The following is a 57,671-nucleotide window of genomic DNA, read 5'->3' on the forward strand; positions in this document are numbered from 1 at the left end:
TAGTCTTCGACGTCAGCAGCTTTTCGAATTCGTCGATGAGGAAATTGCCCTCGTCGTCGACCGGCGCCCATTTGATCACGGCACCGTGGCGTTCCCTGAGGAAATGCCAGGGCACGATGTTGGAGTGGTGCTCCATGATCGAGATGACGATCTCGTCGCCTTCTTTGATGTTCGGCTCGCCCCAGGACGAGGCGACGAGATTGATCGCCTCGGTCGCGTTGCGGGTGAAGATCACTTCCTCGGTCCGCGGCGCGTTGATGAACTGCGCCACCTTGGTGCGACCGCCCTCATAGGCTTCGGTCGCGGCATTGGCCAGGTAATGCAGGCCGCGATGCACGTTGGCGTATTCGGAGGTATAGGCCTGCGTCATGCGATCGAGCACGGCGCTCGGCTTCTGTGCAGAAGCCGCGTTATCGAGATAGACCAGCGGCTTACCATAGATCTGCATGGCCAGCGCCGGAAAATCCTGGCGCACGCGCGCAACGTCGTAAGAGCCGTTCTTGACTGCCGGATGCATGCTCATTGGCGCCGCTCCAGCCAGCGCTCGGCAATGCCGATCACGTGCTCGCGCAGATCATCGTCGGCGATCTGCTCGATCGCCTCGCCGACGAAAGCCTGGATCAGCAGCGCCTGGGCCTGCTTCTCCGGCAAGCCGCGCGCCTTCAGATAGAACAGCAGACTGTCGTCGAGCGCACCGGCGGTGGCGCCGTGACCGCAGGAGACGTCGTCAGCGAAAATCTCGAGCTCGGGCTTGTTGTCGGCTTCCGCTTCGTCCGAGAGCAGCAGCGCGCGGATCATCATCTTGCCGTCGGTCTTCTGTGCGTCGGGACGAACGATGATGCGGCCCTGAAACACCGAATGGGCGCGGTCGTCGATCACGGCGCGGAAAACCTCGCGGCTCACGCAGTTCGGCACGGCATGGTCGACCACCAAGGTGGTGTCGCCATGTTCGGTCTTCTGCAACAGGTTCACGCCGTTGACGGAGAGCTCGCTGCCCTCGCCCGCCAGCGTGATGAAGCCTTGCAGGCGGCTGACCGCAGCACCGGTGGTCATGTTGAAGAAATTGAGCTTCGTATTCGCACCGACCGTGACGAACTGCGAGGTGATGTTCACCGCATCCGGCGAATCGTCCATCAGGCGGATATGCGCGACGTCTGCGTTGTCGCCGACCGCGAGGATGACGGCATCGTTGACTTGATAGGCGCTCGTCTTTCCAGCCGCGACGAAGCTTTCGATGATCGTCGCCCGGGCGCCCTTGCCGATACGCAGATGCGAGCGCGTGAACGACGAGGCCGAAGATGCGGTCGCGACATGAATAAGTTGGACCGGGGCGGACGGCTGCGCGCCATCAGCGACCGAGATCACCACGCCGTCGGTCGCCATCGCCGCATTGAGCGAGATCACGGCGTCGCTTGAAATGGTCTGCAGGAGATCGGCGGCGGCGGGATTGGCCTTGTTCTCCAGCACCTCACGCAACGTCTTGACGCTCACCTCGGAGCCAAGCGCCTTCAGGTCCGACAAATCGGCCGCGAACACGCCGTCGACCAGCACCAGCTTGCGGGCGCCCGCGATCGCATGCGCCTTCACGGCGTCCGCGGCACGCTTCAACGCAGCCGCATCGGGTGCAGCCGCCAGCGGCAGCACCTCGCCGACCAGCGCGCGCAGATCGGTGTATTTCCATTCCTCGATCCGGCGGTGCGGCAGGCCGAGACGCTCATAGGTCTCGAACGCCTCGCGACGCACCGCGATCACGGAAGGCGAACCCGGCAGACGGCCTGCGGCGCTGGCGAAGAGATCGCTCACCGCGCGGCCATTTCCGGTCTTTGCCACAGCAACGTTCATCGCAAAATTCCTTACGCTGCGTCCTCGAACTGGGCGTAGCCGGACGCTTCCAGTTCCAGCGCCAGTTCCTTGCCGCCGCTCTTCACGACACGGCCCTTCGACATCACGTGCACGATGTCGGGGACGATGTAGTTCAGCAACCGCTGATAGTGGGTGATAACGACCATCGCGCGCTTGGGCGAATGCAGCGCGTTGACACCATCGGCCGCAATGCGCAACGCGTCGATGTCGAGGCCGGAATCCATCTCGTCGAGGATGCACAGGCTCGGCTCAAACAGCGCCATCTGCAGCACCTCGTTGCGCTTCTTCTCGCCGCCGGAAAAACCGACATTGACGCCGCGCTTGAGCATGTCCTGCGGGATGTTCAGCGACTTCGAGACTTCGCGGACTTTCTTCAAAAAGTCGGGCGTCGAATATTCGCTCTCGCCGCGCGCCTTGCGCTGCGCGTTCAGCGCGGTACGCAGGAAATTCATGGTGGAGACGCCGGGGATCTCGACCGGATACTGGAACGCCAGGAACACGCCCTTGGCGGCGCGCTCGTTGGGGGCCATCGCGAGCAAATCTTCGCCCTTGAACAGGATCTCGCCGTCGGTCACCTCGTAACCCGGCTTGCCGGCGATGACGTGGGACAGCGTCGACTTGCCGGAGCCGTTCGGCCCCATGATCGCGTGGATCTCGCCCTCGTTCACGGTCAGCGTCAGCCCGTGGAGGATCTCACGTTCCTCAACACGAACCTTGAGGTCTTTCACTTCGAGCAAAGCCATATCTTGTTTCCATCTATCTCCTCATCCTGAGGAGCGCCGCAGGCGCGTCTCGAAGGATTAAGGCCAACAATCTTTTCGTATCCATCCTTCGAGACGGCCGCTTACGCGGCCTCCTCAGGATGAGGTCGGCGCTAGCCGACCGATCCTTCAAGCGAGATCGAGATCAGCTTCTGCGCTTCCACCGCGAACTCCATCGGCAGTTGCTGCAGCACGTCCTTGACGAAGCCGTTGACCACGAGGCCGACCGCCTCCTCCTGCGTGAGGCCGCGCTGGATGCAGTAGAACAGCACGTCCTCGGAGATCTTCGACGTGGTGGCCTCGTGCTCGAACGTCGCCGACGAGTTCTTGGCTTCGATGTAGGGAACGGTGTGCGCGCCGCATTTGTCGCCGATCAACAGCGAATCGCAGGCGGTGAAGTTGCGCGCGCCGGTCGCCTTGCGATGCGCCGTGACGAGGCCGCGATAGGTGTTCTGCGACTTGCCGGCGGCGATGCCCTTGGAGATGATGCGGCTCGACGTGTTCTTGCCGAGATGGATCATCTTGGTGCCCGAGTCGACCTGCTGATAGCCGTTCGAGATCGCGATCGAGTAGAATTCGCCACGCGAATTGTCGCCGCGCAGGATGCAGCTCGGATATTTCCAGGTGATCGCCGAACCGGTCTCGACCTGGGTCCAGGAGATCTTGGAATTGTTGCCGCGGCAATCGCCACGCTTGGTGACGAAATTGTAGATGCCGCCCTTGCCTTCCGAATTGCCGGGATACCAGTTCTGCACCGTCGAATATTTGATCTCGGCGTCGTCGTGTGTGACGAGCTCGACCACGGCTGCGTGCAGTTGGTTCTCGTCGCGCTGCGGCGCGGTGCAGCCCTCGAGATAGGAGACGTAGGAGCCCTTGTCGGCGATGATCAGCGTGCGCTCGAACTGGCCGGTGTTGCGCTCGTTGATGCGGAAGTACGTCGACAGCTCCATCGGGCAGCGCACGCCCGGCGGCACGTAGACGAACGAACCGTCCGAAAACACCGCCGAGTTCAGCGTCGCGTAGAAATTGTCCGAGGTCGGCACCACGGATCCCAGATATTTCTGCACCAGCTCGGGATGCTCGCGGATCGCCTCCGAGATCGGCATGAAGATCACGCCGGCCTTCTTCAGCTCCGCCTTAAAGGTGGTCGCAACCGAAACCGAATCGAAGACGGCATCGACCGCGATCTTGCGACGCGTGGGATCTTCCTCGCCGGGCTTCGGCTCGACGCCTTCGAGCATGGCGACTTCCCGCAAGGGAATGCCGAGCTTCTCGTAGGTCTTCAGAATCTCTGGATCGATCTCGTCGAGCGAGGTGATCGTCTTCTTCGGCTTCGGCGCCGAATAATAATAGAGGTCCTGGAAGTCGATCTTGGGATAATCGACGCGCGCCCAGGTCGGCTCGGTCATGGTTAGCCAGCGCCGATAGGCTTCGAGCCGCCACTGGAGCATCCAGGCGGGTTCGTTCTTCTTCTCGGAGATGAACTTGACGGTCTCTTCCGACAGCCCCTTTGGGGCCTTGTCGGACTCGATCAGGGTCTCAAACCCATAACGATACTGATCGACGTCGATGCGCTTCACGCGCTCGACCGTCTCTTGCACGGCTGGCATTCTATCCTCCGCTCGCGGTTTCAAGGACCGCGGTGGATCATCAAACTCGGACGACTATTACGATGTTTCTTGGCGGGAAGCACGCGCTTAGAACCGTTCAAGCCGTGTTTCATCGCCTATCCCTTAAGTAGGGTATTACCGAGCTTTCGCCAAGCCTCTAACGCCCTGTTGATGTCATCCGGCTCCGTGGACCAGCCCAGACTTAGACGCACCGCTCCCTGGGCGACGGTCGGATCATACCCCATGGCCGACAACACGTGGGATGGCTGGACCTTGCCCGAGGAACAGGCAGAGCCTGAAGACACGGCGATGCCTTCGAGGTCGAAGCCGATCACCGCGGTCTCAGCTTTCAAGCCGGGAGCCGTGAAAAGAACGGTATTGGGCAACCGCCTGACGTCGCTTGAGAAGACCGTTGCGCCGGCCATGGAGCGGATGCCATTTTCCAAGCGATCTCTAAGACTTACCATCCGGTCCGCATCCTCTGTCAAAGCCTGAAGGCCGACCCGGACCGCTGCCCCGAAGCCGGCAATACCGGCGACATTCTCGGTTCCGGCGCGCCGGTTCAGCTCCTGTCCGCCGCCCCGCAGCAACGGCTCAAGCCCGGCCACGCCCTCGGCCGCGACCAGCGCGCCAACACCCTTGGGACCGCCGATCTTGTGTGCAGAAAAGGTCGCAAGGTCTGCGCCGATAGCTTTGATATCGAAAGGGATTTTTCCAAACGCCTGGATTGCATCGACGTGCAGGAGGCCGCCAGCCGCGTGAACGATTGCCGCGGCCTCGGCGATAGGCTGCAGCGCGCCCGTCTCATTGTTGGCCGCCATGATGGAGACCAGCGCCGGCGGGCCGTCGCCGAGCAGCGCCTTCAAATCGTCGAGGTCGATCACGCCGGAGCGCGTAACCCTAACCTGACCGATTCTATCGGCCGGGAACCGGCCGCCCGCCAGCACCGACGCATGCTCGACCGCCGAGACCAGGAGCCGCTCGACAGGCCCGCCAGACAGCCCCCGAAGCCCCGGCGACAGCCCCAGCGCGTTGGCTTCGGTTCCCGAGGAGGTGAAGACGACGTTCCGCGGCAGCGCTCCCGCGGCCATCGCAAGCGTGGTTCGTGCCTCCTCGACAAGCCGACGCGCCTCGCGCCCCTCGGCGTGCACCGAGGACGGATTGCCGACCAGCTCGTAGGCTGCGAGCATCGCGCTTCGGGCCTCGGCGCGAAGCGGCGTGGTCGCATTCCAGTCGAGATAAACACGGCTTGGCATGACGTATTATATTACCATTCTAGCCGGACTGCTTCGCCCGCACTAGTACCCGACATGGGCCCGCAGGCAGCACTTGGCAATCTCGATTCCCAATCGCCTTCGCGCGATGACGGCCATGACACGCTAACGTCTTGAGCCGATTGCGGGATGTTCAAGATGCTTGCTTTTTGACCCTCGCCTCATGTTAGAACGCGCGCGTCAGTTCGCCGCGCGCCGCTCGCGCATCATCCGAGGGCGCCGCTCCACCCTTCCATTCGCGGCTTGATCGGCCCAGCAGCCGATGAAATCCGCACAATCGGTTGATTGTTGAAGAGCGTCTTCAAGGGATCAATCAAGAGATCATCATGCCTGAAGTTATTTTCACCGGCCCCGCCGGCCGTCTCGAAGGCCGCTACCATCCGGCCAAGCAGAAGAACGCGCCGATCGCGATGGTCCTGCATCCGCATCCGCAGTTCCACGGCACGATGAATCATCAGATCATCTACCAGTGCTACTATGCGTTCGCGCATCGCGGCTTCTCCGTGCTGCGGTTCAATTTCCGCGGCGTCGGCCGCAGCCAGGGCTCGTTCGACCACGGCACTGGCGAATTGTCGGACGCGGCCGCGGCGCTCGACTGGGCGCAGACCATCAATCCCGAAGCGCGCGCCTGCTGGGTTGCCGGCTTCTCCTTCGGCGCCTGGATCGGCATGCAGTTGCTGATGCGCCGCCCGGAGGTCGAGGGCTTCATCTCGATCGCGCCGCCCGCCAACCTCTACGACTTCTCGTTCCTCGCACCCTGCCCGTCCTCTGGCCTGATCGTGCACGGCGAGAAGGACGCGGTGGTGCCGCCCAAGGACGTCAACACGCTGGTCGAGAAGCTGAAGACGCAAAAGGGCATCGTGATCGACCAGCAGGTCATCCCCGGCGCCAACCACTTCTTCGACGCCAAGCTCGAGCCGTTGATGGAAACCATCACCGCCTATCTCGACATGCGCCTCGCCAACGTGCGCTGAGCTTTCCGTGGGCGCGTTCATCGCATTGCTGCGTGCCGTGAATGTCGGCGGCACCGGCAAACTGCCGATGAGCGAACTCAAGGCCATTTGCGAGGAGCTCGGCTACGCCGCTGTGCGCACCTATATTGCAAGCGGCAACGTCGTCTTCACAAGCCGCAAGTCGCAATCTGCGATCAAGACCGCACTCGAAAAGCGGTTGCACGCCTATGCCGGCGCGCCGGTCGGCGTGCTCGTGCGCAGCGCCACCGAGATGGCGCGGGTCTTGGCCGATAATCCGTTTCCAAAGGCCGCGCCCAACCGCACCGTCGCGATCTTCCTCGACAAGGCGCCGCCGGCGGATGCGCTCGCCGGCATTCGCGGCCAGAACAAGGAGGAGGTCCGCCTCGGCCACCGCGAGATCTACGTGCATTACGGCGACGGCATGGGCACGTCGAAGCTGGTCATCCCCGCCGCCAAGACCGGCACCGCGCGCAACATGAACACGATCGCGACGCTCGCGAAAATGGCCGCAGAGCTCTAGGCCAGCTTGAGCGCCGCGATCCCCGTCAGCACCAGCACGATCCCCGCAAGCTTCATCGCGCTCAGGGTCTCCCCGAACAGCACCACACCCATGACGAAGGTGCCGGCCGCGCCGATGCCGGTCCAAACGGAATAGGCGACGCCGACCTCGAGCACCTTCAAGGCGCGTCCGAGCAGGAACACAAAGGCGGCGAGCAGCACCAGCGAGACGATACTCCAGCCCACACGCGTGTAGCCCTCCGCAAATTTCATCGAGATCGCCCAGCCGACATCGAGGAGGCCTGCGATTACCAGCATCAGCCAGGCCATGGATTGCGACATCGGCGAGGGCTCAAGCCGCGAGCTTGAGCAGATGCGCGTCATGGCGCACCAGGAAGGCGCGCAGCAATTGCGGATAGTCCGCGCCGACCGCGGTGCGGACGCTCGGACGCTTCGCCAGTTCGGCGCGCCATGCGCGGACCTTCGGCACATCGCGGAAAATGCCGTGCTCCATCAGCTCGTCGAACAGATCGAAATAGCGGAAGACGGGCGCGAACACTGCGTCGACCAAACTGAACGCTTCGCCGGCAAAATAAGGACCGGCGCCGAGCGCCGCCTCGACCCGCGCGAATTTTGCGACGAGCGCCTGGCGCTTGCTCTCGAACGTCGCCGGATCGGTCGTGGTCTCCAGACCCCAGAGGTCGCCGAGCACTGCCGAACCAAACTCCATCCACGCCCGGTGCTCGGCACGCTTCAAGGCATCCGCCGGATGCAGCCTCACACCGCCTTGCGTCTCCTCGATGTACTCGCAGATCACGTTGCTCTCGAACAGCGCGACCTCGCCCTTCTCGCTCGTCACGACCAGCACCGGCACCTTACCGAGCGGGGACAATTTGAGAAACCAGTCGGGCTTGTTGGCGAGATCGATGTCGACCCGCTCGAATGGCACGCCTTTCTCGTTGAGCGCGATCACCGCGCGTTGCACGTATGGACAAAGCTTGTGGCTGATCAGTTTGAGTGAAGCGGTCACGGCAATGATCCCGGCGGTTGGATGCAACTGCATCCAAGATAGATGCATTTGCATGCACTAGTCAAGTTCGATGCATTTGCATCGACCGGTATCGATCTCGGGATCAGCTCAAGGCCGCGCGATCACCCCGCCCGTCATCGGCATCGGCACGCCCGTGGTCGCGGGATACGACAGCGGCAGGCCCTTCAGGCCGCGCGCGGCAAGGAAGCCGAAGGCCTGCGCCTCGATGGCGTCGGAGGCCCAGCCGACTGCCTCGGCGGCCTCGACAGTGGCGGACCCAACGCGCTCCCGCAGCATCTGGAGCATGGTCCGGTTGCGGGCGCCACCGCCGCAGACGATCCAGCTTCGCGGCCTACGTGGCAGCAGCGGGATGATGCGGGCGATGGCCGCCGCGGTGAAGGCGGTCAGAGTCGCGGCGCCGTCGGCCGGCTGCACCTCGCCGAGCTTTAGTGCGGCAAAATCGTTGCGGTCGAGCGATTTCGGCGGCGGGCTTGCGAAGAACGGCAACTCCAGCGCCCGCGCGATCCAGGCTTCGTCCGCCTTGCCGAGGGCGGCGAACTTTCCGTCCGCGTCGAACGCCTGGTTCATGGTGCGGTACATGAAATCGTCGAGCAGCGCGTTGCCGGGCCCGGTATCGCAGGCGATCAGCGTGTCGTTGCCGTCGATATAGGTGATGTTGGAGACGCCGCCGATATTGACGACAACGATCGGCCCTTCGCGCTCCAGCGACTGGACGAGCGCCCGGTGGTAGACCGGCACGAATGGCGCGCCCTGCCCGCCAGCTTCGACGTCGGCGGCGCGGAAATCATGCATCACGGGGATGTGGATCGCCTTGGCCAGCGCCGGCGCATCGCCGATCTGCACCGTCAGCCGTTTCTCGGGGCGATGCTGCACGGTCTGGCCGTGGAAGCCGACGATGTCGATGTCTTCCGGCCTCATCCGATTCTGGGCGACAAAGGCGGCGACCGCCTCAGCATGCGCCTGGGTCACCGCGCGCTCGGCCTCGGCCAAAATCCCCGGCCGGGCATCGCGCTGCGGCAGGTGCACCGCCTCGCTCAGCGCCTGGCGCAGCAGGTTGCGCTCCGCCGGGCTATACGGCCGGTAGCCGGACGGCCCGAATGCCTTCACCTGCTTTCCGTCGGTTTCGATCAGCGCAACATCCACCCCGTCCAGCGAGGTGCCGCTCATCAAACCGAGTGCCGTCAACATCATGGATCAGCGTCCTCAAGAGACCCTTCCGGCATGCCGATCTTGTGCCAGAGGGACACATCTTATAATGCCACAGGCCAAAGTGGCGGGCAGCAATCGAGTTCCCATAGAAGACCCTTAAATTGCTCCCAAAACAGTAAACCAAGAATTGTCAGGCGCGCCGACAAATGACTGCATTCAAATCGGATTTCCTCAACACGCTGCAGGAACGTGGATTCGTCCATCAGTGCTCCGATTTCGAGGGGCTGGACGCACTCGCCGCCAAGGGCGAGGTGACCGGCTATGTGGGCTACGATTGCACCGCCCGCTCGCTGCATATCGGCAACTACCTGACCATGATGATGCTGCACTGGCTGCAGCAGTCCGGCAACAAGCCGATCACCCTGATGGGCGGCGGCACCACCATGGTCGGCGATCCCTCCGGCAAGGACGAGACGCGTGCAATCCGCTCTGTCGCCGAGATCGAGGCCAACAAGGAATCGATCCGCGGCGTGTTCGCAAAAGTGCTGCGTTATGGCGACGGCAAGAGCGACGCCGTCATGCTCGACAATGCCGAGTGGCTGACAAAGCTCAACTACATCGAGATGCTGCGCGACGTCGGCCGGCACTTCTCGGTCAACCGTATGCTGACCATGGACTCCGTGCGCCTGCGCCTCGAACGCGAGCAGGAGATGAGCTTCATCGAGTTCAACTACATGATCTGCCAGGCCTACGACTATGTCGAACTCGCCAGGCGGACCGGCTGCAACTTGCAGATGGGCGGCTCCGACCAGTGGGGCAACATCATCATGGGCGTCGATCTCGGCCGCCGCATGGGCACCCATCAGCTGTTCGCGCTGACGACGCCGCTGCTGACGACGGCATCGGGGGTCAAGATGGGCAAGACCGCGCAAGGCGCGGTCTGGCTCAACGCCGACCAATTCTCGCCGTATGATTTCTGGCAGTACTGGCGCAACACCGAGGATGCCGACGTCGGCAAATTCCTCAAGCTGTTCACGACGCTGCCGATGAGCGAGATCAGGAAGCTCGAGGCGCTCGGAGGCTCCGAGATCAACGAGGCCAAGAAGGTACTCGCCACCGAGGCGACCGCGCTCCTGCATGGCCGCGACGCCGCGAACGAGGCGGCCGAGACCGCGCGCCGCACCTTCGAGGAAGGCGCGCTGGCCGAGAGTCTCCCGACCGTGGAAATTCCGCGCGGCGAGTTCGACGCCGGCCTCGGCGTGCTCAATGCCTTCGTCAAGGCGGGCCTCGTTGCCTCCAATGGCGAAGCACGGCGCCAGATCAAGGGCGGCGGCCTGCGCGTCAATGACGAGCCTGTCACGGACGAGAAGATGGCGTTGTCGGCGGCCAACCTGACGCCGGAAGGCGTGGTCAAACTGTCGTTCGGCAAGAAGAAGCACATCCTCCTCAGGCCTGCATAGGCGTATGAGCTTTTCGCTGCTTGTCAGGGCGCGCTGAAGCGCGCTCCCTGATCGGCAATGGACCAGAACACGCTAGAGGAACAGTCCAAGCAAACGACCCGGGAACGCGTCACGGCGACGCCGCAGGGCGTCGTGCGCACCGCGCTGGTGGTGCTCGCGCTCTGCTTCACACTCGCCGTGCTCGGCCGCGGCCTCAGCGAAAGCTTCACCGTCTTCCTGAAGCCGATCTCGGAAAACTTTGGCTGGGATCGCGCCCAGGTGGTCTCGATCTATTCGCTGACCTGGCTCGTCAGCGGACTGATGGCGCCATTGGTCGGGCGCCTGTTCGATCATTCCGGACCGCGCGTCGTCTATGCACTCGGGCTGTTGCTGCTCGGCTCGGCCTTCCTGATCGCAAGCCACGCGCAGTCACTCTGGCAATTCCAGCTCTCGATCGGACTCTGCGTCGGCATCGGCGTCGCCTTCATCGGCAATGTGCCGAACTCGATCCTGCTCGGCCGCTGGTTCGGCCCAAAGCTGCCGACCGCGATGGCGGTGGTCTACTCGGCCATGGGGGGCGGCGTGCTGGCGCTGCTGCCGGCCTCGCAGCTTTTGATCGATCATCTCGGCTGGCGCGAAACCTACCAGCTGTTCGGCTTCGCCGCGCTCGGCCTGCTGGTGCCGCTGATGCTGCTGCCATGGCGGCTGTTCGCCTCGGGCTCGCCGCATATCGCCAAGAAGACCGATCCCGATTTCGTCGATCACGGCTGGACCCTTCCGAGCGCGATGCGCCATCACGCCTTCTGGGCGCTGTTCTCGACCTTCTTCTTCACCGCGGTCGGCATGTACGCGATCGCCGCCCAGATCGTGGCCTATCTGATCGATGCCGGCTTTCCGCCGCTGCAGGCCGCGACGGCCTGGGGCTTCTCCGGCGTCGTCCTGGTGTTCGGCATGCTCGGCGTGTCAGCGCTCGACGGCCTGATCGGACGCCGGCCGTCGGTGCTGCTCAGCTACGCGATCTCGATCCTCGGCATCTTCCTGCTGTGGCTGTTGCAATACTCCGCCAATCTCCTCCTGCTCACCGGATTCGTGGTCTGCTTCGGCAGCATGATGGGCTCACGTGGACCGCTGATCACGGCGACCGCGATGAAGATCTTCGGGGGCAAGCGCGTCGGCACCATCTACGGCACCATCTCGATCGGCAGCGGACTCGGCTCGGCGTTCGGCTCCTGGAGCGGCGGCCTGATCCACGACGCGACCCACGGCTACAACGCGCTGCTCGCCTTCGCGCTTGCGAGCGTGGTGCTCGGGATGATCCCGTTCCTGGTCGTGCCCGCCTTGCGGCGGTAGGTGTCTCAGAGGTAACCTGCGGGCATTCGCGTCACCGGGAAATTACGGATGGGCACGGCGCGAACAGCTGCAAAAGATGTGGATGGCGCGCGGCTGAAAGTCCCTCCCGCGGTGTTTTGTCCGACATGACAAAAATGTCAGCGCAAATTGCCCTTGGGCGGCTTGCAGCGCAGAACTGAATGCGGTCCTAGTCGCAGCATTGGATGGAGGGCACAAACCAATGAACTTTCCCTATCTCGTTCGCTTTCAACCGGTTCTCTTGAGCCTGTTTCGTTTCGTCACCGGCCTGCTGCTGTTCCAGTACGGCATCGCCAAGCTGTTCAAGTTTCCGGTGCTTCCCTACTTCGCAAACATCCCGCCGATTATCTACGCAGCCGGTACGCTTGAGCTCGTGCTTGGCGCGCTGCTGATGATCGGCCTGTTCACCCGCCTCGCGGCATTCATCCTCTCGGGTGAGATGGCCTTCGCCTATTTCATGGGGCACATGTTCAAGGGCGAAACGCCGGTGTTCCTGCCGCTGCTCAATGGTGGCACCGCGGCGATCCTGTTCTGCTTCGCCTGCCTCTACCTCTCGGCAGCCGGCGGCGGCTCGGTCAGCGCCGATGCGGCGATAGGCAAGGACTAGCGGCACAACCGGCGGCGCATTCGCGCGGCGCTGAGGCGTCAGCAATTGATCCGCGAATAAAGAGATGGCACCCGTACATTTACGGGTGCCATCTCAGCGCGAGCCCAGCACGTTCCAGACGAGGACGAGGACCGCGACCAGCAGCATCGACATGATGAGGCGGTGGACGAATCGGTTCATGTCCGCTCCCACCGGATTCGGTCGGGACTGAAGACCCACACAATCTTTCTCCCAGTTGACTTGCCATGCGCCCACGCGGCGCATTTCCGCATGGATGTTTGCGCATGCAGCTCGCAGACGCCGCTTGCGCGGCAGCCGTCGCACGCGTCCATTCATGATTGGTAAGAATTTCATGCTACCGACGCGAGCAACAATAATCATTCCGTCGAGGCCGTGATGAAGCTGCTGAGTCACCTCAAGATCCGCACCAAGCTCGCCAGCATGGTCTGTCTTTCGGCACTCACGGTCACGGCCATCATCGGGGTGTCGTCCGTGCTCAGCAAGAGCCGCATGCTGGAGGACCGTGTCCAGCAGATGCGGACCGCGGTCGATATGCTCCACAACTTCGCCCAATCACTTGAAGAGGAAGTCGGCGCCGGCAAGCTGACGCAGGCCGAAGCGAAAATCCAGTTCCACCAGCGCGGTCGCCGCATGAGCTTCAATGGCGGCCAAGGCTATCCGGTGGTCTACAACGCCGATACGTCCCTCATCGTCAACGGCGCCAACCAGCAGCTCGAAGGCAAGATCACCGGTGCGAAGGACTCCAATGGCGTCCTGATTGCCGACGCCGTTATCAAGGCCGGCGCCGAGACCACACAGGGTGGCGTAACCTCCTATCTCTATCCCCGTCCCGGGCAGACGGAGCCCGTCCGCAAGACCGTGTTCGCGCGCAAATTCGCGCCCTGGAACGCGACGATCAGCTACGGCCTCTATGTGGACGACATCGACGCCGACGTGCGAGCCTTGACGCTGGAGCTGGGGGCGATCGGCATCGGCCTGATGCTGCTGATGGCGACCCTATCCTGGCTGATCGCCCGCGACGTGCTCGGCGCGCTCGACCGCCAGAAGAACCGCATGCAGGCCATTGCCGAAGGCGCGATCGACACGGCGGTCGAGGAGACCGGTCGCGGCGACGAGATCGGCCGCATGGCGGAGACCCTCGAAGTGCTCAGGCAGACCGCCTTGACGGCGCGCAAGCTGGAGGCCGAGCAGGTCGCCACCAAGTCCCGCAGCGAACAGGAGAAGCGCGACGCGCTGATCTCGCTTGCCGACCGGTTCGATGCCTCCGTCGGCCAGCTCGTCGGCCTGATGGCCTCGGGCTCCGGCGAGCTGGAGGTCACCGCCAAGTCGATGTCGTCGACCGCGGAAGGGACCAACCGCCGCGCCGCCGTCGTCGGCTCGGCCGCCACCGAAGCCAGCCAGCGCGTCCAGACGGTCGCGGCCGCCGCCGAGGAGCTCTCCTCCTCCATCACCGAGATCAGCCGTCAGGTCGCGCAGTCCGCCGTGGTCACCGGCCGCGCCGTGGACAGCGCGCGCCGCACCGACACCATCGTCCGCGCGCTCTCGGACGGCGCCCAGCAGATCGAGCATGTCGCCGAGCTGATTTCCAGCATCGCGGCGCAGACCAACCTGCTCGCGCTCAACGCCACTATCGAGGCTGCACGCGCCGGTGAAGCCGGCCGCGGCTTTGCTGTCGTCGCTTCGGAGGTGAAGTCGCTGGCGAGCCAGACCGCGGAAGCCACCCGCGAGATCGGCGACAAGATCGCCCAGATCCAGGGCGCGACCAAGGAAGCGGTGGACGCCATCGGTGGCATCACCGCCACCATCGAAGAGGTCAGCCGGATCGCCACCTCGATCGGCGCCGCGATCGAGGAGCAAGGCGCCGCCACCGCCGAGATCGCCCGCAGTGTCTCGCAGACGGCCGAGGCGACCCAGGAGGTCACCACCAATATCGGCGGCGTCAGCACGGCAGCGAACGAGACCGGTAATGCCGCAGGCATGGTGCTCGCCGCAGCCTCGAACCTCTCCAAGCAGGCCGAGCAGCTCTCCGGCGAAGTCGGGACCTTCCTGGCAGGCGTGCGCGCGGCGTAAGGCGGCGCACGGGCCTCGTGGTTCGAGACGCCCGCTCCGCGGGCTCCTCACCATGAGGATCTAAGATTTATCCTTGGAACAGGACCTCATCCTGAGGAGTCCGCGGAGCGGGCGTCTCGAAGGATGGCCGCGCGCAAACCACCATCCGCATTCATTCTCGGACACGAGAAGCGGGTAGCCCGCGGCTATCGCCGCGCGAGGCTGCAGCCGCTCGACAGCGGCCTTGCTGATCCGGTCCGGCTCTCGCCGGATTGTGCCGACGGCAATTGCTCGTCGAACGGCGAGTTCTGCTTGCCGGTGTTGAACTCGAAGATCTTACGGAACAGACCCGGCATCATCGCCGAGATCGGATTGACGCGCATCACCGGCGCGGCCGGCGTGCCCACGACCTCATACGTGACGCCGATCACGCCTTCATTGCTACCGCCGCCGAGCAACAGGCCGACGAGTGGAATCTTAGCGGGGATATTGTTGAGCCCGTACATCGGCACGAAGGTGCCGCTCATGCAGACCTGGTTGCCGGGATAGTCGATCGAGCCTTCGATGGTGCCGCCGATCATCGGCCCCTGGACGACGCCGTCGCGGATCGTGAGCGCGCCGTTCTGCCGGGTGAACTCCGCTCGCAGCGCCGTGAAGGCGACGCCGCTCTGCGCACCGTTGGGACCGCCTGCCGCGACTCGATCGAGCTGATCCATTCCCTTGACCGAGAAGTCGCGCACGTTGATCAGGCCTTCCCTGGTCGTAGGCTCTGACGTCGGCGGCTCCATCGCCACCACCATCTGGCCGCCGAAGACCTTGTTGGTGGTGTCGGTGAAGCGCAGGAGCGCGCCGGCATCGCTGGTCTGGAGATAGATCACCTCGCGGTTGCCCTGGGCGCGGCCGCCGCGCAAATCGGCTGCCACAGGCGTGTCTTTTCCGATCCTGCCGCTCAGCGTGAAGGCTTTGACCGCACCATTGCGCCGCGACATCTTGGCCTCAACGCTGCGCATCGCCTCGCCATTGAATCCCATGACGGCGCCGAGCTTCACGTCCATGTCGAAATCGACGTTCTTCGTCTTGCTCTTGGCATCGTCCTTGGAACTGCCTGAGATTGCCAATTTCAGGAAACCGCGGCCGTCGAATACGTCGCCGCGCATCGTGCCCTTGATCACGCCGTCCTGGCCGCGCTCCACCTTCAGCGACGCCTTGTCGCCGTCGGACGGCGCGTAGGTCGGGAAGTTCGCGTTCATGAGGTCGCCGTTCGGATCGACCTCGAGCGCCCCCTTGATCGAGGCGCCGCCGCCTTCGATGACGATGTCCTCCAGACGCGTCGATTGCGCCGTCGGCACCACCTTGAAGCTGGCCTTGCCCGCTCTGCCCGGCAGCTTGACCCAGCCGGGCAAGATGTTGTCGAGCTTGACCGAGGTCAGGTCGGCCTCGATGCCGAGCTTCGTCGTCTGGTCGGGCCCCCCGGCGATCTTGCCCGAGAGCTTGATCGGCACCGATCCGCTGACGGCGGGACCCAGATCGAACCCGAGGCGCGCGCGGCTCGCATCGTCCAGCGTAGCCTGCAATTTGACGTCCGCATCGCCCTCGGCCGGTTTGCGGTAGTCGAGCGAGGCCGCCTGCCCGTTGATCTTGACGTCGCCCTTGACCTGATAGCCCTGGTTGCTCGCGACGATCTTGAGGTTGTTGGCCTCCAGCTTCTGGTTCATCACCAGCTTGTCGGCACCAAATCCGTTGAGATCGGCGGTAACGCTGTAGGTGGTATCGGCTTTGGTCAGCTCGCCCTTGACCGGCAACCCAAGCTGGACGTTCGCCGAGAACGTCCCCTTGCTGGTATTGGGATCGACCACGGTCGACGACAGATCGCTCAGGCGATCGTTCGAAAGCATTTCGGCGGCCGCAGGCACCGGACCTTCGACACGGAACCTGGTCCGCGACGGCGACGGCTTGGGCGCCATATCGGGCACCTCGAAGACGAAGTCGGAAATCGTGATTTTGCGGCCCGCTGGCGTATCGGCGATGCCCTGCCCGATATTCACGGTCGCTGTGCGGCCGGTCACGCGCGCCTTCAAATCGGCATCGTGTACCACCGGCAGGCCATCGACGGGGCGAACCGTGATGCCGCTCGCCACGATATTGACCGACAGGCCGTCGTCGGGAATGGGTGGACCCTTGCGCGGAAGATTCTTGGTCGGCGAGTTAACGCCGATCTCGATGCGCTGGAGCGTTCCGCGCTCGATCCGCTCGATCACCCATTCGCGCAACTCGGGGACGACAAGCGTCGGCCACATCCGCTTGAGCGCGGAGGCCGACATCGGCGTTCCCGCAAAACCCAATGTCAGCCGCGGCTCGCCCGAATAGTCGATGGCACCGGTGCCGGCGACGCCGATCTCTCCGTTGGAGATATCGGCCTGCGTCAACAGCAGCCTCTTGTGGTCGGTATCGAAGCGGAAGCCGATCGCGATGCGGTTGAAGACCAGCGGCGGCTCGTTGTCGATGCCGCCGAGCAGGATCGAACCGCCACTGAAACCGAGCTGCCAGTCGTTGACGGTGCCGTTGGGCGGCTCGACATGAGCCAGAAGCGTCAGGCGGTTCGCACCCGAGAGGATCTTGAACGGAGCCACCAACACGCGCCGATTGGCGTCCCACTCGACATTGATCTCGGCCGAGTCGATCGCCATCGGATAGTCGGGCGTATCGGTGTCGATGATGTTGCCCGCACCGACCGTGATCTTGCCGCGAAAGAAGGTCGGCACGCCGTCGCGGCCGAGCTCGCCCTTGAGCTCGCCGGTCAGCGGCAGGTCGGCGGTGTAGGTGAGGTCCTTCACCCGCAGCGCCAGCAGGATGTTGGCGGTCGAGACCTTGTCGGCGCGGATATCGACCGAGCGCACGCCGTTCTCGGTGGGTCCGATCGTGGCACGCAGCGACCACGGACGCGCGCCCTCCTCGCCGAGGCTGAGCGCGACGCCGCCATGGCTCGGCCGGCGCAGGCTGAGCGTGATGTTCTCGAACGTCCATTTGCTGCCGCGCTGCTGGTCGTCGACGATCAGATTGCCGTTCTTCAGACCGATCTCGTTGAGATTCTGGCCGTCGAGGCCGGTCATGCTCAGACTGTCGAGCCAGTCGAGGCCCTGAAGAATGCCGGTCGGGGCCGTGACCTGGGTCGCGACTTGCGATGTGTCGGGGGTCGCAGGCTCGGTTGCGAATGGCGGCGGTGGGACACCGTTGCGCGGGAAAGTCGGCGGCAGCCCCGCGTCCTTCTTGGAGGCGACGCCGGTGGCGAGCGGCTTTGCGGTGTCGCCAGCCGACACTGTGACCGTCCCGTCAGGCGCGATCCGGAGCGCGAGCTCGGCATCGACGAGGTTGAGGCTTTCGGCGCGCAGATGCCCCATCAGCAGGCCTGCACCCGACAGCTTCACCTCGGCCTTCGGTGCGGTGGCGACAATGACGTGATCGTGGTCGCGCACGACGATATCACGGATACGCACGGCGATGCGGATCCGCCCGGCCCGTTCGATCTGCGTGCCGCCGACCTCCACGGTGTTGCCGTGACCGATATTGTCCTCGATCGCGGCGGCGAGCCACGGCGTCGCAATGTCGAGATTGATGGGACCGGCACCGAGCCGCCACCACAGTGCGCCGAAACAGCCGACGAAGATGACAACCAGGGCACCGACGACCACGGCCACGCGCTTCAGCCAGCGACCGCCGCCCATCCAGCGGCGCAGCGGCCCAAACCCGTCAGCGAACCGATGGAAGCCCGAATTGGAACGCGACAACAGCCGGCGCGCTCGATGGCCCGCCGCCGCTTCCTGATCCGGATCCCAATCGGCGTCGTCCCATTGCTGCTGCTCTGGTTGGCTGCCGCGCCGATCCAAATCCCGATTGTAATCCTGGGGCGACGTATTCCTTGCCATTGCCTCTCGATACAGGCGCCCGTCGTGGGATTGAGCGCCGCCGGGGCCGCAGCCGTCGACGGGAAGCGAAGCTCCCTGCGCCGGCATTGCCGCCATACCTCGAATATTCCTTCTGTTCGTCATGTCGCCCCGGGAGCGCGTTCAACGAGCAGTGGGGTGGTGCGTGGAATTCCTTGTAACCAGACTCCGGCGTCGTCAGACTCGCCCAGCCGAGGGCACGATTCCGGTAGACCGGAAGAGGGCTGCAATACCGCTTTGGTTGACCCGCCGAAAGCGACGAAAGGAAGGCGTATGTCCAAGAAATCCCGAAAGAAATCGTCCAAAACGCCCTCCGGCAGTCCGACGGCTAAAAAGACGCCCGTGAAAGCGCGGGCTGCGACTCAAACCAAGTCCGCGAAAACACAGCGGACACCGGCGAGCAAATCAACTGGGACCATAGCAAAGACAGCATCGCATAAGGCCGCATCGAAACGGTTAAATTCTTCCAAATCGGCATCCGCCCCCAAAACGGCGGCGAAGGCCGGCTTGGTCGAGGGTCAGAAGGCTCCCGCCTTCCGCCTGCCCCGCGACGGTGGCGGTGTCGTCGCGCTGTCGGATTATACCGGCCAGAAGCTGGTCCTGTTCTTCTACCCCCGCGCCGACACGCCGGGCTGCACCAGGGAGGCCATCGATTTCACCCGGCTGACCGGCGCCTTCGCCACGGCTGGCACCGCCGTGCTCGGCATCTCCGCTGATCCAGTCAAGGCTCAGGACAAGTTCCGCGACAAGCATGGTCTCGGAGTGCCCCTCATCTCGGACGAGACACACGAGATGCTGGAAGCCTACGGCGTCTGGGGCGAAAAGTCCATGTATGGCAAGAGCTTCCTGGGAGTTCTTCGTACCACGATGCTGCTTGGCGCCGACGGCAAGATCGCCCGGATCTGGCGCAATGTCCGGGTCGACGGCCACGCCGACGAGGTGCTGGAGGCCGCAAGAAGCCTTTAACCAATCCTTTAAATTCAAGCGGTTCCGTTTCCGGAAAATTAACCATGACTGGCCCAGATTGCCGCGGCAATTAGGCCGTACGGACTCATCCGACCGGCGCGGGAGTGCCGATGTCGAAAAGTTCTGCCCAATTCTCGCAGTACCCCCAACATCACCCCCACGACCACGGACGAGCCTTTCATCGCCGTGCCGCCGCTGTGGCAACAGCGCTTCCCCTTCCGGATACCGACGACGCCTACACCATCGTGCATCACGGCAAGCAGGTTCGCCTGGGACCTGTGGTGTTCTGGATCGTGGTCGGCACCGTCGTGTTGCTCGGGCTCTGGTCGGCCGCAACCGCGACCTATTTCGCCTTCCGCGACGACGTCCTCACCCGGCTGATCGCCCGGCAGGCCGAGATGCAATACGCCTATGAGGACCGCATCGCCGAGCTGCGCGCCAAGGTCGACCGCACCACCAGCCGGCAACTGCTCGACCAGGAGCAGTTCGACCAGAAGCTCGACCAGATCATGAAGCGCCAGACGGCGCTGGAGTCCCGTGCCACGGCGCTCGGGTCCATGCCGGACGTGACCGGATCGATTCCCCGCTCCACCCCGCAGCGTGGCGATGCCAGCCAGACGACGCAGGGCACGCCAAAACCCTCGCCGATCGGCGACACCGTGATCTTCGTGGCGCCGCCGGATCGCGAAGCGCGGCTCGAATCGCGCGCGCCGACCCTCGCAGCTCCGCCCGTCAATCAATTCGCCAAGAATCAAGGGTTCGACAACGTCGTCGTTCGGCTCACGACCTCGCTTGACCAAGTCGAGCGTCGCCAGATGGCGGCGCTCAACGCCGTCGAGGAAGGCATGGACTCACGCATGCGCCGGATGCGCGGCGTCGTCAGCGATCTCGGCCTGAACCTCGCAAATCTCGAAGCCGCCGTGCCGCGCACGGCGATGGGCGGGCCTTTCGTACCCGTAAAACTCACCGCCAGTTCGGGGCCGTTCGAAAAGCAGCTCTATCGCATCAACAGCACCCGCGCCGAGATGGACCGGCTCAATCGCACCCTCGCACTCGTGCCCTATCGCAAGCCCGTCATCGGCGAGGTCGAGTTCACCTCCGGTTTCGGCGTGCGCAGCGATCCGTTCCTCGGCCGGCCCGCGATGCACACCGGGCTCGACTTCCGCGCGGCGAGCGGCGATCCCGTTCGCGTCACCGCCAACGGCAAGGTCGTCTCCGCCGGCTGGTCCGGCGGCTACGGCCGCATGATCGAGGTCGATCACGGCAATGGCCTTGCGACTCGCTACGGCCATCTCTCCGAGATCAACGTCAGGGTCGGCGAGATCGTGAGAATCGGCCAGGTCGTCGGACTCGTCGGCTCGACCGGCCGTTCCACCGGCCCGCATCTGCACTATGAAACCCGGATCGACGGCGAAGCGGTCGATCCGCAGAAATTCCTGCGCGCCGGCGTGCGGCTCAGCGCGGGCTAGGCCCGCGCTTCTCGCATTCTACTGGCCGCGCTCGTGGCCGACCTCTCCTGTGATGACGTCGCCGAACAGCTCCCAGGCCTGCCCGTTGAAGCGCATCAGCTGCATCTGCTCGATCGGGAAATAATCGTCGGCCGAGGTGTTGACCATGATGCCGGGCAGCATCAGGTCGGTGTGGAAATCCTTCAGGTTCGAGGCCTGCTTCATCACGTTGTCACGCGTGAGATTATCGCCGCACTGCTTCAGCACCTGCGCCATCGCCTCCGCCTGAACGTAGCCATAAAGGTTATTGGCGTTGGTCTTGTCCCCTTCGGGATAGTACTTGTCCATAAAGGTACGCCACGCGATGACCGCTGGGTCCTTGTCCCAGGTCGGGTCGGTCGGATCCTTCAAATATGCGGTCGAGATGATGTCCTTGGAATAGTCGAGTCCGGCGGGCTTGAGCACCGAGGCGATCGACGTAGCCGTATTGGCGAGGAAGAATTTTGGCTTCCAGCCGAGCTCGCCGACCTTCCGGATCGCCTGTGCCGATCCCTTTGGCGCAGCCCAGGAGAAGAAGATGTCGGCACCGGAATCGTGAAGCGCAACGATCTGCGAGTCGATCGAGGGATCGCTGACCTCATAGGATTTGTCGGCGATGATCATATTGGCCTTGTCGCCGAGCCCATCCTTCAGGCCCTTGAACTGGTCCTTGCCGGCGTCGTCGTTCTGCCAGAACACCGCGATCTTGCTGTTTGGAAAATTGTCACGGATATATTTTGCGTAGATCCGCCCCTCGCTCTGGTAGTTCGGCTGGAATCCCATGGTCCATGGGAAATTCTTGGAGTCGCCGAACTTGGTGCCGCCGGAGGCGACGAAGAGCTGCGGTACCTTCTTGGCGTTCATGTACTTCATGATCGCGGAATTCGAGGGCGTGCCGAGCGGCTGGAAGATCAGCAACACCTCGTCGCTCTCGACCAGCTTGCGCGCCTGCTCGATCGCCTTCGGCGGTGAATAAGCGTCGTCATAGCTGATGAAATTGATCTTGCGCCCGTTGATGCCGCCCTGGTCGTTGATCATCCTGAAGAACGCAGCCTCGGTCTTGCCGATCACGCCATAGGACGACGCCGGCCCGCTATAGGGCATGATGTTGCCGAGCTTGATTTCGGTGTCGGTGGCGCCGGGATCGTATTTCTTCTGCGCCAGGGCCGGTGTCGTGACGAGCACTCCGGCAACAAGAATGGCGAGGGCAGCAAGGCTTTCGCGACGACCCGGCATCGTTCTCTCCCCTGTTTTGTAGTCTTGTTTTGCCGAGAGTGTCGCAAGGGGAGCGGCGGCTGGCAAGCGCCGCGATTTTCCGTGGAGTGAAACGACGACTCTGGAACTATGTGCCGCGCCGAAGCAGGTCCAGAACGCGCCCATCGATCACCAGCAACGCGCTGCCGATCACGATCGCGCCCGCGATCTCTCGCATCGAGATCGGTTCGCCCAGCACCAGCCATCCCAGAAGAACGGCGATGACGGGAATGAGCAGCGTCACCAGCATCACGTTGGTCGCACCCGACCGCCGCAGGATCTGGAAGAAGACGATATAGGCGAGCGCCGTCGACAGGCCGGCAAGGCCAAGCACTGCAAGCCACGTCGTCATGCCCGGCATCGGCAGACGCCACGGCTGCTCCGCTGCGCCCGCGACGATCACCATCATCACCGTGGAAGCCATCAGTTGATAGGCTGCCGTCACCAGCGGCGGGGAGTCCTTCAACAACCGGCGCGCTGCCAGCGCCGCAAAGCCATAGCTGAAGGCGCCGCCGAGGCAGAGCAGAATACCGAGCCCCTGCCCCGCCCGTGTTTCAGCGCCCCATCCGCGCAGGATGATCACGCCGGCGAGGCTCAGTGCCACGCCGGCGACGCGACGCAGCCGTAAGGCCTCTTCGCCTGCCGCCGCCATCACGATCACCGTGAACAGCGGCGTGGTGGCATTCAGGATCGACGCCAGCCCGCTTGGAATGAAGGTCTGGCCGACCACGATCAGCGAGAACGGGATGACGTTGTTGAGGAGCCCAATCGCGACGAACGGTTTCCAGCCGGCGATGCGCTTGGGAAAGCCAATGCCCTGGATACGGAGCAGCGGCAGTAGAATGGCCGCGCCAAGTGCAACGCGCAAAAGCACCAGCGTGAGCGGCGGCAATTCCCGCAGCGCCGCGCCGTTGAAGAAGAACGACCCGCCCCAGAGCACCGAGAGCACAGCGAGCAGCGACCAGTCGCGCGCGTCGATCCGGCTGCGATTCAGGGGCATGGCGTCTCATGTCGCTAGGCGAGACAGCCGCCTAGGACGATCCTGCGAACAGCGCCACCCGATTTCCGATGACGCATCCGTTTACAAGACCAACGTGCGAACGAGGCAAACGACGCTGCCCCATGTCGATGTGATCCGCTAGGACGGCTTCTTCGGCCGCGACACCAGCTCGATCATCTTGCCTTCATCGTCGTCAGGCATCGCAGCCTTCGCCTGCGCGTAGGCCTCGACGGCGGCGCGCGCGACCAGCGGCTTGTCGGCCAGCAGGCTCTCGGCGAGCTTCACTGCGTAGGCGGCATCCTTGTGCCGCAGCGCCGCCGTGAACGTTGCGCCGGAAAAATCGCGGGCGACCATGCGCTTGGAGTGGCGCTGCACCTGCGGGCTTGCGGCGACGCCCGCCTGAATTGATTCCAGCACCAGATTCATGTCGAGCCCGGCCTGCTCGGCGATGGCGAGTCCCTCGGCGAGGCCGGCGATCTGGATCGCGCCCATCAGATTATTGATCAGCTTGTAGACGGTGCCGGCACCGACCGCGCCGAAATGGCGGATGGTCGAGCCGATCGGTGTCAGATAGGGCCGCGCGCGTTCGAGATCGGCGGGATCGGCACCAACGAGCAGCGTCAGCTTTCCGCTCGCTGCCGCATCCGGCAATCCCGTCACGGGGCAATCGATATAGATTAGCCCGCGCGCATTCATTTCGCGGCCCATCTCGCGGGCGTGGTCATAGGAAACGGTGGAGCATTCGATCGCGATGGTGCCTGATTTCGCCGTCTTGGCTGCGCCCTCGGGCCCGAGCCAGACCGCGCGCGAGGCCTCGTCATCGGCGACCATCGTCACGACCGCGTCGGCGTCGATCGCCGCGTCCTCAGGCGAGGTCGCCCACAGCGCGCCGCGCGCGATCAGGTCTTCCGCTTTTGTTTTGCTGCGATTCCAAACCGTCACCGTGAAGCCGGCATCGAGATAGCGGCCGGCCATGCCATGGCCCATCCGCCCAAGCCCGATGAAGGCGATCCGGGGCATCAGTCGACGTCCTCGATGTCGGCGCCGGGAGTGCCGAAGGCGCGCTGCGCCAGGGTCGCGGCCATGAAGTCGTCGAGATCGCCACCGAGAACGCCTGATGTATCGGAGGTCTGCACACCGGTGCGCAGATCCTTCACCATCTGGTAGGGCTGGAGCACGTAGGAGCGGATCTGGTGACCCCAGCCGATGTCGGTCTTGGCGGCCTGGTCGGCGGCGGCCTTCTCTTCACGCCGCTTCAGCTCGATCTGATAAAGCCGTGCGCGCAGCATGTCCCAGGCCTGCGCCTTGTTCTTGTGCTGCGAGCGGCCGGCCTGGCAGACCACGGCGACGCCGGTCGGGATATGCGTCAGCCGCACCGCGGACTCGGTCTTGTTGACGTGCTGGCCGCCGGCGCCGCCTGAGCGCATGGTGTCGACGCGGACGTCCGATTCCTTGATGTCGATCTTGATGGTGTCGTCGATCACCGGAAACACAGCGACGGACGAGAACGAGGTGTGCCGCCGCGCGTTGGAATCGAATGGCGAGATCCGCACCAGGCGGTGCACGCCCGCCTCGGTCTTGAGCCAGCCATAGGCATTGTGGCCGGAGACCTGGATCGTCGCGGACTTGATGCCGGCCTCTTCGCCCTCGGACTCTTCCAGCACCTCGACCTTGAAGCCGTGGGTTTCGGCCCAGCGCGAGTACATGCGGAGCAGCATCTGCGCCCAGTCCTGGCTCTCGGTGCCACCGGCGCCGGCATGCACTTCGAGATAGGAATCGAAACCGTCGGCCTCTCCCGACAGCAGCGCCTCGAGCTCGCGCCGGGCGACTTCCTTCTTGAGGCTCTTCAGTGCGGCTTCGGCTTCCTTGACGACGCCCTCATCGCCCTCGGCTTCGCCGAGCTCGATCATGCCGATGTCGTCTTCGAGCTCCTGCTCGACCTTACCGATGCCGGAGAGCGAGTCCTCAAGCGAGGTGCGCTCCTGCATCAATTTCTGGGCTTTCTGGGGATCGTTCCAGAGGTTGGGATCTTCTGCGAGCTTGTTCAGCTCAGCGAGGCGCGCCGTCGATTTCTCGACGTCAAAGATGCCTCCTCAGCAGCCCGACCGACTGCTTGATCTCTTCTACCAACCGTTCGATTTCGGCGCGCATATGGTTCTCTGGTCTCGCGGAATTGTTCCGCGTCTAATGACAACGGGATGTAGCGGCGGCGGCTGAAAAGCGCAACCGCCGCGGCGACGAACGTCTGTCTTGTCCTAAGCCTTAGTACAGCCCGCCGGTGCCCGGCCGCATGAAGAAACCGGAATCCGGCTGCTGCTGCTGCGACGCCGGCGTCCGGCCGTCGGCATCGGCAACGCCAATGACCGAATAATTATCCGGCGGCGCCGTGCCCGGCTTGAAGGCTTCGAGGATGGTTCCGCCGGTCTCGCCCGGACCGGCGCGCATGCCGGTCTTGGCGACGACGCGCACCAGCTTGATGCCGGCCGGCACCTTGAACGGGACCGCGGGCTTGTCGGCGAGCGCGAGCTGGAGGAAGTCGCGTGCGATGGGAGCTGCGAGATGACCGCCGGTCGCGGCGTTACCCTTGCCGAGCGGACGCGGCTTGTCGTAGCCCATGTAGATGGCGACGGCGACGTCGGGCGAGAAACCGACGAACCAGGCGTCCTTGGCCTCGTTGGTGGTGCCGGTCTTGCCGGCGATCGGCTTGCCGACCTGCTTGACCACGGTCGCGGTACCGGCCTGGACCACGCCTTCCATCAGCTCGGTGATCTGATAGGCGGTCATGGAATCCAGCACCTGCTCGCGGCGGTCAATCAGCTGCGGCTCGTTCTGGTTCTTCCAACCACCCGGCGCGTCGCAGCCGCGGCATTCGCGCTGGTCGTGCTTGAAGATGGTGTGGCCGTAGCGATCCTGGATGCGGTCGATCAGGGTCGGCTTCACCCGGCGGCCACCATTGGCGAGCATCGAATATGCCGTGACCATGCGCATCGCCGTGGTCTCGCCGGCGCCGAGCGCGTAGGACAGATAGTTCGGCAGTTCGTCATAGACGCCAAAGCGGCGGGCATATTCGCCGATCAGGGGCATGCCGATGTCCTGGGCGAGGCGCACCGTCACCGTGTTGAGCGACTGCCGCAGCGCGTTGCGCAGCGTCACCGGCCCCTGGAACTTGCCCGAGGAGAAGTTTTCAGGCCGCCACACGCCCGCGCCCTGGCCCTGGTCGATTTCGATCGGGGCGTCGAGCACGACAGTCGAAGGCGTATAGCCGTTGTCGAGCGCGGCCGAATAGACGATCGGCTTGAACGACGAACCGGGTTGCCGATAGGCCTGCGTGGCGCGGTTGAACTGGCTCTGGTCGAACGAGAAGCCGCCGACCATCGCCAGCACGCGACCGGTCCAGGGGTCCATCACCACCATCGCGCCGGACACTTCGGGAATCTGGCGCAGCCGGTACTGACCTTCGACGGGCTGGGCGTCCTTGTACAGCGGATCGGCGTAGATCACGTCACCGGGCTGGAGCACCTGCGACACTGCGCTTGCCGCCCTACCCTTCGCAGCCCCGGAGGCCGCTCTTGCCCATTTGATGCCGTCGAGCGTGATGAGGCCGGTCTCGCGCTGCTTGCTGATGGCGCCGCCGAGCTCGCGGCTCGGCTGGAAGCCGATGCGCGCCGACTGATCGCTGGTCTCCAGCACCACGGCCATGCGCCATGGCGAGATATCGGAAAGAGACTTGATCTCGGCGAGCTTCACGCCCCAGTCGCCCGAAATGTCGAGCTTGCTGATGGCGCCGCGATAGCCCTGCTGCTCGTCATAGTTGACGAGACCGGCGACCATGGTCTTGCGCGCCATGACCTGAATCTTGGGATCGAGCGTAGTGCGGACCGAGAGGCCGCCCTCGTAAAGTTTCTTCTCGCCATAGCGCTCGAAGATGTCGCGGCGCACTTCCTCGGCGAAATATTCGCCGGCGAAGGTGTGGGCGCCATTGGAGCGGCTGGTAACGACCAGCGGCTCCTTGCGCGCCTTGTCGGCGTCGGCCTGCTTGACCCAGCCGTTCTCAACGAGACGATCGATCACGTAGTTACGGCGCTCGATGGCGCGGTCGCGGTTGCGGACGGGATGCAGCGTCGCAGGCATCTTCGGCAGCGCCGCGAGATAGGACGCTTCCGCCACCGTCAGCTCGTTCACTGATTTGTCGAAATAAACCAGCGACGCAGCGGCGATTCCGTAGGCGCCGAGACCCAGATAGATTTCATTCAGATACAGCTCGAGGATCTTGTCCTTCGAGTAGGTCTTCTCGATCCGCATGGCCAGCAAGGCTTCCTTGATCTTGCGCGCGAAGGAGACCTCGTTGGTCAGAAGGAAGTTCTTGGCGACCTGCTGGGTGATCGTCGAAGCGCCCTGCGGCCGGCGGTTGGAGCCGTAGTTCTGGATGTAGACCACGCCGGCACGCGCCATGCCGGTGTAGTCGATGCCGCCATGCTCGTAGAAATTCTTGTCCTCGGCCGCGAGGAAGGCGTTGATCACGAGTTTCGGCACCGCCTGGATCGGCAGGTACAGCCGCCGCTCCTTGGCGTATTCGCCGAGCAGCGAGCCGTCGGTCGCGTGCACGCGGGTCATCACCGGCGGCTCGTAATCCTGAAGCTGAGAGTAGTCCGGCAAGTCCTTGGAGAAATGCCAGATCAGGCCTGCGACGGCACCGACCCCGACAAGGAACAACACCGTTCCCGCGGCGAACAGGAAGCCCATGAACCGCACCAGCAAGCGCATTATCTGTTTATCCGTTCAAACTCTGGATCAGCCCAAAGATCAGCCCTGGCGCCCGAAACAGGCGCCAAACCATCGCGAATTCACCGGCCTTACTCAATACTATCGGTGCCGGACCCAAGACGCTTGCCGAGCGGGATTCTCGCCGATTCCGGAACCCCCTGCGGCGTTTTTATAAAGCGCCCGCTGTGGCCAAACTAGGGCTTTTGCGGCGGGACGGAAAATCCCTTCTCAATTCGACGATCCTCCGGTCGTCAATTTGACGATCCGGCCGTGGCCATCCGCTTGGCCAAAAACCCGTCGATCGCCTGTGCCATCGAGCCCACGGCACGCGAACGCCATCCTTCCGAGACCAGATGCTCGAGGTCGCCCTTGTTGGAGACATAGCCGATCTCGACCAGGACCGACGGCACGTCGGGCGCCTTCAGCACCCGGAAGCCGGCCGACTTCAGGGGATGCTTGTGCATCCGAACCGTCGACTTCATTTCGCTCATCAACAGGTGGGCAAAACGACTTGAAAAGGTGCGGGTTTCCCGCTGGGTGAGATCGATCAGGATGTCGGCGACATCGGTCGGCTCCTCCGCGAGGTTGAAGCCGGCGATGGCGTCCGCCCGGTTTTCCGCATCCGCCAGCCGCTGCGCCTCGGCGTCGGAGGCCTTGTCGGACAACGTGTAGATGGTCGCGCCCTGCGCATCGCCCTCGGCGCGCGGCAGCGCGTCGGCATGGATCGAGACGAACAACGCCGCCTTGAGGCTGCGGGCGACTTTGACCCGGTCGTTGAGCGGGATGAAGGTGTCGTCGTCGCGTGTCATCACCACGCGATATTTGCCGGTCTTTTCCAGCCGTTCGCGCAGAGCCAGGCCAAAGGCCAGCACCAGATTCTTCTCGCTCTCGCCGCTCGACTGGGTGCCATTGTCGATGCCGCCATGGCCGGGATCGATGACAACCACCGCGCGGCCATCGGCCTTCTGCCCGGCTTCAGGATGTGCAGATGCGGGAACCGTCGCGGGCGGCGGATCGGCAATTGCCGGCCGCAGCTCAGGACGATTTTCCGGAGCCAGCGACGGCACGAAGGCGGTGCGCTCGACCTCCTCCAGTTCGAGCACCAGCCGCGCGGGCTGACCGTTGGCAGCCTCCACCACGTAGGAATTGGCGATCTTGGCCGGGCCCGTCAGGTCGAACACGATTCGGGAGCCGCCGGGCATCACCAGCCCATAGCGGAAGGCCTTGACCAGTCCCCGTCCGCCGGACCCGGTGCCGGCGGGGAGTTGAAAATTGACCTGGGGAACGTCGACCACCACCCGATACGGGTCGGCCAAGGTGACGGCGCGGAAGCTAACGGTCTGGTCGATGTCGAGGACAAAGCGGGTTTGCCTGCCGTCACCGGCCAGCCGGGCGGCCGAGGCCGTCGGGAAATTCGCTGATGCAACAGCGGGTTGAGGCTGACTTTCCGCAGCCTTCAGGCGCGAGGAATCAGCACAGGGCAATGCCGCCGCGCAGAGCAGGACGCATCCCAGCAAGATCCTTTGATTTGCGCGGCTCGCCACCGATTCCGTGCCTCCGAGCAGCCTCTTTAACGCAATAGAACCACAGGGTTAAACGATCCTTAATGACGGACACGCGAAACTCGCTGACTGTGACCGCCGTGCGACGCTCCTTGCACGGATGGCCCAATCCACGTATGTACGGAATGCTGACGGCCGATATTTCCGGTTGTGTCGCATTCAGCCTCCCGGTGCAGCGCCGGAACTCTCAAGGTTTGGGAATTCCAGCGTTTTTCCGTTCCCCTCTAAGTCCAGCGCGGTGCGCGGCAGCAAGGTGGAGCGGGGCAAGCCCCGGCGGCGGACGGTTCCCGGTTACCACCACGTTTCCGGGACGGTTCTGACAGCGGCGCGACCCGTTACCCGGTCCCTTAATCCCAAGGGAGCGGTTCGTAATACCCAAGGCGAGCGCGCTCGCGCCATGCCTGGCCAACAGCAACTGATTGAGGGGCGGCCCCGCCGCCCAATGTTTCATACGGGCCGACGCTTGATGCGCCAGACTGTGCCGACCAATTCTGAAGGACCATTCGCGACGCTGCGGAGTGAAAACTCCGCGCGCCACTTTGGTCCTCCGGCGTCCGGTTCGGCAAGGCGCGAGAGACGGCGTTTCGGCCTTCCCCTCACCCCCGAATCAGGTGGACCGTCGCGTCACCCGGCAGCGCTGATGGCGCCCACGGTGAATCGCGCCCGCCGCCGCCAAGAGTTAAGACATGCCCAACAAGATGTTGATCGATGCCACCCACCCGGAAGAGACCCGGGTCGTCGTGGTCCGCGGCAATCGCGTCGAAGAGTTTGATTTCGAGACCGCGCAACGCAAGCAACTGCGCGGGAATATCTACCTCGCCAAGGTCACAAGGGTCGAACCCTCGCTCCAGGCCGCTTTCGTCGAATATGGCGGCAACCGCCACGGCTTCCTCGCCTTCAGCGAAATCCATCCCGACTACTACCAGATCCCGGTTGCCGACCGGCAGGCGCTGATCGAAGCCGAGGAGCAGGCCCATCGCGAGGCCGAGGAAGAGAGCGAGAACCGCTCCCAGGGCCGCCGCCGCTCCCGCCACCGCAATTCCCGCCGCCGTAGCCATGGCGAGCGCGTCCGCAGCGACGTCGTCGAAGGCAGCGATCCCGCGGCCCGGCAGGTCCAGGGCGAGGCCCTGCCCGAAGGCGCTTCGCACGAGGGCGAGCACCTGCACGCCGGCGCAGAGCATCACGGCGAGCACGAAGGCCACGATCATCACGACCACGAGGCACATGACCACGAAGGGCATGACCACGACGACCATCATCATGCCCATGGTGACGATCATGACGCGCACGAACATCACGACCACGATCATCATGGCGACCACGACCATCACGACCATGATCATGCCGACGAGACACCGGCGCCTGTCGCAGCGATCGGCGCCGAGCCCGCGGTCGCCACCGAAGCCGTTGCCGAGCCGCAGGAGGTTGCCTCCGACGTACACGCCGACGATCTTGCCGAGGCCGTGACGTCGGCTGCTGAGCCTGCCGACGCCGTGTACGCCCCCGGCGAGAGCGCGCAGGCTCCGCATCACGAATCCGAAGCGACGGCCGAGGATGACGACGAAGACGAGGACGACGAGGAAGCCGAAGAGGACGTCGTTGAATCCGTCGGCGGCGACGATGTGCTGGAAGAAGTGCCGGAGCGCACCTTCCGTCCCCGCCGCCAGTACAAGATCCAGGAAGTCATCAAGCGCCGCCAGGTGATGCTGGTGCAGGTCGTCAAGGAAGAGCGCGGCAACAAGGGCGCGGCGCTGACGACCTACCTCTCGCTCGCCGGCCGCTATGCCGTCTTGATGCCGAACACCGCGCGCGGCGGCGGCATCAGCCGCAAGATCACGAGCGCGCAGGACCGTTCGCGCCTAAAGGAAGTGGTGCAGGATCTCGATGTGCCCGAGGGCATGGGGATCATTCTGCGCACCGCGGGTGCCGCCCGCACCAAGCCCGAGATCAAGCGCGATTTCGAGTACCTGATCCGGATGTGGGAGACGGTGCGCGACATGACGCTGAAGTCGCAGGCCCCGACCCTCGTCTACGAGGAAGGCTCGCTGATCAAGCGCTCGCTGCGCGACCTCTACAACAAGGAGATCGACGAGATCTCGGTTGCCGGTGAATCCGGTTACCGTGAAGCGCGCGACTTCATGAAGATGCTGATGCCCGCCAATGTGAGCGCGGTGAAGCAGTATCGCGACGGCCAGCCGCTGTTCTCGCGCATGGGCGTCGAAAGCCAGCTGGATGCGATGTTCTCGCCGACCGTGCAACTGCGCTCCGGCGGCTACATCGTCATCAACCAGACCGAAGCGCTGGTCTCGATCGACGTCAACTCCGGTCGTTCGACGCGCGAGCATCATATCGAGGACACCGCGCTCAAGACCAATCTCGAGGCCTCCGAGGAGGTCGCGCGTCAGCTTCGGTTGCGCGACCTCGCCGGTCTGATCGTCATCGACTTCATCGACATGGACGAGAAGCGCAACAACCGCGCGGTCGAACGCAAGCTGTCCGATTGCCTCCGGCAGGACCGCGCGCGGATCCAGGTCGGACGCATCTCGCATTTCGGCCTGCTCGAAATGTCACGCCAGCGCATCCGCGCCAGCGTGTTGGAGTCCTCGACCGATCCCTGCACGCATTGCGGTGGCACCGGCCATGTGCGCTCGGTGTCCTCGGTTGCGCTCCAATTGCTGCGCGGCCTCGAAGAGATCCTGATGAAGGGCGCGACCCACAACCTCGTGGTCCGCACCCGCACCGACGTCGCGCTCTATGTGCTGAACCACAAGCGCGGCCATCTGCGCGACCTCGAGAACGGCTTCAAGGTCACGTTGTCGGTCATCGCCGACCCGAGCGTCAACGGGCCGCAGGCCTATGTCATCGACCGCGGCGAGCAGGTGCATACGCTGGAAGCCGCCAAGGCTCTGCTGGCGGCGCAGGCGGCCGCAAGCCCGCCGCCCCTGGTCGAAGAGGCCTATGACGACGAGGAGTTCGATCCGGAGACCGAATCCGAGGTTGAGACCGAAGAAACCGAAGGTCTCGCCGAGGAGCAGACCGCAGGCGACGCCGCTACCGAGCAGGACGGCCAGCGCCGCAAGCGTCGCCGTCGCCGCCGCGGTCGCGGTGGCCCGCGCGACGAGGAGACGCGCGAGGATGGCGCTCCCGCTCTTGCCGAGACGGCCATGGCGGCCGGCGAAACCGAAGAGGATGCCGAGGCCGAGCCGGATGGCGAGGAAGGCGAGGAACAGGGAGCCCGTGGCGAGCAGCAGGGCAGCGCCGATCGCCGTCGCCGGCGTGGTCGCCGTGGCGGACGTCGGCGTCGTGGTCCTGGCGAGGAAGGTCTCGCCGGCTCCATCGGCGACGAGCTCGCGGCCAGTGCGCCGTCGGAAGCGACCGATGCAGTCGCCGATTTCGACGGTTTTAGCGGCGAGGCTGCGCCCTCGATCGCGCAGGCCGAGCACACGTCGGAACCTCAGGTCACCCAGCCTGAGCCGCGGGCCGAAGCACGGATTGAGGCAACGACCAGGCCTGAGCCGGCTCCTGCTGCCGCGGACGAAGAGCACGCCGACGACAAGGCCGCACGACGCCGTTCGACGGTTCGGGAAAAGGTGAGCTTCCTGTCGAGCAGCCAGAGTGAACCGGCACCGATCGCGCAGGCGGCCGAGCCGGTTGCCCCGCCCGCACCGGCTCCGGAGCCCGCGCCCGCAGCGGCAAGCGAAACCTCGGCCGCACCGCGTCGCGCCGGCTGGTGGTCGCGCCGCTTCGGCGGCGGCGAATAGACGAGCCCCAATCAAAAACGCCCGGCTTCGGCCGGGCGTTTTTCGTTCCACGCTCTCTTTGCTGTTCAGTGCGACGGCGGATCGCCTTCGATCGGCGCCACGTCGCGCGATGCGATCCGGCGGAGCTGATCGTAGAGGTCAGGCGCTTCGCTGGTGCAAAGGCAGACGCCTGTCGCAGCAGGCCCTTCGCCGGCGTTGAGGTAGGCGTGGCCCATGGTGCTGTCGAGATAAATGCCGTCGCCCTCGCCCAGGATCTCCGGCGCGTAGAACTCGGTGTGGACGGCAACGCGTCCGCTCGTCACCACGAAATATTCCTCGCCGGCGTGGCGCAGCAGCGGACCGAACTCCTCCAGCGAGCGCGCCCGGACTTCGGCCAGGATCGGCACCATGCGTTTGCCGATCAGATCGGTGCATTGATAGGTGTAGGTGTAGAATCCGGTCGTGATCACCTGCCCCTGCCCGGCGCGGCTGATGCTCCGTCGCGCCGTGACCGGTCTGCTCTGCTCGGGACGCGGGGGCACCGGATTGAACAGCTCGGCGATCTCCATCTTCAAGCCGGAGGTGAGCTGGAGCAGCTTGTCGTAGGTCAGCGACATCAGACCGTTCTCGACCTTGGACAGGGTCGACAGCGCCATGCCGGTCCGCTCCGCCACCTGCTTGAGCGTCAGCCCCCGCGCCTGGCGGGCAGCCTTGAGGCATTGGCCCAGCTGGGAGTTGGCGCCCTCCGGCGTCGTCACGATCTCGCTCATCCAGCAAGGTTATCACGGCGGCCGAAAAATTGTTTGATCGATCCACCTAATCTTTTCGACTGAAGCCGGCCCTGGGTTCCGCATCTGGCCGCCGTTTGGGCGGGCAAACCAGCATTTGTGCATGAAATGGCCGGTTCTGACGAATATTGGTGCGCGGCCTCCACTTTCCGATATGCTAAATCGTTTTCAAATTTTGAAAGGGATTGGCATTGTCCGACCTTTGCGATTCCAGCGCCGTTGAGCTGCGCCGCCGCCTGTCCGCCCGGGACATCTCGCCCGTCGAGCTGCTGGAGTTGTGCCTGTCGCGGATCGCCACCGTCAATCCCGCCGTCAATGCCGTCGTGACACTGGACGAGCCTGGCGCTCGCGCCGCTGCCAAGGAAGCCGAGGCCGCCATCCTGCGCGGCGAGGATCATGGCGCCCTCCACGGGCTCCCCGTTCTCATCAAGGACACCCAAGACACCGCTCGACTGCGCACCACCTATGGCAGTCCGTTGCTGAGGGACAACGTCCCACTCGCTGACCAGGGCTCGGTGGCACGGCTGCGCGCGGCTGGCGCCATCATCTTCGGCAAGACCAACACACCGGAATGGGCGGCCGGCGGCAACACCCGCAACCCCGTGTTCGGGGCGACCGGCAATCCGTTCGATCCGATGCGCTCGGCGGCCGGCTCCTCCGGCGGCTCGGCGGTGGCGCTCGCCTGCGGCATGGCTCCGCTCGCCTCGGGCTCGGACACCGGCGGCTCCTTGCGCAATCCGGCCGGCTTCGCCGGCATTGTCGGCATGCGCCCGTCCTTCGGCCTCGTCGCCAGCGAGAAGCGCGTGTTCGGCTGGTCCAATTTGTCGACCGACGGGCCGATGGCGCGCAATGTCACCGACACCGCGCTGATGCTGTCGGTGATGGCGAGCGACGATACCCGCGATCCGCTCGCCTATACGCTGCCCGGCGAGTCCGTGCGCGCGCGTGCCGAACGCTGGGCCGTACCGCGCCCCGCAGAACTCGGCAGGCTGCGCCTCACCTTCACCGAAGACTTCGGCTTCGCCCCGACAGAGCAGGCGATCCGGCGCGTGTTCCGCCATCGCGTGAGCAAGCTTGCACCGCTCTTTGGCGAGTGCCGCGAGGCGACGCCGGATTGCTCCGGTGCCGACGACGCCTTCGCCGTGCTGCGTGCAGGCATGTTCCTGGCGACGCACGGCAAGAATTACAAGGAGCGGCCCGAGATGCTCGGGCCCAATGTCCGCGCTAATGTCGAGGAAGGCCTCGGCTACACGCTCGAAGATCACGCGCGCGCCGCAACGACGCAGACGCGGATCTATCGCGCCTGGCAAAGCTTCTTCGAAAGCTGCGACGTGCTGATCAGCCCCACCATCACGCTTAGTCCGCGGCCGTGGTCGGAGCCGCATCCCGCGGAGATCGACGGGGTAGCAACGAAATCCTACTTCCATTGGCTGGCGCTCGCTTATGCCGTGACGCTTCCCGGCCATCCCGCCATCAGCATTCCTCTCGGCCTCGATGAAGCCGGGCTGCCTTTCGGCCTGCAGATCGTCGGTCAGCGTGGCGGCGACGCCGCCGTGCTCGCGGTGGCCGCGAGCCTCGAAGCAGCGTTCGCCGGCGACGCGCAATTGTGCCGGCCGGCGCCCGATCTGGCCCGGCTTGCCGTGGCGCCGCCGCTCTCGGCTGCACCCGGCTTCCTGACTTGGGAATGAAGAACGTGGGAATGATCAGAACTCGGGCATGACCTGAACTCGGCAACGACCGAAACCAGCCCTGGCGGCGCGATGGAGACGAGGATGACGGAATTGCCGAGGAAGACCAGCGTCATCGCATTCGTCCTGCTCTACGTCGCCTACTGCATCTCCTATGTCGACCGCGCGGCGATCTCGCTGGCGCTGGCGCAGATCGGCAAGGACTTCAACCTCCAGGCCGCAGATCTCGGCATCGTCATCAGCGCGTTCTTCCTCGGCTACGCCGCGATGCAGGTGCCGGGCGGATGGCTCTCCGACCGCTTCGGATCGAAATATGTGGTGATCATCACCATCGTGATGTGGTCGCTGTTCACGGCGTTCACGAGCCTTGCCTGGTCGCTCACCTCGCTGATCGCGATCCGCTTCCTATTCGGTATCGCCGAGGGCGGCTTCCCGCCGGCGAGCATCCGCGCCGTCGCGGAGGTGTTCAAGAAGGACAGCCGGCCGAAGATGTCGGCGCTGCTGCTGTCGTCCAACTATGCCGGCAGCATGATCGCGCCGCTGATCATGGCGCCGTTGATCCTCTGGCTCGGCTGGCGCCATGCCTTCAACGCGATCGGCATTGCAGGCATCGTCTTCGCGGTCGCCTATTTCGTCTTGGTCCCGTATCTGGGCCGCCCGGGCGCGAACGATCCGAACCTGTCCGGGACGAAAGCCGAGAACCGTGCACCGATGCGCGAGCTCATGAAGAATCCGCTGCTGTGGCAGCTGATGGTGGTGTGGTTCGGCCTCAGCTGCGTCAACAAGGGCCTGGATTCCTGGATGCCGCTCTATCTGCTCCAGCAGCGCGGGCTCGACCTCAAGACCGTCGGCATCGTGGCGCCGATCCCGTTCGTGATGGCGACGATCGCGACCGCGATCGGCGGCTGGGTGATGACGACGTTCTTCGCCGAGCGCGAAAAATATCTGCTGATCGGCGCCTCCGCATTGACCGGCATCTTCCTCTACGCCATGTACAAGGCGGAGACGATCGCGATGCTGATCACCTACCAGTCGGTGGTCTATTTCTTCAAATCCTTCGTACTGGCCTCGGTGATTGCGCTTCCGACCAAGCTGCTCCGCGACGACCAGATCGGATCCGGCATCGGCATGGTCAATCTCGGCGGCCAGAGCGCGGGCTTCGTCGCCCCCGTGGCCATCGGCTTCATCGTGACCGGAACCGGATCGTTCGATGCCGCCTTCGGCTTCCTCGTGGCGATGACGGCGTTATCAGTCGTGGTCGCCGCAACCATCAACACGGCCCAGCCGAAGCTCATGCCGCAGACGGCCTGACAGGAGAATTTCTTCCGATGCAAAGCGCGATCGTCCTCGGCGGCGGCATGATCGGCGTCAGCGCGGCGCTGCACCTCCAGCAGCGCGGCTGGTCCGTCACGCTGATCGACCGCAGGGAGCCGGGCCGTGAGACCAGCTACGGCAATGCCGGGATGATCCAGGCGGAAGCGGTGCGCCCCTATCCGATGCCGCGCGACCTCGCCACGCTCCTGAAGATCGCGACCGGCCGCACCAACGACGTGCGCTACAGCCTGTCATCTCTTCATCTTCATATCGAACCCCTGCTCCGCTATTGGTGGCATTCGGCGCCGAAGCGGCATCGCGAGGCGATCGACGCCTGGGCGCGGCTGATCGCCTACGCGACGGCGGAGCACGACATCCTCATTCGCGAAGCCCATGCCGACAATCTGATCCGCCGCGCGGGATACCGGCACCTGCATCGCGACGCTGCCTCGTTCGATCTTGCCGTCAAGGCGGCGGAAGAGGACCAGCGCGAATTCGGCGTGAGGTTTCGTGCGCTCTCGGGCGCCGAGCTCGCCAAGGCCGAACCTGTCCTGCGCGACGACCTGCCCGGCGCGATCCATTGGCTCGACACCTGGACCGTGTCTGATCCCGGCGCGCTGGTCACGGCCTATGCCAATCTGTTTGAGCGCCTCGGCGGCGCCATCGTGCTCGGTGATGCCCAAAGCCTGCAGCAGACCGCCACCGGCTGGTCGGTCAAGACAGACCATGGGCGGGTCGACGCCGCCAACGCCGTGGTGACGCTCGGGCCGTGGTCGCCCGATCTCCTGCTCAAATTCGGATATCGCATTCCGCTGGTGCGCAAGCGCGGCTACCACATGCATTACAGCGGTGGCGCCTCGCTCGATCTGCCGCTGGTCGACAAGGCCGGTGGCTACGCCATGGGTCCGATGGCGAAGGGTATCCGCATCACCACCGGCGCGGAGTTGACGGGCCTGGACGCGCTCGCAACGCCCGTGCAGCTCGCCAGCGCGGAAGCCTCCGCGCGCGAGCTGATCGACCTCGGCAAGCGGGTCGAGCCCGACCCATGGTTCGGCACCCGCCCCTGCACGCCCGATATGCTGCCGGTGCTCGGCCCCGCCCCACGCCATCCCGGCCTCTGGATGAACTTCGGCCACGGCCACCAGGGCTTTACGCTGGGACCCGCGACCGGGCGTCTGCTCGCCGAAATGATGAGCGGCGAAACGCCCGCGATCGATCCGACGCCGTACCGGCCGGAGCGGTTCTAGATCAGGGTTGACGGCAAGCACCGCGTGCGCGTCGCCAGATGCAGGTTGAACGCGCGAGTTCGCAACTTCCGTCAGTCGGCGCGCTCGGCGAGCAGTGTCCTGATGCGTTCGGCGTCGTCGGGAGTCGCGGGGTCGTAGACGATCATGCTGAGATCGGAGCGTCCCTCGACGATAAAGCTCGAATATTCGAACGACATCGTGCCGTGAACGGGGTGCCGCAGCCGCTTGGTGCCGTCGCCGTGGTAACGCACGTCATTGTCGCGCCAGAGCGCGGCGAATTCCGGGCTGGTCCGGCACAGCTCGTCGACAAAATCGGCGACATGCGAGACTGCGCCGGCCCGCGCGGCGTCCGCCCGGAAAGCCGCGACCACGAAGCGCGCCACGCTGTCCCAATCGTATTGCGCGGCGCGCACGCGCGGATCGCAGAAGATGAAGCGCAGGATGTTGCGCTGTCCCGGCGGGATCGCGCCGTAGTCGGTCAGCACGGCGCTTGCGGCACGATTCCAGGCGACGACGTCCCAGGTCGCGGTCCGCACCAGCGCCGGGCTGAACGCGAACGCATCGAGCACCCGCTGCAGCCGCGGCGAGACGCCTTCGCTCGCCTGGTAGCGCACCTCGGGCGGACGGCCGAGGCCGATCAGGAACAGGTGCTCGCGCTCGACATCGGTCAGCATCAGCGCTCGCGCGATGCGGTCGAGCACATCGGGCGACGGCGCGCCGCCGCGGCCCTGCTCGAGCCAAGTGTACCAGGTCGGGCTGATATTGGCGCGCTGCGCCACCTCCTCGCGGCGGAGTCCCGGCGTACGCCTGCGGCTACCCGCGAAGCCGAACGCGGCGGCGTCGAGCCGGGTGCGGCGGTCCTTGAGGTAGGTCCCGAGCAGGTTTTCGGCTGAAGCGGTCTCGCTCATCCTGTTAGCTATTATACCCCGATAATGTCACTACTTTACCCGGATAATCCTAGCGCGGATGGTCGTCTCCACCAACCCTGGAGATACTCATGCGTGTTTTCGTCACTGGCGCCACCGGCTTCGTCGGCTCCGCCGTCGTTCGCGACCTGATCGCCGCCGGCCACCGCGTCACCGGCCTCGCCCGCTCCGACGCGGGAGCCGCGACGCTCGCCGCGATGGGCGCCGAGATCCACCGCGGCTCGCTGGAGGATCACGCGTCCTTGCGCAGCGGCGCGGCCGCCTCCGACGGCGTCCTGCACCTCGGCTTCAACCACGACTTCTCGAAGTTTCTGGACAATTGCGAGCTCGACCGCCACGCGATCCTGGCGATCGGCGAGGAGCTCAAGGGCTCCGGTCGCCCTCTCATCGTCACCTCCGGCGTCGCGCTGCTTGCGCCCGGCCGCCTCGCCACCGAGGACGATGTGTCGGCGCAGCGCTTTCCGCGCGTGTCGGAAGCGACCGCGCTGTCCCTGGCCGGCGTCCGCGCCGCCGTTGTGCGTCTTCCGCCCTCCACGCATGGCGAGGGCGACCACGGCTTCGTTCCGATCCTGATCAACCTCGCGCGCCAGAAAGGCGTATCGGTCTATGTCGGCGATGGCAGCAACCGCTGGCCCGCCGCGCACCGCTTCGATGCCGCGCGCGTCTACCGGCTGGCGCTGGAGCAAGGCGCAACCGCGAAGCACTATCACGCGATCGCCGAGGAAGGCGTGCCGTTCAAGGCGATTGCGGAAGTGATCGGCCGGCGGCTCGGCGTGCCCGTGGTGTCCCAATCGCCCGAGGAAGCGACCGCGCATTTCGGCTGGTTCGCACAGTTCGCGGGCGCCGACGTTCCGACCTCGAGCGCGAAGACGCGTGCTGCTCTCGGCTGGTCGCCGCAAGAAAAAGGGCTGATCGAGGATCTCGACCAGCCCTATTACTTCAAGATCTGACGGCGCCCGGCACCGTCAAATGCAGATCAGTCCGTCGTGACAGCCGTTTCCATGTCGGTCGGATCGATCTGCCTGGCGAGGTTGGCGTTGAGCTTGTCGCGATCGAGTTCGCCCTCCCACCAGGCGACGATCACGCAGGCAACGCCGTTGCCGCACAGATTGGTCAGCGCGCGGCACTCACTCATGAACTTGTCGATGCCGAGCACGATCGCCATGCCCGGCACGAGGCGCGGATCGACCACGGCGAGCGTCGCCGCCAGCGTGATGAAGCCCGCGCCCGTGATACCGGAGGCGCCCTTCGAGGTCAGCATCGCCACCACCAGAATGGTGAGCTGCTGGCCGAAGGTGAGATCGAAGCCCAGCGCCTGCGCGATGAACAAGGTCGCCAGCGTCATGTAGATGTTGGTGCCGTCGAGATTGAACGAATAGCCCGTGGGCACCACGAGGCCGACCACCGATTTGGAGCAGCCCAGGCGCTCAAGCTTTTCCATCAAGGACGGCAACGCGCTTTCCGAGGACGAGGTGCCGAGCACAATCAGCAGCTCGTCCTTGATGTAGGCGAGGAACTTGAAGATGGAGAAGCCCGCGAAGCGCGCGATGATACCGAGCACGACGAACACGAACAGCGCCGCAGTCAGGTAGAATGTCGCTATCAGGCCGATCAGGTTGAGGATCGCCCCGGTGCCGAACTTGCCGATGGTGTAGGCCATCGCGCCGAAGGCGCCGATCGGCGCCGCGCGCATCACGATGGAGATGACGCCGAACACCGCATGCGCGGCGTCGTCGATGAAACTGCGGATGGTGTGGCCGCGTTCGCCGAGCCCCATGATGGCGAAGCCGAACAGCACCGAGAACAGCAGCACCTGCAGGATCTCGCCTTGCGCGAAAGCGCCGACGACGGTGTCCGGAATGATGTGCAGCACGAAGTCGACCGACCTCTGGCCTTCGGCCTGCTTGGCGTAGTTGGCGACGGCCTGCGCGTTGGCGGCGGCGCCGCCGAAGCCCGCACCCGGCTTCACCAGATTGCCGATGATGAGTCCGATCACCAGCGCGAAGGTCGAGACGATCTCGAAATAGACCAGCGCCTTGACGCCGATGCGGCCGACCTTCTTGGCATCCTGGATATGGGCGATGCCCGAGACCACGGTGCAGAAGATGATCGGCGCGATCACCATCTTGATCAGCTTGATGAAGCCATCGCCGAGTGCCTTGATCCACTCATTGGTGGCGACTGACGGCCAGAGCCAGCCGACGATGGCGCCGAGCACGATCGCGATCAGCACCTGGATATAAAGTACCTTGTACCACGGCTTGGCGGCGGGCGGCGCGACCGGCGCCCCCACCATCGTTGTCGTCGTCATTGTTTCACTCCCCCTCAAAACGCCGGGCCAGCCAAGATCAACTTGGCCGGCCCTGTCAATCGGAACTGCTCGTTATTGCGCGCTTTACCCGCGATCGACCACCCGGCGTATCGCCGGCATCAACGTCGCGCCCAGCGCGTTCTTGACCAACGACGCCGCAACGAACGGCATCAGGCCGACCTGCCAAGCCTTTGCGGCGCCAAGGCCGAGGCCAAAGGCCAGCCAGCCAAAGCCCGCGGCCAGAATGAGGATGTGGCCGACGGCCATGGCCGCAAACAGCAGCATGACGCTGCGATCCCAGCCGCGCTCGGCGAGCCAGCCGGTGACGAAGGCGGCGCCAATGAAGCCGAACAGATAGCCCGCGGTCGGGCCGACCAGCGGTGCGATTCCACCAACGGGACCGGCGAACACCGGCAGGCCCATTGCGCCCTCGGCGAGGTAGGCAATCATGGTTGCGCTGCCAAGCCGCCAGCCATAGGCGGCGCCGATCATCAACACGACCAGCGTCTGCAATGTCATGGGCACGTAAGGCAGCGGCAGGTTCACCTTGGCTGACAGCGCCATCAAGGCGGTGCCGAGCGCAATCAGCACGACGGCGCGCAAGGCGCCGACGGTTTCACCGGGCCGGACTGGCCACATCAATGCGGCGAGAGGAGAATGCGTGGCGGTAGACGGGACGGAACGGTCAGACAAGTTGCACTCCAGAAGGCTGTCGAAAACTGGCGGCTATTTAAGCCAGTGAGCGATCCGGTCAACTGCTTCCCGCATCTCCGCAGCCGAACGCGCATAAGAGAGCCGTATGAATGAACGGCCATGGATGGGATCGAAATCGAGCCCCGGCGTGACCGCGACATGGGCCTGTTCGAGCATCTGCTTGGCGAAGTCGAAACTGTCTGAGGTGAAATCCGAGACATCCGCATAGAGATAGAACGCGCCGTCGGCCGGCAGAAACCTGGTCAGGCCGGCCTTGGGCAATCCCTCGATCAGGATGCGCCGGTTTTCCTGATAGCCGTGCTTGATCTCCTCCATCTCGGCCGCGCCGTCGAAGGCCGCTTCGGCCGCGATCTGCGACAGCGACGGCACCGAGATCGACAGGTTCTGCTGCAGCCGCTCGATCGGCCGCACCAGAATCTCGGGCACGACCATCCAGCCGACGCGCCAGCCCGTCATGCAGAAATACTTCGAGAACGAGTTGATCACGAGCGCGTGGTCCGACAGCGCCGCAGCCGTCACCGCGGGAAACGCGTAGTCGAGCCCGTGATAGATCTCGTCCGAGATGAAACGGATGCCCGCGTCTTCCGCCGCAGCGATCAGGCCTGCGAGCGCCTCGCGGGACATCATGGTCCCGGTCGGATTGGCCGGGCTGCCGACCAGCACGCCCTTCAGCGGCGCCTTGCGATGGGCGACCAGCAGCGCCTCGCCGGTCAGCGCATGGCGCGTCTCGTTCGTAGTCTCGATCAGCACCGGCTCGCAGCCGAGCGCGGTGAGAATATGACGGTACGGCGGATAACCCGGCACCGTCACGGCGACGCGGTCGCCCGGCTCGAACATCGCCAGGAAAGCCAGAATGAACCCGCCGGAGGAGCCGGTGGTCACCACGATTCGCTCGGGGCTGACATCGCAGCCATAGGCATCGCGATAATGCCGCGCGATGCGCGCGCGCAAGGAGGGGATGCCCAGCGCGGAGGTATAATCGATCCGCCCTGCCTCGAGCGCCGCATGGGCGGCCGCAATCGCGGTCTTCGGCGCGCCGGCGGCGGGCTGGCCAACCTCCATGTGGATGACATGGCCCCCGGCCGCCTCGATCCGGGCCGCCGCGGCCATGACGTCCATCACCATGAACGGGGGAACATCGCTACGGCGGGAGGGCTCAAGCCACTGCCCCAACCGGTTCCTCAAGGTCGCATCGTGCATCGATTTCTGCTATTCGCTGGCGGACTGATCCGTCCGGTCTGAGAACGGGGTTCTTGCGCCCCAGACTGGCCGCATTGTACGGCTCATAAGGGGAACGGCTCAAAAGGGCATATCGCGTATCCGGTCCGCCGCCAATCGTCAAAACCAATCACGAAACTGCTCGACCAGCCTGCTGACAAGACCGTTTGACCCAGACCGCTTGATGTTGTTCCAGATCGCATTGCGCAAGAAGGCCACCGCCCTCATCTCCCTCCTCGCGGCGGCTGCGATCGCGCTGACGCCGTTCTCGGCCGCGCATGCGCAGGCCAAGGGGCCGCCGGTCCTGCGCGACACCGAGACCGAGCAGCTGCTGCGCGAATACACCCGCCCGATCCTGCGCGTCGCCGGTCTGGAGAAGCAGAACATCCAGATGGTGATCGTCAACGAGGGCTCGTTCAACGCGTTCGTCGCCGACGGCCGCCGCATCTTCGTCAATTACGGCGCGATCCTCCAGTCGGAGACGCCGAACCAGATCATCGGCGTGCTCGCGCACGAGACCGGGCATCTGGCCGGCGGCCATCTGTCCAAGCTGCGCGAGCAGCTCGCCAATGCCCAGACCCAGATGATCATCGCCATGCTGCTCGGCGCCGGCGCGATGGCCGTGGGCAGCACCCGCGGCAGCGGCAGCGCCGGCAACAATGGCCTTGCCAATGCGGGAGCCGCCGCCCTCGCCGGCCCGCAGGAGATGATCCGCCGTACGTTGCTGTCCTACCAGCGGCAGCAGGAGGAGAACGCCGATCGCGCCGGCGTGAAATTCCTGACGGCGACCCAGCAGTCGCCGAAGGGCATGTACGAGACCTTCAAGCGCTTCACCAGCGAGAGCCTGTTCGCAGCACGGGGCGCCGATCCCTATCTCCAGTCGCACCCGATGCCCGCCGAGCGCGTCGCTTCACTGCAGGAGTTCGCCAGCGCCAGCCCCTATTGGGACAAGAAGGACGATCCCGCGCTTCAGCTGCGCCACGACATGGTGCGCGCCAAGATCTCCGCCTTCATGGAACGGCCGGAGACGGTGTACCGCCGCTATCCCCTGACCAACGACAGCCTGCCGGCGCGCTACGCCCGCGCCATCAGCACCTATTTGCATGGGGATTTGCGCAGCGCGCTCACCCAGATTGACGCGCTGATCCAGGTCCAGCCCAACAATGCGTATTTTTACGAGGTGCGCGGCCAGGCCCTGCTGGAGGGCGGCAAGCCGGCCGAGGCGATTCCGGCCCTGCGCAAGGCTGTTGCACTTTCGAACAACGCGCCCCTCATCGAGATGTTACTTGGGCAGGCTCTGGTTGGGTCCGATAATAAGGCCTACACCGATGACGCCGTTCGGATTCTCCGGGCCGCGGTGGCACGGGAACCGGAGGCCGTGCTCGGCTACATGCAGCTCGCGATGGCCTATGGCCGGAAGGGCGACTATGCCGAGGCCGATCTGGCGTCGGCGCAGGCCGCTTATCTGCGCGGCGACAACAAGACCGCCCGCGAGCTTGCGACGCGCGCGAAAACCCGTTTCGCCGTCGGCACACCCGGATGGGTCAAGGCCGACGACATCGTGGCGTCGAAACCGCCGCGCAACTGACCAGAACGACGCCTTACGCCACGACGCCTTACGAAACGACGTCACGACACCGAGCTTAAGTCCGCCGGGACGTTTTCCGAAACCTGCTTTGGATAAGAGGATTTGCCTATGCCTTCGCTGCGCCTGCTTGCTCCCGCGCTGTTTGCGCTCGCCATGTTCGGCGCAGCCGTGCCCGCGTCGGCCGACAGCTTCTCCGATGCCCAGCGCACGGATATCGAGGCGATCGTCAAGAACTATCTCGTCACCCATCCCGAGGTGCTCGAGGAAGCGATGACCGAGCTCACCAAGCGCCAGGCCGCGGCTGAGACGCAGAAGCACGAAGCCAGCGTCGCCCAGAATTCCGATGCGATCTTCAATTCGCCGCGCCAGGTCGTGCTCGGCAACAAGGACGGCGACGTCACCTTCGTCGAGTTCTTCGACTACAATTGCGGCTACTGCAAGCGCGCGATGGGCGACATGCTCGACCTCATGAAGGCCGATCCGAAGCTGAAGGTGGTGCTGAAGGAGTTTCCGGTGCTGAGCCAGGGCTCGGTCGAAGCAGCCCAGGTCGCCGTCGCGGTGCGCATGCAAGATCCCTCCGGCAAGAAGTATCTCGATTTCCACCAGAAGCTGCTCGGCGGTCGTGGGGCGGCCGACAAGGCGCGCGCACTTCAGGCGGCCAAGGAAGCCGGCCTCGACGTCGCGAAGATCGAGAAGGACATCGGCAGCGCCGAGGTACGCACCACCATCGAGGAGAACTTCAAACTCGCCGAAGCGATGGGGATGAACGGCACGCCGAGCTATGTCATCGGCAGGCAGATCGTTGTCGGCGCCGTCGGTGTCGAAAGCCTGAAGGAAAAGATCGCTGTGGCCCGCTGCGGCAAAGCGACTTGCTAATTAGCCGACTTGTTAACAAGGCGACCTGCTGACAAGGCGACTTGCTGATAAGCGATCTGCTCTACAACTCACGCATGCAAAAGGCCGGCTGAAACGCCGGCCTTTTCATTGCGCCGAAATCTGGCGCGCGCATTCATCTGGCATTCAACAAACAAAAGCCCCGGAACCACCGAAGTTCCGGAACAACTCAAATCTCCTTTCGTTGTCGGCGCGGGCAATGACGCAATTGAACACGTGAGGAGAATTCCATGTCTAACCGCTTTATGATCTCGGTTGCCACACTCGCGCTCGTCGCGGGCACCGGTCTGGCGAACGCACAGGGCACCATGAACCGCGACAGCGGTGGCGGCGCCGGTGGTGCGCAGATGCAGCATTCGCAGCCTTCCGGCGGCGCCGCCGAACGCGGCGGCTCGATGGGTAAGGAATCCGCCCATGAGAAGGGCACCGTCGGCCAGGCTGGTGGCTCCAGCAGCATGAAATCCGGCACGTCCGCCGAGGACAAATCCTCCGGCGCGACCAAGGACGAGCACTCCGGCCGCGAGATGAACAAGAACGCGGCTGAGGACAAGTCCGGCGCTACCAAGGGCCAGCGCACCGACGAACGCGCGCAGGGTCAGCAGGACAAGTCCAAGAGCATGAGTCAAGACACGAGCAAGGACTCGAGCAAGACCGGCGCCAAGGACCAGAAGGACATGAAGGCTGAGGGCGCCAAGAGCGGCACCAGCAGCACCAACAATGCCGAGAACCAGAAGGGTACCGAGACGCGCACCAACCAGAACGCTCAGGGCCAGACCGGCACCAGCACCAACCAGAATGCGCAGGGTCAGAGCAGCACCAACACGACGGTCGGTCAGGCCGGCGCGGGCGCCAAGCTCTCGACCGAGCAACGCACGCAGATCACCTCGGTGATCCGCGAGGAGCATGTGCGTCCGGTGACGAACGTGAACTTCTCGATCTCGGTCGGCACTCGCATTCCGCGCGAGGGCGTCGAGCTGCACACCCTGCCGTCCCGTGTCGTGACGATCTATCCGGAATGGCGGACCTATCGCTACGTCCTGGTCAAGGACGAGATCGTGATCGTCAATCCGGACACCTATGAGATCGTGGCTGTCCTGAACACGTAAGACGATACCCGGCAACCATCGGGGGCGGGCAGCAATGCCCGCCCCTTTGCCGTTCGGCCGGCAGCCATGCTTCGGACTGGTTAACAAGCAATTTCCGTAGCTTGCGCACAGATTTTTGCACCCCGGATGAGGCATCTGAAGCCACCTCGGAGGTCCTTCAAGGCTTCCCCTCACGCGCTTTGTTACCTATAACCCCCGCCACGCCGAAGCACCTCTTGCGGGATTGGAATGGCCGAACCAGCAACCGACACGATCCTTGTCCTGAACGGGCCGAACCTCAACATGTTGGGGACGCGCGAGCCCGAGAAGTACGGGCATGCGTCGCTGGCCGACGTTGAGGCGCTGTGCCGGGAGACGGCGGCCACGTTCGGCCTCAAGGCCGACTGCCGGCAATCCAACCGCGAAGGCGAGCTGATCGACTTCATCCACGAGGCACACGCCCGCAAGATGAAGGGCATCATCATCAATGCCGGCGGCTATTCGCACACATCGATCGCGCTGCACGACGCGCTCCTCGCGGTGCAGATCCCGACGGTCGAAGTGCACGTCACCAACATTCACGCCCGCGAGAATTTCCGTCATCACTCCTACACCGCGCGCGCGGCCTTCGCCTCGCTCTGCGGTTTCGGCATCGAGGGCTACCGCCTTGCCATTCAGGGCCTTGCCGCCAAGCTCGGCATCAAGCCCAAAGCCTGACGCTCCCCCTTCACACAGAACATTCGGATCAAACAACATGGCGCGCCAGCCAGACGACAAAGCAGCCGCAAAGTTTTCCAGCGAGGATTCCGCCCTCGTCCGCGAGCTCGCCTTGCTGCTCGATGAGACCAGCCTCACCGAAATCGAGATCGAGCGTGCCGGCCTGCGCCTGCGCGTCGCCCGCAACATCAGCGTCGCCGCGACCATGCCGATGCAGATGGCGGCCGCTCCCGCTGCCCTCCCGGCGGCCGCAGCTGCCGCCGCGCCTGCCGCTGCCGACCTGTCGAAGCATCCCGGCGCCGTGACCTCGCCGATGGTCGGCACCGCCTATTGGGCGCCGGAGCCCGGCGCCAAGCCGTTCATCGAGGTCGGCAGCAAGGTCTCGGTCGGCCAGACGCTATTGATCATCGAAGCCATGAAGACCATGAACCAGATCCCCTCGCCGCGCGCCGGCACGGTGACGCAGATCGTGATCGAGGACGGTCAGCCGGTCGAGTACGGCGAGCCGCTCGTGATTATTGAGTGACGGTCGAGGGCGACCTCATCGCCCTCGCCGCTTTCCGCGCGTCAGTCCAATAAGGACACCATGTTCGACAAGATCCTCATAGCCAATCGCGGCGAGATCGCCCTTCGCATCCTCAGGGCCTGCAAGGAGCTCGGGATTGCGACCGTCGCCGTGCACTCCACCGCCGACGCCGATGCCATGCATGTGCGCCTGTCGGACGAGAGCGTGTGCATCGGACCGCCGGCGTCCAAGGACAGCTATCTCAACGTCCCCGCGCTGCTCGCGGCCTGCGAGATCACCGGTGCCGATGCCGTGCATCCCGGCTACGGCTTCCTGTCGGAGAACGCGCGCTTCGCCGAAATCCTCGCCGAGCATAATCTGCATTTCATCGGCCCGAAGGCCGAGCACATCCGCCTGATGGGCGACAAGATCGAGGCCAAGAGGACGGCCAAGAAGCTCGGCATTCCCGTGGTGCCCGGCTCCGACGGAGGGGTCGGCCCCAACGACGACGCGATGGCGATCGCCAGGAAGATCGGCTTCCCCGTGCTGGTCAAGGCCGCGGCAGGCGGCGGCGGTCGCGGCATGAAGGTGGCCGAGAGCGAGGCCGATCTTCAGGTCGCGCTGTCGACGGCGGCCAACGAGGCCAAATCCGCCTTCGGCGATGCCTCTGTCTACCTCGAGAAATATCTGCAGAAGCCGCGTCACATCGAGATTCAGATCCTCGGCGACGGCCGCGGCGGCGCGATCCACCTTGGCGAGCGCGACTGCTCGCTGCAGCGACGCCACCAGAAGGTCTGGGAGGAAGGCCCCTCGCCCGTGCTGACCGCGGCTGCACGCGCCAAGATCGGCGAGACCTGCGCCAAGGCGATGCGCGAGATGAAATATCTCGGCGTCGGCACGATTGAATTCCTGTTCGAGGACGGCGAGTTCTACTTCATCGAGATGAACACGCGCATCCAGGTCGAGCATCCCGTCACCGAGAGCATCACCGACATCGACCTCGTGCTGGAGCAAATCCGCATCGCCGCCGGCGGCGACCTGCCGGCGAAGCAGGAAGAGGTCCAGGTCATCGGCCACGCGATCGAGTGCCGCATCAACGCCGAGAATCCGGAGACCTTTCGTCCTTCGCCCGGCCGTATCACGCAATATCACCCGCCCGGCGGGCTCGGTGTGCGGATCGATTCCGCGGTCTATCAGGGCTACACGATCCCGCCTTATTACGACTCGCTCGTCGGCAAGCTGATCGTGCACGGCAAGACCCGCGGCGAGTGCCTGATGCGGCTGCGCCGGGCGCTGGACGAGATGGTGGTCGAGGGCATTGAGACCACCCTGCCGCTGTTCCGCGCTCTGGTGCGCGAAGACGACATCATTAACGGCGACTATCACATCCACTGGCTGGAACAATATCTTGCCGGCAAGGCGGAACCCGCCCCGAAGTAGCCGTCCCTGCCTATGGAACCCTTTGGCCCCAATCGCGTTTGGCACGATGGGGACAGTTCCGAGGGGGCGTTTTGAAGTCCGCAATCCTGATCGAGCGAGACCGTCGTGATCGCTGACGCGCAGCGACGGCGTACATTCTGGCAGATCCTGCTGTTCGCAGCGGGACTGCTGGTGCTGACCGTGATCAGCGCCGGCTCCGTCTACCTCGTCAACAAGGCGAGAGACGACAGCAAATGGGTGATTCACACCATCGAGGCGGAGAACCAGATCAACGCGCTCCTGCTGGAAATCCGCCGCGCCGAGAGCACCGCCCGGGGCTACCTTCTGACACAAGGCGAGGATTTCAAGGTCGACCATGCCAAGGCCGTGGCAGCGATCATCCCGGCTCTCGACAGGCTCACGCGCCTGATCGGCGACAATCCGGAGCAACGCCAAAACATCGAGAAGCTGAGCGCGGCGATCGAGACCAGGCTCGGCCAGTTCGTGCAGGAGATGGATTTCATCCGGAGGGGCGAGCCGGAGAAGGCCGCAGCGCTGGTCCGCGAGATCGCCTCCACGGACACAACGGCCGCGATCGCCAATGTCGCGACCGGGATGATCCAGGAAGAAGAACGGCTGTTCCGGCTCCGAACGGTCAATTCGGACCACAGCCAGACCCTGGCCGCGTCGATGACCGGCATCGGCTCCGGCCTCGTCGTGCTGCTGGCCCTGATCTCGATCTGGCTGGTACGGCGCTCGGCCCTTGCCCGCGACGATGCCGAGGGACGCCTGCGCGATGCCAATGTCAATCTGGAGGCCGTGGTCGACGAACGCACGGGCGATCTGCGCGAAGCCAACAACGAGATCCAGCGCTTTGCCTATATCGTCAGCCACGATCTGCGCTCGCCACTCGTCAACATCATGGGCTTCACCAGCGAGCTCGAAGAGCTCGGCGGCGACATTTTCCGCCGTATCGGCAGCCTCACCCATGTCCCGGCCGACGGGCCGCCGTTGCCGGACGGCGAGATCGCACTCGAAGGTCCGGACAAGCAGCTGTCAGAGGATTTTTCCGAAGCGCTGGGCTTCATCAAGTCGTCGATCGCCAAGATGGACCGCCTGATCTCGGCGATCCTCAATCTCACCCGCGAGGGCCGGCGCGAGTTCCAGCCGCAGAAGATCGACACGCGCGAGCTGATCGAAGCCATCGTGTCGACGCTGGCGCATCAGGCCGCCGAGGCGCAGGCGGACATCCATGTCGCGCCGCTGCCGGATCTCGTCAGCGACCGCCTGGCGCTGGAGCAGATCTTCTCCAATCTGATCGACAACGCCATCAAATATCTCAAGCCCGGCGTCGCCGGCGAGATCAGAATTCGCGGGCGCACCAAGCTCGGCTACGCTATCTTCGAGATCAGCGATAACGGCCGCGGCATCGACCCCAAGGACCACCAGCGGATCTTCGACCTGTTTCGCCGCGCCGGAACCCAGGACAAGCCCGGTCAGGGCATCGGTCTTGCGCATGTGCGTGCACTTGTGCGTCGCCTCGGCGGCACCATGTCGGTATCATCGGAACTGAATACGGGCAGTACCTTCACCATCACGCTGCCCATCACCTGGAACGCCAGCAACCGGAACGCGGATCAATGACCCAACCCGTCAGCATCATCATGATCGAGGACGACGAAGGACACGCGCGGCTGATCGAGCGGAACATCCGTAGGTCCGGCGTCAACAACGAGATCATCTCCTTTGCCAACGGCACGGACGCGATGAAACATCTGTTCGGCCCCGATGGCAGCGGGCTCGTGCAGAAGGGCAATGCGCTCCTGATCCTGCTCGATCTCAACCTCCCTGACATGACCGGGATCGACATTCTGAAGCAGATCAAGGAGAACAAATATCTGAAGGCCTCGCCCGTGGTGGTGCTGACCACCACCGACGATTCCCAGGAAATCAAACGCTGCTACGAGCTCGGCTGCAACGTCTACATCACCAAGCCCGTGAACTACGAGAATTTCGCCAATGCCATCCGGCAGCTCGGCTTGTTCTTCTCGGTCATCCAGGTCCCGCCCGCCGCCTCATGAACCAGCGCATGCCCACATTGCTCTACATCGACGACGACGGGGCGCTTGCGCGCCTGGTCGATCGCGGCCTGACACGGCGCGGCTACAAGGTCGTTCACGCCGCGAGCGGCGAGGAAGGCCTCGAGCTCATCCGCCGCGCGGGTGCGCAGGACAGCATTGACGGCGGCATCGACGTCGTGGCGCTCGATCAGTACATGCCAGGCCTCGACGGACTGGAGACGCTGGAGCAGATCATGGCGATCCCAGGCGCGCCGCCGGTGGTGTTCGTCACGGCGTCGCAGGATTCCAGCATTGCGGTGACGGCGCTGAAGGCGGGCGCGGCCGATTATCTCGTCAAGGACGTCAAGGGCGACTTCATCCCCCTGCTTCACGTCGCGGCCGAGGGCGCGCTGCGCCAGGCCGAATTGCAGAAGGCGCGCGAGGAAGCCGAAGCCGAGATCCATGCCTCGCGCGACCGCTACGCTGCTCTTGCAGCCGAACGCGAACTGCTGCTGCGCGAGGTCAACCACCGCGTCGGCAACTCGCTGCAGATCATCGCCTCCCTGCTGCACCTGCAGGCCAGCTCCGCCGCGCAGGACGAGGTCAAGGCTGCGTTGACCAATGCGATGGGCCGCGTCGCCGCGGTCGCGCAGGTGCACCGCCGCCTCTACACCTCGCAGGACCTGAAGAGCGTGGTCCTGAACCAGTATCTGGACTCGCTGCTCGAGGATCTCAGGCGGTCGGCCGAGGGCAACCGGATGTCGCGCCTGACGCTGAAGGCCGAACCGATCGAGATCGATCCGGACCGTGCGGTCGCCGTCGGCATCATCGTCAACGAGCTGGTGATGAACGCGGTGAAATACGCCTACCCTGACGGCGCCGGCCCGATCCATGTCGAGCTGACCTCGCAGGGCGACGATCTCCTGCTGTCGATCAGCGACGATGGCGTCGGCGACAACGTCAAGGCCGATCCGCGCTCCACCGGCATGGGCCAGCGCATCGTCGCAGCCATGGCCAGCAAGCTCGACGCTTCGGTCGAGCGCGACCCCACCCATTCCGGAACCCGAATCATGTTGAGGTTCCGCCGTGTCCCGGCTGCCGCCGACAAGCCGGCTGCTGCCGCAGCGAACTGATCCGCTCCCGCCCATCGCAACCGCATTGCGATCCTGCTATTGTCGCGAGCCATGACTTCGCGCGACTCTGCCCCATCTGAAATCACGCCAGCCGTGCTGCTGCGCGCCTATGCCTGCGGCATCTTTCCGATGGCCGAAAGCGCCGATGATCCGACCCTGTTCTGGGTCGAGCCCGAGTTGCGCGGCGTCATCCCACTCGACGGATTTCGCGTGGCCTCGCGGCTCGCGCGCACCGTGCGTTCGGATTCATTTCGTGTGACCGTCAATACCGCCTTCAAGGCCACGATCGCCGGCTGCGCCGCGCCGCAGGCCGGGCGGGAGGACACCTGGATCAACAAGCGCATCCGCGACCTCTATGGCGGGCTGTACGAGCTCGGCCATTGCCACAGCGTCGAGGCCTGGCAGGGCGAAGACCTCGTCGGCGGGCTCTACGGCGTCAGCCTGGGCCGGGCTTTTTTCGGCGAGAGCATGTTCCACACCGCGCGCGATGCCTCCAAGGTCGCGCTGGTGCATCTGGTCGCGCGGCTCATCCATGGCGGCTTCGAGCTGCTCGACACCCAGTACGTCACCGAGCACCTGAAGAGTTTCGGCGCGGCCGAGATTTCGCGGCGGCGCTACACCGCGCTGCTCGACAAGGCGCTCGCGGGCGAGCCCGGCGATTTCCTGAGGCTCTCCGCCGGTGAAGCGATCCCGGGTGCACGCGCGCTCGAGATCATCGCCGCGCGGCAATAATCAGCAATTGCCTGCCAAACCCGGGGCGATTGGCCTAGCGGCCAAACCCGGGGATACCGAACAGACCCGGCCGCTGCTCGGGCGGCGGAGGTGGCGGCGGCGGCGGTGCCGGCTGCTGCTGCTGGATCGGCGGCAATTGCTGCGGCGGACGCTGCTGCACCTGCTTGGGCGCGGCCTTCTTCTGCGCGGGCGGCGGCGGTGCTGCCGGCTTGGTGCCGGGATCCGGTGCCGCGGTCGCAATCGTTTGCTGCGGCTCTTTGCAGTCGGTGAGCCAGATATCGTAGATCGGGTGCTCGACGCCGTGCAGGCCCGGACTTGCCGCGTACATCCAGCCCGAAAAGATGCGCTTCACCTCACCCTGCAAGGTGATCTCGTCAACCTCGACGAAGGCGTCGGTGTTGGCGGCCTCGGTCGCCGGCCGCGTGTAGCAGGCGTCGGTTTTGACGCGCAGCGCACCGAACTGCACCGTCTCGCCAATCTCCTCGTCGAAATTGATGATGCGCCCGGTGATCTTGTCGAGGCCGGAGAAGGTCGCTTTCTTGTTCACGATCTTCTGGGCCGGCGGCTCGGTGACGACCTCGTCGCCCGGCTGAAGGCTCGCCGGCGTCTGCGGGACGGCGCCGCCCGGCCCGCCCTTCTGCTGGGGCTGGCGTTGACCGGGCGCACCCGGGGCGCCTTGCGGATTGGTCGGAGCGACCGCGACGGGCGGCGGCTGGTTTGGCGGAGCGGCGCTAGAACCGGGCGGCGGCGCCAGAGGCTGGGTCTCGACAGGCCCCGGCATCACATTGCCCTGCCGACCCGGCGGCGGCGCCATCGGACGCGATGGCAGCACACGGCCCTGCGGCGGCAGCTCCGGCACCTCTTCGTCGTCATCGGGAATCTGCGGCTGCGGCTGGGGCTGGCCACGCGGAATGTTACCGGGCGGCCGCAGCGGCGGCGGATCGGAGAAGATCGTGCCGATCTGCGCCTGCGCCGGCGTCGCAGCCGTCAGTGCGGTGGCGGCCAGAAGCGCCGCAAGACCTGTCAGAGTAAATGTTCGAAACATCTCGCGCGGCTTCAACAGCGAATCGGGCTTGCTGGACATTCTACAGGGGATACCGCCGCTCGCAGGCCATCCGGTTAACACGGCGAATACGGCGGGGGAAGGGCGGCACCCCTGCCCTTCCCGGCCCGGTCTGGCCAGATCGGCCCCCGGATGGGATAGTCGAGCACTCCTCCCAGGGGTCAGGCGGGCATCGCCCCCGAAAACGACGTCCAACGAACAATCAGAAACCCGCAAGGTCGCTTCCCATGCCCGTTGTGCTCGATCCCGATGCCGCCGCCGTCTACAAGGCCTTCCAGGAGGCCGGCCGGCCCGCCTACGAGAGCCTGACCGCGCCGGAAGCGCGGGCCTATTACGCGCAGGCGCGCTTTGCGACCAATCCCGAGCCACCGGACCTCGCACGCATCACGCCGCTGTCGATCCCGGCACCGCACGGCGCCATTCCCGCACGCCTCTATGTTCCGAAAGAGCCGCGCCGGCATGATGGCTTGTCCCCAGCGCTGGTGTTCTTCCACGGCGGCGGCTGGGTGATCGGCGATCTCGACTCCCATGACGTCGTCTGCCGCCAGCTCGCCGACGCCGGCGCGCTGATCGTGATCTCGGTGGACTACCGCCTCGCGCCCGAGCACAAATTTCCCGCCGCCATCGATGACGCGATCGCCGCGACCAAATGGGTCGCCGCCAACGCGCGCGAACTCGGCATCGACGCCTCCCGGCTTTCGATCGGTGGCGACAGCGCCGGCGGCAATCTCGCCGCAGTCGTCGCGCTCGCCGCGCGCGATGGCAACGGTCCCGCCATCGCGGGCCAGTTGCTGATCTACCCGGCGACCGATTTCGCGATGACGCACGGCTCCCACAGCGAGCCCGAGACCAGCGTGCTGCTGACGCATTCGGTGATCCGCTGGTTCCGCGACCATTATCTCAACGGCGCCGCCGATATCCACGACTGGCGCGCCTCGCCGGCACGGGCGACGAACCTGGCCGGCCTGCCGCCGGCCTATGTGCTCACCGCCGGTGCCGATCCCCTGCGCGACGAAGGCAACGAATATGCCGAGCGGCTGAGGCAAGCGGGCGTGCCCGTGGCTACCAAGTATTATCCCGGCCAGTTCCACGGCTTCTTCACCATGGGAAAATTGCTGCGAGAGGCCAATGTCGCCGTGAGCGAGATCGGCACGTGGCTGAAAGGATTGGGCTGAGACGCCGCTCCCATGCCGCCCGTTCTTCAAAGCATATTCGCCCTCCCCCTGCGCGGGCTGACATGGCTTGGCGGCCAGGGCACCCGCGCGGTGGCGGCCGTCGTGTTCATTGCGCTCGCGGTGCCGCCGCTCGGGGCGTTGCTGCGCCCCTTCGTCACCGAGGCGATCTTCGTTCTGCTCTGCATCTCCTTCATGCGGGTCGATCTCGCCGCACTCTACAGTCATCTGCGTCGGCCGGCGCTGGTCGCGACCGCGAGCGCCTGGACCATGATCGGCGTGCCTGTGATCGTCGGATTGATCGTCCATGTCACCGGGCTCACGGCGCGCGCGCCCGACCTTGCCCTGGCATTGATGCTGCAGAGCATGGCCTCGCCGATGATGGCCGCGCCGGCGCTGGCCGCGCTGATGGGCCTCGACGCCACGCTGGTGCTGGTCACGCTGGTGAGCGCGACCGCGCTGGTGCCGTTCACGGCATCGCTGTTCGCAAGCCTGTTCCTCGACGGCATGCTCAGCATCTCGCCGCCTGCGCTGGGCTTGAAGCTGCTCGGCATCCTCGCAGCATCGCTGCTCGCGGCGACCGTGATCCGGCAGGTCTTCGGCGCGGCCGCGATCCAGCGTCACAGGCAGCCGATCGACGGCTTCAACATCGTCATCCTGCTGGTCTTCGCGACCGCGATCATGGGCGACGTCGCGAGCGATCTCGTCGCCCGGCCGGTCTCCACCATCGGCTTCGCCGCGCTCGCCTTCGCGATTTATTTCACGCTGCTCGCCGTCACCACGCTGCTGTTCCGCCGCATCGGCTACGAGCGCGCGCTGGCGCTCGGGCTGATGGTGTCACAGCGCAATCTGGGCCTGATGCTCGCCGCGACCGCCGGCGCGCTGCCGCCCACCACCTGGCTCTATTTCGCGATGACGCAGTTTCCCATTCACCTGGCGCCCTACATGCTGATGCCGATCGCGCGGCGCTTGACGGCGCGCGCACAGGCCTCGGGCGCCGCGGCAACCGGCGGCAAGGCCGCATCGGGCTGAATCAACACGCAAGTCTTGCCAACACGCAAGTCATGCCCGCTCTGCCGTCGCGAACCGCTGGTGACCAGGCGAATGTCGTCACGCAGGACGCCAATGTCCCTTGTGAATGTCGAACTTCACGGCGCCTTCGTCACGCATCTTCAACAGGAGCGATTGACAGTCGTCCTGGTTCTTGATGTTCACGCGCTTCATGACTTCGAAAGTCTTCAGGGGCTTTTCGCGAAGGGCAATCAGAATCTTTTCTCGATCAGTCATTGGAGTTCCTTGCATCGGTATCGGCGACGGTACGTGTTGTAGACATCGTCTACAACGGGTGCATTCGCTTGACGAGGTCCGTTCCGGGCCAAAAGGCGGAATGCCGCGCAATATGCAAGTCTGCTCACCCGCTAGAGCGGGCTCTCCAACTCGATCAATTCTCCCTACCCGGCCCTTGCCGCGCGCCGCAGCGCTTGCGGCGGCTGACCGAAGGCGCGGATAAAGGCACGACGCATGCGCTCGGGATCGCGGAAGCCGGTCGCCTCCGCGACGAGCTCGATCGCCTCGCGCGAGGACTGCACGCGCTCGCGCGCGACCTCGATGCGCAAGCGCTCGATGGCCTTCGAGGGCGTCGTGCCGGTCTCGGCGGCAAAGGCGCGGGCAAAATGCCGCGCGCTCATGCCGGAGCGGTCGGCGAGATCTTCCACCGTC

The 57,671-nt window shown here is 64.7% G+C and carries 49 protein-coding genes (2 of these 49 cut by a window edge); 25 read left to right on the forward strand and 24 right to left on the reverse strand.

Annotation, left to right across the window (positions count from 1 at the left end):
- The 5 genes from AC0L3K_RS08600 to AC0L3K_RS08620 form a co-directional block, all read right to left on the reverse strand.
- On the reverse strand, positions 1 to 523 hold the start of the coding sequence (locus AC0L3K_RS08600) for a cysteine desulfurase (RefSeq protein WP_473365761.1). 725 nt of this gene lie to the left of the window's left edge; 523 of the gene's 1,248 nt are visible here — the first part of the coding sequence; it begins with the start codon at positions 521 to 523; the stop codon falls past the left edge of the window.
- Positions 520 to 1,842 (reverse strand): Fe-S cluster assembly protein SufD, encoded by a 1,323-nt coding sequence (gene sufD, locus AC0L3K_RS08605; RefSeq protein WP_473365762.1) that lies wholly within the window; start codon positions 1,840 to 1,842, stop codon positions 520 to 522. The genes AC0L3K_RS08600 and sufD overlap by 4 nt, the downstream gene beginning before the upstream one ends.
- A gap of 11 nt (positions 1,843 to 1,853) precedes the next feature.
- On the reverse strand, positions 1,854 to 2,606 hold the full coding sequence (gene sufC / locus AC0L3K_RS08610; RefSeq protein ID WP_007591556.1) for a Fe-S cluster assembly ATPase SufC: 753 nt from the start codon (positions 2,604 to 2,606) through the stop codon (positions 1,854 to 1,856).
- Positions 2,607 to 2,737: 131 nt separating this feature from the next.
- On the reverse strand, positions 2,738 to 4,234 hold the full coding sequence (gene sufB / locus AC0L3K_RS08615) for a Fe-S cluster assembly protein SufB (RefSeq protein ID WP_007591558.1): 1,497 nt from the start codon (positions 4,232 to 4,234) through the stop codon (positions 2,738 to 2,740).
- Positions 4,235 to 4,350: 116 nt separating this feature from the next.
- A complete protein-coding gene (locus AC0L3K_RS08620; RefSeq protein WP_473365763.1) occupies positions 4,351 to 5,490 on the reverse strand; it encodes a cysteine desulfurase family protein in 1,140 nt (379 codons plus the stop codon).
- Positions 5,491 to 5,834: 344 nt separating this feature from the next.
- On the opposite strand from AC0L3K_RS08620, the gene AC0L3K_RS08625 reads away from it, so the two are divergent.
- Together AC0L3K_RS08625 and AC0L3K_RS08630 are read left to right on the forward strand one after the other, a co-directional pair.
- Entirely contained in the window at positions 5,835 to 6,482 is a 648-nt protein-coding gene (locus AC0L3K_RS08625; RefSeq protein WP_007591562.1) for an alpha/beta hydrolase, read from the forward strand.
- Positions 6,483 to 6,489: 7 nt separating this feature from the next.
- Positions 6,490 to 7,002 carry a DUF1697 domain-containing protein gene (locus tag AC0L3K_RS08630; RefSeq protein WP_007591564.1) on the forward strand — a complete coding sequence of 171 codons (513 nt, stop codon included), beginning with the start codon at positions 6,490 to 6,492 and terminating at the stop codon, positions 7,000 to 7,002.
- Here AC0L3K_RS08630 and AC0L3K_RS08635 read toward each other — a convergent pair.
- From AC0L3K_RS08635 to AC0L3K_RS08645, 3 genes are all read right to left on the reverse strand, one after another.
- Positions 6,999 to 7,322, reverse strand: a complete 324-nt coding sequence (locus tag AC0L3K_RS08635; RefSeq protein WP_473365764.1) for a DMT family transporter — start codon at positions 7,320 to 7,322, stop codon at positions 6,999 to 7,001. The two genes, AC0L3K_RS08630 and AC0L3K_RS08635, sit on opposite strands and share 4 nt — an antisense overlap.
- Positions 7,323 to 7,332: 10 nt before the next feature.
- The gene (locus AC0L3K_RS08640; RefSeq protein WP_473365765.1) at positions 7,333 to 8,010 is read right to left on the reverse strand and encodes a glutathione S-transferase family protein; all 678 of its coding nucleotides are present in this window, start codon (positions 8,008 to 8,010) and stop codon (positions 7,333 to 7,335) included.
- Between the two features lie 108 nt (positions 8,011 to 8,118).
- A complete protein-coding gene (locus AC0L3K_RS08645; protein WP_473365766.1) occupies positions 8,119 to 9,222 on the reverse strand; it encodes an anhydro-N-acetylmuramic acid kinase in 1,104 nt (367 codons plus the stop codon).
- Positions 9,223 to 9,386: 164 nt separating this feature from the next.
- On the opposite strand from AC0L3K_RS08645, the gene tyrS reads away from it, so the two are divergent.
- The 3 genes from tyrS to AC0L3K_RS08660 all read left to right on the forward strand — a co-directional run bounded on the left by tyrS (position 9,387) and on the right by AC0L3K_RS08660 (position 12,594).
- Positions 9,387 to 10,640 carry a tyrosine--tRNA ligase gene (gene tyrS, locus AC0L3K_RS08650; RefSeq protein WP_219682611.1) on the forward strand — a complete coding sequence of 418 codons (1,254 nt, stop codon included), beginning with the start codon at positions 9,387 to 9,389 and terminating at the stop codon, positions 10,638 to 10,640.
- Between the two features lie 57 nt (positions 10,641 to 10,697).
- On the forward strand, positions 10,698 to 11,969 hold the full coding sequence (locus AC0L3K_RS08655; RefSeq protein WP_473365767.1) for an MFS transporter: 1,272 nt from the start codon (positions 10,698 to 10,700) through the stop codon (positions 11,967 to 11,969).
- Between the two features lie 220 nt (positions 11,970 to 12,189).
- On the forward strand, positions 12,190 to 12,594 hold the full coding sequence (locus tag AC0L3K_RS08660; RefSeq protein WP_007591572.1) for a DoxX family protein: 405 nt from the start codon (positions 12,190 to 12,192) through the stop codon (positions 12,592 to 12,594).
- 93 nt (positions 12,595 to 12,687) lie between these two features.
- On the opposite strand, the gene AC0L3K_RS08665 is transcribed toward AC0L3K_RS08660, so the two are convergent.
- Positions 12,688 to 13,008 (reverse strand): hypothetical protein, encoded by a 321-nt coding sequence (locus AC0L3K_RS08665; RefSeq protein ID WP_473365768.1) that lies wholly within the window; start codon positions 13,006 to 13,008, stop codon positions 12,688 to 12,690.
- Between AC0L3K_RS08665 and AC0L3K_RS08670 the strand changes: the two genes are divergently transcribed.
- Positions 12,991 to 14,685, forward strand: coding sequence for a methyl-accepting chemotaxis protein (locus tag AC0L3K_RS08670; RefSeq protein ID WP_473365769.1), 1,695 nt, complete (start codon positions 12,991 to 12,993; stop codon positions 14,683 to 14,685). The genes AC0L3K_RS08665 and AC0L3K_RS08670 overlap by 18 nt on opposite strands.
- Before the next feature lie 185 nt (positions 14,686 to 14,870).
- Here the strand turns inward: AC0L3K_RS08670 and AC0L3K_RS08675 are convergent, their stop codons facing one another.
- Complete coding sequence (locus tag AC0L3K_RS08675; protein WP_473365790.1) at positions 14,871 to 18,674, reverse strand: YhdP family protein; 3,804 nt, start codon at positions 18,672 to 18,674, stop codon at positions 14,871 to 14,873.
- Between the two features lie 204 nt (positions 18,675 to 18,878).
- On the opposite strand from AC0L3K_RS08675, the gene AC0L3K_RS08680 reads away from it, so the two are divergent.
- Both AC0L3K_RS08680 and AC0L3K_RS08685 read left to right on the forward strand, forming a co-directional pair.
- Entirely contained in the window at positions 18,879 to 19,571 is a 693-nt protein-coding gene (locus AC0L3K_RS08680) for a peroxiredoxin (RefSeq protein ID WP_473253794.1), read from the forward strand.
- 110 nt (positions 19,572 to 19,681) lie between these two features.
- Positions 19,682 to 21,040 carry a M23 family metallopeptidase gene (locus AC0L3K_RS08685; RefSeq protein ID WP_007591578.1) on the forward strand — a complete coding sequence of 453 codons (1,359 nt, stop codon included), beginning with the start codon at positions 19,682 to 19,684 and terminating at the stop codon, positions 21,038 to 21,040.
- 18 nt (positions 21,041 to 21,058) lie between these two features.
- Here the strand turns inward: AC0L3K_RS08685 and AC0L3K_RS08690 are convergent, their stop codons facing one another.
- The 6 genes from AC0L3K_RS08690 to AC0L3K_RS08715 form a co-directional block, all read right to left on the reverse strand.
- Positions 21,059 to 22,294 (reverse strand): ABC transporter substrate-binding protein, encoded by a 1,236-nt coding sequence (locus AC0L3K_RS08690; protein WP_219682605.1) that lies wholly within the window; start codon positions 22,292 to 22,294, stop codon positions 21,059 to 21,061.
- Positions 22,295 to 22,400: 106 nt separating this feature from the next.
- Positions 22,401 to 23,312 carry a DMT family transporter gene (locus AC0L3K_RS08695; protein ID WP_219682604.1) on the reverse strand — a complete coding sequence of 304 codons (912 nt, stop codon included), beginning with the start codon at positions 23,310 to 23,312 and terminating at the stop codon, positions 22,401 to 22,403.
- A gap of 138 nt (positions 23,313 to 23,450) precedes the next feature.
- Positions 23,451 to 24,332: an NAD(P)-dependent oxidoreductase gene (locus tag AC0L3K_RS08700; protein ID WP_007591584.1), complete on the reverse strand. Its 882-nt coding sequence runs from the start codon at positions 24,330 to 24,332 to the stop codon at positions 23,451 to 23,453.
- Positions 24,332 to 25,463, reverse strand: a protein-coding gene (prfB, locus tag AC0L3K_RS08705) for a peptide chain release factor 2 (RefSeq protein WP_007591586.1) whose coding sequence is annotated in 2 segments (ribosomal slippage) — positions 24,332 to 25,393 and positions 25,395 to 25,463 — 1,131 coding nt in all. Because the reading frame shifts where the segments join, the coding sequence is not laid out codon by codon here. The genes AC0L3K_RS08700 and prfB overlap by 1 nt, the downstream gene beginning before the upstream one ends.
- 111 nt (positions 25,464 to 25,574) lie before the next feature.
- Complete coding sequence (locus AC0L3K_RS08710; RefSeq protein ID WP_007591587.1) at positions 25,575 to 28,076, reverse strand: penicillin-binding protein 1A; 2,502 nt, start codon at positions 28,074 to 28,076, stop codon at positions 25,575 to 25,577.
- A 251-nt stretch (positions 28,077 to 28,327) separates the two neighbouring features.
- Positions 28,328 to 29,620, reverse strand: a complete 1,293-nt coding sequence (locus AC0L3K_RS08715) for an N-acetylmuramoyl-L-alanine amidase (protein ID WP_219682603.1) — start codon at positions 29,618 to 29,620, stop codon at positions 28,328 to 28,330.
- Between the two features lie 704 nt (positions 29,621 to 30,324).
- On the opposite strand from AC0L3K_RS08715, the gene AC0L3K_RS08720 reads away from it, so the two are divergent.
- Positions 30,325 to 33,399, forward strand: coding sequence for an Rne/Rng family ribonuclease (locus AC0L3K_RS08720; RefSeq protein ID WP_473365770.1), 3,075 nt, complete (start codon positions 30,325 to 30,327; stop codon positions 33,397 to 33,399).
- 65 nt (positions 33,400 to 33,464) lie between these two features.
- Here AC0L3K_RS08720 and AC0L3K_RS08725 read toward each other — a convergent pair whose 3' ends face one another.
- Entirely contained in the window at positions 33,465 to 34,148 is a 684-nt protein-coding gene (locus AC0L3K_RS08725) for a helix-turn-helix domain-containing protein (protein ID WP_219682601.1), read from the reverse strand.
- 209 nt (positions 34,149 to 34,357) lie between these two features.
- Between AC0L3K_RS08725 and AC0L3K_RS08730 the strand changes: the two genes are divergently transcribed.
- From AC0L3K_RS08730 to AC0L3K_RS08740, 3 genes are all read left to right on the forward strand, one after another.
- Complete coding sequence (locus tag AC0L3K_RS08730) at positions 34,358 to 35,854, forward strand: amidase (RefSeq protein WP_219682600.1); 1,497 nt, start codon at positions 34,358 to 34,360, stop codon at positions 35,852 to 35,854.
- An 84-nt stretch (positions 35,855 to 35,938) separates the two neighbouring features.
- Positions 35,939 to 37,165 (forward strand): MFS transporter, encoded by a 1,227-nt coding sequence (locus AC0L3K_RS08735; RefSeq protein ID WP_219682599.1) that lies wholly within the window; start codon positions 35,939 to 35,941, stop codon positions 37,163 to 37,165.
- Positions 37,166 to 37,182: 17 nt separating this feature from the next.
- Positions 37,183 to 38,415 carry an NAD(P)/FAD-dependent oxidoreductase gene (locus AC0L3K_RS08740; protein WP_007591598.1) on the forward strand — a complete coding sequence of 411 codons (1,233 nt, stop codon included), beginning with the start codon at positions 37,183 to 37,185 and terminating at the stop codon, positions 38,413 to 38,415.
- A gap of 71 nt (positions 38,416 to 38,486) precedes the next feature.
- On the opposite strand, the gene AC0L3K_RS08745 is transcribed toward AC0L3K_RS08740, so the two are convergent.
- Complete coding sequence (locus tag AC0L3K_RS08745) at positions 38,487 to 39,323, reverse strand: helix-turn-helix transcriptional regulator (protein ID WP_219682598.1); 837 nt, start codon at positions 39,321 to 39,323, stop codon at positions 38,487 to 38,489.
- An 89-nt stretch (positions 39,324 to 39,412) separates the two neighbouring features.
- Between AC0L3K_RS08745 and AC0L3K_RS08750 the strand changes: the two genes are divergently transcribed.
- Complete coding sequence (locus tag AC0L3K_RS08750; protein ID WP_007591600.1) at positions 39,413 to 40,291, forward strand: SDR family oxidoreductase; 879 nt, start codon at positions 39,413 to 39,415, stop codon at positions 40,289 to 40,291.
- 26 nt (positions 40,292 to 40,317) lie between these two features.
- Here the strand turns inward: AC0L3K_RS08750 and AC0L3K_RS08755 are convergent, their stop codons facing one another.
- The 3 genes from AC0L3K_RS08755 to AC0L3K_RS08765 form a co-directional block, all read right to left on the reverse strand.
- Positions 40,318 to 41,652: a dicarboxylate/amino acid:cation symporter gene (locus AC0L3K_RS08755; RefSeq protein WP_007591601.1), complete on the reverse strand. Its 1,335-nt coding sequence runs from the start codon at positions 41,650 to 41,652 to the stop codon at positions 40,318 to 40,320.
- Positions 41,653 to 41,736: 84 nt separating this feature from the next.
- Complete coding sequence (locus tag AC0L3K_RS08760; RefSeq protein ID WP_063992558.1) at positions 41,737 to 42,291, reverse strand: biotin transporter BioY; 555 nt, start codon at positions 42,289 to 42,291, stop codon at positions 41,737 to 41,739.
- 87 nt (positions 42,292 to 42,378) lie between these two features.
- Entirely contained in the window at positions 42,379 to 43,566 is a 1,188-nt protein-coding gene (locus tag AC0L3K_RS08765) for a pyridoxal phosphate-dependent aminotransferase (RefSeq protein ID WP_219682597.1), read from the reverse strand.
- 202 nt (positions 43,567 to 43,768) lie between these two features.
- Between AC0L3K_RS08765 and AC0L3K_RS08770 the strand changes: the two genes are divergently transcribed.
- The 10 genes from AC0L3K_RS08770 (at position 43,769) to aat (ending at position 53,717) form a co-directional block, all read left to right on the forward strand.
- A complete protein-coding gene (locus AC0L3K_RS08770; protein WP_007591606.1) occupies positions 43,769 to 45,172 on the forward strand; it encodes a M48 family metalloprotease in 1,404 nt (467 codons plus the stop codon).
- A 108-nt stretch (positions 45,173 to 45,280) separates the two neighbouring features.
- On the forward strand, positions 45,281 to 46,048 hold the full coding sequence (locus tag AC0L3K_RS08775) for a DsbA family protein (protein ID WP_219682596.1): 768 nt from the start codon (positions 45,281 to 45,283) through the stop codon (positions 46,046 to 46,048).
- 248 nt (positions 46,049 to 46,296) lie between these two features.
- Positions 46,297 to 47,172, forward strand: coding sequence for a DUF1236 domain-containing protein (locus tag AC0L3K_RS08780; protein WP_007591608.1), 876 nt, complete (start codon positions 46,297 to 46,299; stop codon positions 47,170 to 47,172).
- Positions 47,173 to 47,400: 228 nt separating this feature from the next.
- Positions 47,401 to 47,868, forward strand: coding sequence for a type II 3-dehydroquinate dehydratase (gene aroQ / locus AC0L3K_RS08785; protein WP_007591609.1), 468 nt, complete (start codon positions 47,401 to 47,403; stop codon positions 47,866 to 47,868).
- 37 nt (positions 47,869 to 47,905) lie between these two features.
- Positions 47,906 to 48,394: an acetyl-CoA carboxylase biotin carboxyl carrier protein gene (gene accB, locus AC0L3K_RS08790; protein WP_007591611.1), complete on the forward strand. Its 489-nt coding sequence runs from the start codon at positions 47,906 to 47,908 to the stop codon at positions 48,392 to 48,394.
- A 60-nt stretch (positions 48,395 to 48,454) separates the two neighbouring features.
- A complete protein-coding gene (gene accC, locus AC0L3K_RS08795; RefSeq protein ID WP_007591613.1) occupies positions 48,455 to 49,813 on the forward strand; it encodes an acetyl-CoA carboxylase biotin carboxylase subunit in 1,359 nt (452 codons plus the stop codon).
- A 105-nt stretch (positions 49,814 to 49,918) separates the two neighbouring features.
- The gene (locus AC0L3K_RS08800; RefSeq protein WP_219682595.1) at positions 49,919 to 51,436 is read left to right on the forward strand and encodes a sensor histidine kinase; all 1,518 of its coding nucleotides are present in this window, start codon (positions 49,919 to 49,921) and stop codon (positions 51,434 to 51,436) included.
- On the forward strand, positions 51,433 to 51,873 hold the full coding sequence (locus AC0L3K_RS08805) for a response regulator (RefSeq protein WP_007591617.1): 441 nt from the start codon (positions 51,433 to 51,435) through the stop codon (positions 51,871 to 51,873). The genes AC0L3K_RS08800 and AC0L3K_RS08805 overlap by 4 nt, the downstream gene beginning before the upstream one ends.
- The gene (locus tag AC0L3K_RS08810) at positions 51,870 to 52,985 is read left to right on the forward strand and encodes a sensor histidine kinase (protein ID WP_219682594.1); all 1,116 of its coding nucleotides are present in this window, start codon (positions 51,870 to 51,872) and stop codon (positions 52,983 to 52,985) included. Before AC0L3K_RS08805 ends, AC0L3K_RS08810 begins: the two co-directional genes overlap by 4 nt.
- A gap of 51 nt (positions 52,986 to 53,036) precedes the next feature.
- Complete coding sequence (gene aat, locus AC0L3K_RS08815; RefSeq protein ID WP_026232743.1) at positions 53,037 to 53,717, forward strand: leucyl/phenylalanyl-tRNA--protein transferase; 681 nt, start codon at positions 53,037 to 53,039, stop codon at positions 53,715 to 53,717.
- Between the two features lie 34 nt (positions 53,718 to 53,751).
- Here aat and AC0L3K_RS08820 read toward each other — a convergent pair whose 3' ends face one another.
- Entirely contained in the window at positions 53,752 to 54,801 is a 1,050-nt protein-coding gene (locus AC0L3K_RS08820; RefSeq protein ID WP_473365771.1) for a DUF2155 domain-containing protein, read from the reverse strand.
- A 206-nt stretch (positions 54,802 to 55,007) separates the two neighbouring features.
- On the opposite strand from AC0L3K_RS08820, the gene AC0L3K_RS08825 reads away from it, so the two are divergent.
- Positions 55,008 to 55,955, forward strand: coding sequence for an alpha/beta hydrolase (locus AC0L3K_RS08825; protein ID WP_219682592.1), 948 nt, complete (start codon positions 55,008 to 55,010; stop codon positions 55,953 to 55,955).
- Between the two features lie 12 nt (positions 55,956 to 55,967).
- Positions 55,968 to 56,984: a bile acid:sodium symporter family protein gene (locus tag AC0L3K_RS08830; protein WP_219682591.1), complete on the forward strand. Its 1,017-nt coding sequence runs from the start codon at positions 55,968 to 55,970 to the stop codon at positions 56,982 to 56,984.
- Positions 56,985 to 57,062: 78 nt separating this feature from the next.
- Here AC0L3K_RS08830 and AC0L3K_RS08835 read toward each other — a convergent pair whose 3' ends face one another.
- Entirely contained in the window at positions 57,063 to 57,239 is a 177-nt protein-coding gene (locus AC0L3K_RS08835) for a hypothetical protein (protein WP_007591624.1), read from the reverse strand.
- Positions 57,240 to 57,403: 164 nt separating this feature from the next.
- A protein-coding gene (locus AC0L3K_RS08840; protein WP_473365772.1) for a GlxA family transcriptional regulator crosses the window boundary here: on the reverse strand, positions 57,404 to 57,671 show its 3' end. 674 nt of this gene lie beyond the right edge of the window; only the last 268 of its 942 coding nucleotides appear in the window; its start codon lies beyond the right edge, outside the window — the gene reads right to left on this strand; the stop codon is at positions 57,404 to 57,406.

This window comes from Bradyrhizobium sp. MI1.10 (assembly GCF_055811035.1).

Coding starts and splice junctions, on each gene's coding strand:
- AC0L3K_RS08770 (WP_007591606.1), top strand. CDS start 43,769: ATGTTGTTCCAGATCGCATTGCGCAAGAAGGCCACCGCCCTCATCTCC.
- AC0L3K_RS08635 (WP_473365764.1), bottom strand. CDS start 7,322: ATGTCGCAATCCATGGCCTGGCTGATGCTGGTAATCGCAGGCCTCCTC.
- AC0L3K_RS08660 (WP_007591572.1), top strand. CDS start 12,190: ATGAACTTTCCCTATCTCGTTCGCTTTCAACCGGTTCTCTTGAGCCTG.
- sufD (WP_473365762.1), bottom strand. CDS start 1,842: ATGAACGTTGCTGTGGCAAAGACCGGAAATGGCCGCGCGGTGAGCGAT.
- AC0L3K_RS08720 (WP_473365770.1), top strand. CDS start 30,325: ATGCCCAACAAGATGTTGATCGATGCCACCCACCCGGAAGAGACCCGG.
- AC0L3K_RS08810 (WP_219682594.1), top strand. CDS start 51,870: ATGAACCAGCGCATGCCCACATTGCTCTACATCGACGACGACGGGGCG.
- AC0L3K_RS08740 (WP_007591598.1), top strand. CDS start 37,183: ATGCAAAGCGCGATCGTCCTCGGCGGCGGCATGATCGGCGTCAGCGCG.
- AC0L3K_RS08835 (WP_007591624.1), bottom strand. CDS start 57,239: ATGACTGATCGAGAAAAGATTCTGATTGCCCTTCGCGAAAAGCCCCTG.
- AC0L3K_RS08695 (WP_219682604.1), bottom strand. CDS start 23,312: ATGCCCCTGAATCGCAGCCGGATCGACGCGCGCGACTGGTCGCTGCTC.
- AC0L3K_RS08625 (WP_007591562.1), top strand. CDS start 5,835: ATGCCTGAAGTTATTTTCACCGGCCCCGCCGGCCGTCTCGAAGGCCGC.
- AC0L3K_RS08765 (WP_219682597.1), bottom strand. CDS start 43,566: ATGCACGATGCGACCTTGAGGAACCGGTTGGGGCAGTGGCTTGAGCCC.
- AC0L3K_RS08825 (WP_219682592.1), top strand. CDS start 55,008: ATGCCCGTTGTGCTCGATCCCGATGCCGCCGCCGTCTACAAGGCCTTC.
- AC0L3K_RS08820 (WP_473365771.1), bottom strand. CDS start 54,801: ATGTCCAGCAAGCCCGATTCGCTGTTGAAGCCGCGCGAGATGTTTCGA.
- AC0L3K_RS08780 (WP_007591608.1), top strand. CDS start 46,297: ATGTCTAACCGCTTTATGATCTCGGTTGCCACACTCGCGCTCGTCGCG.
- AC0L3K_RS08830 (WP_219682591.1), top strand. CDS start 55,968: ATGCCGCCCGTTCTTCAAAGCATATTCGCCCTCCCCCTGCGCGGGCTG.
- aat (WP_026232743.1), top strand. CDS start 53,037: ATGACTTCGCGCGACTCTGCCCCATCTGAAATCACGCCAGCCGTGCTG.
- AC0L3K_RS08755 (WP_007591601.1), bottom strand. CDS start 41,652: ATGACGACGACAACGATGGTGGGGGCGCCGGTCGCGCCGCCCGCCGCC.
- AC0L3K_RS08680 (WP_473253794.1), top strand. CDS start 18,879: ATGTCCAAGAAATCCCGAAAGAAATCGTCCAAAACGCCCTCCGGCAGT.
- AC0L3K_RS08670 (WP_473365769.1), top strand. CDS start 12,991: ATGAAGCTGCTGAGTCACCTCAAGATCCGCACCAAGCTCGCCAGCATG.
- AC0L3K_RS08750 (WP_007591600.1), top strand. CDS start 39,413: ATGCGTGTTTTCGTCACTGGCGCCACCGGCTTCGTCGGCTCCGCCGTC.
- AC0L3K_RS08700 (WP_007591584.1), bottom strand. CDS start 24,332: ATGCCCCGGATCGCCTTCATCGGGCTTGGGCGGATGGGCCATGGCATG.
- AC0L3K_RS08760 (WP_063992558.1), bottom strand. CDS start 42,291: ATGTGGCCAGTCCGGCCCGGTGAAACCGTCGGCGCCTTGCGCGCCGTC.
- accB (WP_007591611.1), top strand. CDS start 47,906: ATGGCGCGCCAGCCAGACGACAAAGCAGCCGCAAAGTTTTCCAGCGAG.
- AC0L3K_RS08805 (WP_007591617.1), top strand. CDS start 51,433: ATGACCCAACCCGTCAGCATCATCATGATCGAGGACGACGAAGGACAC.
- AC0L3K_RS08735 (WP_219682599.1), top strand. CDS start 35,939: ATGACGGAATTGCCGAGGAAGACCAGCGTCATCGCATTCGTCCTGCTC.
- AC0L3K_RS08690 (WP_219682605.1), bottom strand. CDS start 22,294: ATGCCGGGTCGTCGCGAAAGCCTTGCTGCCCTCGCCATTCTTGTTGCC.
- sufB (WP_007591558.1), bottom strand. CDS start 4,234: ATGCCAGCCGTGCAAGAGACGGTCGAGCGCGTGAAGCGCATCGACGTC.
- AC0L3K_RS08745 (WP_219682598.1), bottom strand. CDS start 39,323: ATGAGCGAGACCGCTTCAGCCGAAAACCTGCTCGGGACCTACCTCAAG.
- accC (WP_007591613.1), top strand. CDS start 48,455: ATGTTCGACAAGATCCTCATAGCCAATCGCGGCGAGATCGCCCTTCGC.
- AC0L3K_RS08655 (WP_473365767.1), top strand. CDS start 10,698: ATGGACCAGAACACGCTAGAGGAACAGTCCAAGCAAACGACCCGGGAA.
- AC0L3K_RS08645 (WP_473365766.1), bottom strand. CDS start 9,222: ATGATGTTGACGGCACTCGGTTTGATGAGCGGCACCTCGCTGGACGGG.
- AC0L3K_RS08725 (WP_219682601.1), bottom strand. CDS start 34,148: ATGAGCGAGATCGTGACGACGCCGGAGGGCGCCAACTCCCAGCTGGGC.
- tyrS (WP_219682611.1), top strand. CDS start 9,387: ATGACTGCATTCAAATCGGATTTCCTCAACACGCTGCAGGAACGTGGA.
- AC0L3K_RS08675 (WP_473365790.1), bottom strand. CDS start 18,674: ATGCCGGCGCAGGGAGCTTCGCTTCCCGTCGACGGCTGCGGCCCCGGC.
- AC0L3K_RS08620 (WP_473365763.1), bottom strand. CDS start 5,490: ATGCCAAGCCGTGTTTATCTCGACTGGAATGCGACCACGCCGCTTCGC.
- AC0L3K_RS08685 (WP_007591578.1), top strand. CDS start 19,682: ATGTCGAAAAGTTCTGCCCAATTCTCGCAGTACCCCCAACATCACCCC.
- aroQ (WP_007591609.1), top strand. CDS start 47,401: ATGGCCGAACCAGCAACCGACACGATCCTTGTCCTGAACGGGCCGAAC.
- AC0L3K_RS08710 (WP_007591587.1), bottom strand. CDS start 28,076: ATGCGCTTGCTGGTGCGGTTCATGGGCTTCCTGTTCGCCGCGGGAACG.
- sufC (WP_007591556.1), bottom strand. CDS start 2,606: ATGGCTTTGCTCGAAGTGAAAGACCTCAAGGTTCGTGTTGAGGAACGT.
- AC0L3K_RS08775 (WP_219682596.1), top strand. CDS start 45,281: ATGCCTTCGCTGCGCCTGCTTGCTCCCGCGCTGTTTGCGCTCGCCATG.